Origin of the sequence: Hymenobacter lapidiphilus (genome assembly GCF_013377885.1) — a bacterium.
In the GTDB taxonomy this organism is placed as follows: Bacteria; Bacteroidota; Bacteroidia; order Cytophagales; family Hymenobacteraceae; genus Hymenobacter; species Hymenobacter lapidiphilus.
In genome coordinates this window covers 57672-115013 of sequence record NZ_JABKAU010000010.1, presented here as the reverse complement: position 1 = coordinate 115013, position 57342 = coordinate 57672, and the positions used below count along the sequence as shown (strand labels likewise).

Below are 57342 nucleotides of genomic sequence, written 5' to 3'. Positions count from 1 at the left end.
ATACGACTGTTGTAGTGCCAGCCACCAGCCGCAGCTGGCCGGGCTGGGTAGCATCGGGGGCCGTCCAGCGGTACAGCTTATCGGCCAGGTTAACGCTGGGGCTCAGTACTGCCCAAACCGGCTGGCCCGCAGGCTTGTATTCGAGCCGGGCCGTAGTGGCAGGGCCGGCCCACTGCCAGCGCAGCAGCTGGCCGGCGCCGGCAGCTTCCAGGCCCCGGGCTTTGTTGGGCGCTACCCAGCTTAATCCCGTTTCGAACTCGTAGGCTACGCTGAACGCCTGCGGGCCCTGAGGCACGGCAAAGCCACGCACCCGCAGTTCGTAGGTACCGGCCACGGGCGTATCGAGGGTGATTTGCTCGGCGTTGTCGCGGTGGTTAGGGCGGCGGCGGGCGGGGCGGGCCAGCGAGTCGCGATGCGGGTAGGCGCTCAGCGTCCAGGGCAGCCAGTTCTGGTTGGTGGCGGGCCGGCGCAGGGTCAGGTCGAGGTCGTTGATGAGGGCCGTGGCCGTACCGGCGGCCGCTTCGGGGTCGGTCCAGGCCAATGTTATTTTGAGGCGATGCACACCGGCAGGCACGGTAACCGAAAACACTCGCTCCTGGCCGGTGGTGGCCGTACTTTCCATAAACCGGCCGTCGAGCATCGTCTGTACGGCACCCAGCGCATCGGCCTGGCCATAACCCGCCACAAAATCAACCTGCGGCCGGCCCACATCGTCGGCCGAATTGAGCAGGGTGGCCCGTACCAGCGCGGCACCGGGCAGAGTGCCGCGCCGCTGCTGGTGGGCCTGCTGCACCAGCAGGCTGATACCCGAAACCAGCGCCGCTGCATCGGAGCTGCCCCCGTCGCCGAATGCCACCAGCTCGGGCTTTACCCGGCCATCGGCGGCCGGACCACGGGAGCTAAACGGATTGACCACACCCAAAGCATCGGTAACGCCCACGCTAAGGCTGTTTTTGGCATTTTTAAACTCCCCGGTAAGATTGGCCACACTGTCGAGGCCGGCATAGGAGCCAGCGGGGGCCGGCCGCGGGCCCGAGTTGCCGCTCGAAAACACATGAAGCAGCGTGGGATACTGCCGCGCCTGCTGGTCGTAGGCGCGGGCCTCAAGGCCATAAAAATTCTCCACTTCTACCCCATAGGAGTGGTTCTGAACCGATACGCCCCGCGCGGCAAGCAGGGCCCCATCGTCGGGCAGCAGGTTGTCGTAGCTCGACTGAGCGATGCGCGCCTGCCACGCCACGCCACGACCGTCGGGAGAGGTGTTACCGCCCCCGGCAATGATGGTAGCCATTATAGTAGCGTGCGGGTTGAGCAGGGAAGCTAGCGGGTCGGCCTCCAGCAGCCGGCCCTTAAAATCAAGGTCAGCTATATCCAGAGGGCTTTCTTTCACCGAAACCGTGAGCCCCTGCCCCGTGAGCGTGGGGTAGCGGGCGTGCACAGCCGTTACTTTGTTTGCCCCCAAATCGAGCCCGCCCAATTCCCGCTCGGGCCGCGCCTTACGGTCGGCGCTCTGCACGAAAAGCACCGAAGGGCTTTCGACCAGGGCAGCCGCCCCAACACCACGCACCCGCAGCATGTTGGGCTGGCGTGGTTCGGCCTCGGCCACTGCACCCGGATGGCTACGCCCTAGCCATTGCCGGAACGCCGTTTCGTTGGACACGCTGACCCGTAAGGCACGCAGCCCGGAGCTGCCCGGCCGTCGCAGTTCGGGGGCCATCCGGGCGGGTGTCGGCACGGGTCGGACCGGACTCTGGGCTTCCACCTGAAAAGAAAGGGCCGCGCTCAGCAGCGTAAAAAGCAGCGCAAACGGCAAAAAGCGTGCGGCGCGGCGAAGCGGAGCAGTGGGCATACAGACGAAGTGGTTGTGGCGGAGCGGTGCAGGCGGGCAGTTTCCAAATATAACCAGAAATACCGTTGGCCAGCACCCTCCCAGTACCCGTCCGCGCCAAGCGGTAGCCCCCCCCTTTCAAACCCCACAAGCGCCTATCCGACAGACCAATATTGTCAAGTCACGTAATCTGCATCGGCACCTCGCCTTTACTTGCCTGGTATTTTGTACACCTGTACGCCGGCCGCCGTCAGCAGGTAGGCGTACTGGTCGCTTATGAGCACCTGCTGCACGCCGGCCAGCGGCAGCGGCAGGGCACGCTCGGTGAGGTTGTAGAGGTGGAAAAAGCGTAGCTCGCCGGCCGGCCCCAGGTAGTAGAGTTCGTCGGCGCGGAAGCCCACGTAGCTCAGGCCCGGTAGCGGCAGCTTCTTGCGGAAGTTGCCCAGGTTATCGAACACATACACGCCCCCTATCCTATCCACCAAGTACAAGTTGTTCTGGTACTCGCGCAGAAACCGAAAATCGGGCCGCGAGCGGCCAATCAGGATATCGAGCGGCGTGGTAATAGTGAACCGCTTCTGGGTGGCGTCGAACTGCCGCAGTGTCAGGTCCGATTCGTTGAAGAGCCAGTATCGGTCGTCGGGGGCCAGCGTGACAACGCGGGCCTGGCCGTCGAGCAGCTGGGGCAAGGGCAACTCGCTGATGGGCGACAAAAACCGGTCGAGCAGCAGCACCTGCTGGCGGTCATCATAAAAAACCAGGATTTTGGCGGTATTCCAAGCCTCTACCTGCATTACGTGGCCGGGCAACGGCGGGGCATACACGTTCAGCGCCTCGCCCTCAGGGCCAAACTGGCGCAGGTTGTTCTGGCGGTCGGTTACGTAGAGGTTACCGCGCCTGTCCAGCGAGGCCGCGCCCGGCTGGGGCAGCGCCACACTGCGCACCAACTGCCATCCCCCGGCTGCGCCGGTTGTGTCGGGGAGCAGGCGCAGCACGGGCGCAGCCTGCCCCGCCGGGGCTACCGAGCCGGCTGGCGGTGCGGTGGTTTGGGCGGCAGCAGGAAGTGAGAAGTGCGAAGCGAGAAACGAGACAAGGAAGAAGCGAACAAAAATGCCTGTCATCCTGAGCGGAGCGAAGGAACTGGGGAGAAGGTGATTTATGGGGTGGGATACCTTCTTAACAGGTCCTTCGCTCCGCTCAGGATGACAGGTTAAATTCTCACTTCTCGCCTCTAACCTCTCAGTTCTCAGTTCCAGCTTCTCACCTCTCCGCGCTAACTTCTCACTTCTCATATTCCCGTAACGCCAGTTGCTGCCCATCATACACGCCGTAGGTGCAATAATTGACCCATTCGCCGAGGTTGATGTAGCGGCTGCCGGGGGCTACTTCCACATCCAAAGGCAGGTGGCGGTGGCCGAACACATAGTACTCGTGCGGGAACTGCTGCTGCATCTCGCGGCAATAGGTCAGCAGCCACTCGTCGTCGCCCAGGAAGTGGTCATCGGAGGGGCCGTTTTGCAGGCGGCTGTGGCGGCTCCAGCGGTTGGCCAGCCCGATGCCGAAGTTGGGGTGCAGCCGCGCAAACAGCCATTGGGCCACCGGCGAGGCAAATACTTTCTTCAGCACTTTATAGGTGTGGTCGCCGGGACCGAGCCCGTCGCCGTGGCCGATATGGAACTGGTGCCCACCGATGCGCTGGCTGACCGGGTGGCGCAGCACGGGGATATTGAGCTCCTCGGTGAAGTAGTCGAACATCCACATATCGTGGTTGCCGGTGAAGAAGGTAACCGGTAAACCCGCATCAGTCAGCTCGGCCAGCTTGCCCTGCAGGCGCGTGAAGCCCCGCGGAATAGCATGGCGGTATTCAAACCAGAAATCGAAGATGTCGCCCAGCAGGTAGATGGCGGCTGCGTCGCGGGCCACCTCATCGAGCCAGCGCACAATGCGCTTTTCCCGCTCGCGCGAGCGGGCGGCATCGGGGGCACCAAGGTGAAAATCGGAGGCAAAGTACACCCGGCGGCCGGGCGGCAGAGCCAGATCAGGTAGTTGGAGCGGGCGCGTCATCCAGTAGAAACAGTGCTAAGCGGCGCGGGCCGTGGGCCCCGAGTACCAGCGTTTTTTCGATATCGGCTGTGCGGCTGGGCCCCGAGGTCAGGGAAATCATTGACGGTAGCTTCCCGGGGCCGTATTTGGTTTGCATTAGCTGCAGCGCGTCGCCAATGTCGGCCACTACCTGCGAGGTGCGGGCCAGCACCAGGTGCTGATCGGGGTAGATGCTGAGCCGCCGGCCGCTGGTTGTGGCCCCCGATACCAGAATGCTGCCAGTACGGGCCACCAAGGCCTCACAGCTCGTCAGGCCCGCATCGGCATGCTCCCGGAAACCATCCTCATCCCCCTGAAAAACCAGGTCGCCGGCGTGCAGCAGCTTCTTTAGCTCCGGCTCCCACACATACAGATTTTCCAGCTGCTGCTCCTTCTTATACAGGAAGAGCTGATCGTAGAAGTGCTCCTCCGATTCGCAGTAGTAAAACGCCCCGCCTACCCGCACAAAACTCTGGGCAAAGGCCACGGCCAGATCATCAGAAGCGGCGGGCTTAGGGTGTAGCGGAGCCGCGAAATCGGGCCGGGGCGCAGGTGCCGGGCCGGGCGTCTGCAGGGCCTCGCGGATGCGGCGTAGAACAAGGTCACGGGAGCTTTCGGCCATGCAGCAAAGGTACGCGGGTTTCGTTTGCAGAAAACACAGCCGAAACCCGCCGCGGGAATCGGGGCCGCCTACTGCCCCACTACGAGAATCGGAACTGACCCCACTGGTTGATGCAGATAGCAACTTATAAAATTCGGGCGTACGCCAACTGCCTACTTGCGGCCTGCAACCACAATAGGGGCCATAAGTGCTGGCGGAACCCCATCTAACCAGCTGAACCGTAGCAGGCTTGCCGGGATAGTGGCACCTTTTTGGTATTTCCACCATCGAACCCATCCTTTAATCCCGCCATGCACAACACGCCCGCCGTCAGCTACCATGCCCCGACCGCGCCGGCCACCCAGTATCTCCCGGCCACCGAAGCAGATTTCCAGGACTGGTTACAGGACCTGCTGCCCGGCGTGCGAACGGCGCTGGCTCATCAGGGTTTCGAGAAGATTCGCACGCTGAAACCATTTCAGCAGTTTCTGCAGGAGCGAGCCGAATAACCAGCATACTCCTCCCGTATTATCAGAAATATACCTCTTTAGAAAGCACAAAAAAAGCCCGCTGCCAGATACTGGCAGCGGGCTTTTTTTGTGCTTTCGCTGTAGGCTACATGGGGGTTACAGCTGAGCCCGCAGGCCCGGTAGAAGCACCACCGGCTACATCCCCATTTTGATCCAAACCGGGCAGATTCAACTCGGGCAGATCATTATCCAGGGCTACGGGATGTTCCTGCTTCCGCTCACTCAGGGTTTCCGAGCGGTCGGTGCCGGCCATGTGGGCTTGGTAGCTCGTTTGGGTGTCATAAGGACGGGGTCCCACGAGGCGCAACAGGTCATCCTGCAGCAGCACTTCCTTTTCCAGCAGCTCCTTGGCAATTACCTCCAACTCGTGGCGGCGTTCAGTGAGCAGCTCTTTGGTCCGGACGTATGCTTGGCTGATGATGGCACGAACCTCCTCGTCGATCATCTGAGAGGTGGCTTCCGAGTAAGGCTTGTTGAAACCGTACTGGTCCTGACCCTTCGAGTCATAGAACGACACGTTGCCGAGCTTCTCGTTCATGCCGTACATGGTCACGATGCTGTAGGCCGTTTTCGTGATGCGCTCCAAGTCGCTCAGCGCGCCGGTCGAAATCTTACCGAACACCAACTCTTCGGCAGCACGGCCGCCCAGCGTCATGCACATTTCGTCCATGAGCTGCTCGGTGTTGTAGAGGAACTGCTCGCGGGGCAGGTACTGCGCGTAGCCCAATGCCGCCACGCCGCGGGGCACGATGCTCACCTTCACCAACGGGTCGGCGTGCTCCAGAAACCAGCCGGCTACGGCGTGGCCGGCCTCGTGGTAAGCAACAATACGCTTTTCGCCGGGGCTGATGATTTTGTTTTTCTTCTCGAGGCCACCAATTACACGGTCAACGGCATCGGTGAAGTCCTGCATGGTCACCATCTTCTTGTCGCGGCGGGCGGCAATTAGGGCGGCTTCGTTGCAGACGTTAGCAATTTCGGCACCGGCAAAACCGGGCGTCATAGCCGCCAGCTTGCGGTCATCCACATCGGGGCCCAGTGTGAGGGGCTTGAGGTGGACGCTGAAAATCTGGGTACGGCCGTTGATGTCGGGCTTGTCGATGCTGATCTGGCGGTCGAAGCGGCCAGGCCGGAGCAGGGCCGAGTCGAGCGTGTCGGGGCGGTTGGTAGCGGCCAGGATGATAACCCCCGAGTCGGTGCCGAAGCCGTCCATTTCTACCAGCAGCGAGTTGAGCGTGTTTTCGCGCTCATCGTTGCCGCCGGGCGTGTTGCCGCGGCTGCGGCTACGGCCGATGGCGTCAATTTCATCAATGAAGATGATACACGGCGCCTTCAGCTTGGCCTGCTTGAACAGGTCGCGCACCCGGGCAGCGCCCACGCCCACGAACATCTCTACGAAGTCGGAGCCCGAGAGCGAGAAGAACGGCACGTCGGCTTCGCCGGCTACGGCTTTGGCCAGCAATGTTTTGCCAGTGCCGGGAGGGCCTACCAGCAAAGCACCTTTCGGGATTTTGCCGCCGAGTACAGTGAACTTCGAGGGGTTCTTGAGGAACTCCACGATTTCTTCTACTTCCTCTTTGGCTTCTTCGAGGCCGGCTACGTCTTTGAACGTGATTTTCACCTTGTCGCCCCCCTCAAACAGGGCAGCGCGGCTCTTACCGATGTTGAAAATCTGGCCGCCGGGTCCGCCCGCGCCACTCATGCGACGCATCAGGAACCAGAAGCCCACGAAGAGCAGAATCATGAAGCCCCACGTACCGAGGAAGTCGCCGAAGCCACGCTCCTCCGATACCTTCAGGCCAACTTGGCGGTCGGTGGGCAGGGTAGCCTGCAACTTATCGAGGTCTTCCTTGAATACTTTGCCTTCGACTACCCGGAACGCGAACTGCGGGCCGGCAGTCGAAACGCCCGCCCCGGGCAAAGCCAGTGGGCTGCGCTGGGTGGTGAGACGGCTCTTGTATTCGGGTTTCTGCAGGGCCTCTTTTTTCAAGGTTACCTGCACCTCCCGGTCATTCACCAGGGCCACGTCGGCTACGTCGCCGGCCGTAAGCATCTGCTCAAAATCGCGCTGCTTGATTTCTACCAACCGGTTACCACCGGATAAGTAGACCATCCCGAGGATGAGCAACACCAACCCGGAGAGGACCCACAACTGCATACCGGGCTTGGGAGCCGGACTAGGCAGGGGGGATTTTTTCTTTTTGGGCGTCGTATCAGACATGAATTGCTAAGTAATTATGGCGTACAGAATGAGGTAAGCAGCAAATGAACGGCGGCAAGTAGAACTCCGGTATTTGAGCTGGCATAAACCCGCCAACTCAAAGAACCTTTCCTCCCTTAGCACCACTCTTTCGTTGCCAGCCTAATGACACTGCAACCCCCCTTTTAGTTTGCCGCGGCAGACGCTTCTTCTTCCACGTACGTGATGTTGGCATCGCCCCACAACTCTTCGAGTGCGTAGAACTGGCGACGGTCGCGCAGAAAAATGTGCACAACCACATCAACGTAGTCGAGCAGCACCCACTCGCGGTTGGTGCGGCCTTCGGTCTGCCAGGGATTCTGGCCGATGAGTTTTTCCACTTCTTCTTCCACCGAGCGGGCAATTGCCTCGATCTGGGTGTCGGAAGAAGCCGAACAAATAATAAAATAATCGGCTACGGCATTCTTGAGCTCTCTGAGGTCGAGCACCACGATATCGGACGCTTTCTTCTCCTGCATGCCGCTCACGACAATTTCTGCCAACTTGTCCGAATCCTGTCGAACTGAGGTACTTTTCATAGGGTCTTGGTAGGTTTGACTAGCACAAAGTACGAAAAACAGATGGCGGCACTTTCCCCCCAAACGCTCTTCACGGGCCAACAGCTTGTCTGGCTGCCCGAATGCGGCTCCACTAACTCGGAAGCACAAGCACTGATAGGCGAAAACCGGGCCACGGATGGCTGCTGCGTGGTTACCGACAAACAGACCGCCGGCCGGGGCCAGCGGGGCAACCAATGGGAGGCCGCGCCCGGCGAAAACCTGACGCTATCGGTGGTCTGGAAGCCGCTGTTTCTGCCCGCCGCCGACCAGTTCCTGCTCAGCCAGGCCGTAGCCCTAGCCCTGCACGACTGGCTTAGCGCGCTGCTCGGCCCCACGCCCGCCCTCCGCGTGAAGTGGCCCAACGACCTGTATTACGGCGCGCAGAAGCTGGGCGGTATTCTCATCGAGAACACGCTCAACGGCTCAAAGATTCAGTATAGCGTTGTCGGTATTGGCCTCAATATCAACCAGCAGCAGTTTGGGATACCTACCGCCACTTCGCTTGGTTGCCTTACGGGTCGCACGTACCAGCTGGCCCCGCTGGCCGAGCGCCTGCTCGAATGCCTGGAGCGCCGCTACCTGCAACTGCGGGCCGGCCGGGTGCGCGAATTGCGCACGGAATACCTGGCCGTACTTTACCGCTTCGGAGAAATGCATACCTATGAAGCCGACGGCCAGCACCTGCACGGCCGCATTGTGGGTCTGGATGAGGCGGGCCGGCTGGCACTGGAAACCGGCGGGCAGGTACGCCATTTTGACCTGAAGCAGATTCGGTACCTGTAGCGTGTTCTGCCACAAGCCGGCCCACGGCTATCCATCAGGTAGCACAGTCGATAATTTTTACGCAGCCATACGACTACAAACCAACTATTTACGTAACTTGAATCCCAAAGCGTTAAACCGCAGGCAACTTGCATACTCCAAGATGTATCTCCCCATTGCTTGCCAGTCCTGGCAGGGTGGGCACGGTAGTTGCAAATTACCGCTCTGGCTACCCGAAACACCTTTTTTCTGGTCCCGTCCTGCCTCTCTTTCGCTACAGCTTTACTGAATGTCATGAAATTTACGCCTCGCTTCTTCACCTTTTTGTTTCTGCTGTTGTGGCAGTTGCCGCTGCTGGCCGCCGCCAGCTACGTACCGCGCACAGCAGCCGCTAAACAGGCCCCGGCCGTCGGGTTGCCCACGCTGGCTGCCCGCATGCTGACGCCTACGTTTTCGCTGGCCCCAAACCCGGCCCACGGCCAGGTTACGCTTTCGATGAGCCAGTTTGCCGTGGGCACTGAGTACCGGCTACGCCTGAGCAACATCATTGGCCGCGAGGTACGCACAGTAGCCCTGCGCCCCGAAGCAGCCGACCGTGGCATGGCTCTGAACTTAGCTGACCTGCCTTCTGGCATGTATTTCTACAGCCTGCTGCAAAACGACAAGGTGGTTTCGACCAAGCGGCTGGTGCTGCAGAACTAGGTTTTCCAGGTCTCCCCATCTACAACGAACTACCAAGCCCTCGCCCCTACCGGCGGGGGTTTTGTGTTTTGGGCTGGTTCGGTTTATCAGTTGCGGAAGGGTGAATCCGGGAGTTGGTTGAAGCTGGGGCAGGCATTGGTTGATTTAGGCATGCGGCTCGGTACTTATTGGCTACTTTTGAACTTTCGCTGACTGCTTTCCCGATTTCCCCGCCCTTTTGCAAGCGGCGGTCCTCTCTCACTACCTATATGCGGAGTTACAAAAGCCTGAATAACCTCGTGGGCTGGCTGGTATTTGCCCTGGCCACCGTCGTTTTCCTGATGACCCTGGAGCCCACGGCTTCGTTCTGGGACTGCGGCGAGTTCATTGCCTGCTCGTATAAGCTGCTGGTGCCGCACCCGCCCGGCGCGCCCACGTTCCTGCTGCTGGGCCGGTTGTTCTCCATGCTCAGCTTCGGCGACGTCACCAAGGTATCGGTGCTGGTGAATGCGCTGTCGGCGCTCAGCTCCTCGTTCACGGTGCTGTTCCTGTTCTGGATCATCACAATGCTCGCCAAAAAGCTCGTGCTGCACCGCCCCGGCATGCACGACGACCGGCAACTGGAGCCCACTTTCGGGCAAACGCTGCTGATTATGGGCGCTGGCGCAGTGGGCGCCTTGGCTTATGCTTTCTCCGATTCGTTCTGGTTCAATGCCGAGGAAGCCGAGGTATATGCCATGTCGTCGCTCTGCACGGCCGCCGTGGTGTGGCTGATGCTGAAGTGGGAAAACCGCGCCGACGAGTCTGATTCGGACCGTTGGCTGGTGCTCATTGCCTACGTTATTGGTTTGAGCATCGGGGTTCACTTGCTCAACCTGCTGGCTATTCCGGCGTTGGGCTTCATTTATTACTACCGCCGTACTCAGAACCCTACCCTGTGGGGCGGGGTAGCCACGCTGGCTATCAGCAGCGTGATTGTAGGCCTGATTCTGGCCGGCATCATTCCGGGCCTGCCCACACTGGCGGGCGCGTTCGAGGTGTTCTTCGTGAACACCGTAGGCCTGCCCTTCAACTGGGGCATTATCATCTTCCTGCTGCTATTCGTGGGCCTCATCTGGTTCGGATTCCGGCAGTCGTTCCAGCGGCGCAGCCGGCTGCTGAACACCGTGATGCTGAGCTTCATGTTCATTCTGATCGGTTATTCGAGCTACCTGATTGTTCCCATCCGTAGCTCCTACCACCCCACCATCAACGAAAACAACCCCGAGGACGTGCTCTCGTTTGTGAGCTACCTCAAGCGCGAGCAATACGGCGACCGGCCCCTGCTCTATGGCCCCCAGCTCAACGCTCAGCCTATTGCCCAAACAGAAGGCGCGCCGCGCTACGTGCGCCAGGGCGACAAGTACGTGGTAGCCGAATACCGCCCGGTGCTGGAATACCGCTCCGAGGACAAAATGCTGATTCCGCGCATCTACAGTCCCGACCCGCTGCACGTGTACAACTACCAGAAGTGGGTGGACGTGCAGAAGGACGTGAAGCCGACCATGGGCCAGAACCTGGCCTTCCTGTTCCGTTACCAGATGGGCCACATGTTCTGGCGCTACTTTATGTGGAACTACGTGGGCCGCGAGGGCGACCTGCAGCAATCGGGCATCCTGTGGGGCAGCGCCGACGGCAACGGTTTGCCGGAGCGCGTGGCCGACAGCCCGGCCCGCAACGCCTTCTTTGCGCTGCCGCTGATGCTGGGTTTGCTGGGCCTCTTCTTCCACATCCGCCGCGACGGCCGCAACGCCTTCATTGTGGGCCTGCTGTTCCTGTTCACGGGCCTGGCCATTGTGTTCTACCTTAACCAGCCGCCCATCGAGCCCCGCGAGCGGGACTACACGTTTGCAGGCGCCACGTTTGCCTTCGCCATCTGGATTGGCCTGGGCGTGCTGGCGCTGGCCGAACTGCTACAATCCGTTATTAAAGCCGATGCCACCCGGGCCGGCGTGGTAACGCTGGCGGGCCTGGTGGTACCCGGCCTTATGGTCACGCAGGGCTGGGACGACCACGACCGCTCCGACCGCTACCTGTCGGTTGATTCGGCTAAGAACCTGCTGAACTCCTGCGCCCCCAACGCCATCCTGTTCACCAACGGCGACAACGATACTTTCCCGCTCTGGTACGCCCAGGAAGTGGAAGGCGTGCGCACCGATGTGCGCGTGGCCGTACTTAGCTACCTGAATACCGACTGGTACATCGACCAAATGAAGCGCCGCTCCTACAAGTCGGCTCCGCTGCCGGTTTCGATGGACAATAAAGACTACAAGCAGGGCACCAACGACTACCTGCCCTACGCCGAAAACCCGGCCGTACCCGCCGTGGATGTGCGCCAGTTTATGCAGCTGGTGAAGGCCAACAGCCCCCTGCTGCAGGTAAGCTACGGCGACGGCAAAAACCTACTCTCCTTCCCCTCGCGCAACTTCTACCTACCTATTGATACCGCTGCCGTGGCTAAGTCGGGCATCATTCCGGCCAGCCGGCGCAAGCAACTGGTGCCACAAATGGACTGGAGCGTGGGCAAAAGCGCCATCGAAAAGAAGAGTCTGTTCATCCTCGACATTCTGGCCACCAACAACTGGGAGCGGCCGGTGTACTTTTCGAGCACCGTCGACTCGCGCGACTTTATGGGCCTGCAGCCCTACTTCCAGCTCGAAGGCATGGCCTACCGCATTCTGCCCGCCCGCAACCCCGACTACGACGCCAAAACCGGTGCCGCCGACGAAGGCTACGTGCAAACAGACCTGATGTACGAGAAGCTGATGAAGACCTTCGCCTACCGCGGCCTCGATAACGACGGTATTTTCTACGACGAAAACAACCTGCGCTTCCCGGCCAACTACCGCGACAAATTCTCGCGTCTGGCCGACGCGCTGCTCATCCAGGGCGATAAGGCGCGGGCCAAGCAAGTGCTCAACAAGGCGTTCGAGGTGATGCCCGACAAGGCTGTTCCCTACGACTACTATGTGCCCCAGTTCATCCCGGCGCTTATTGTGGTGGGCGAAACCCAGCGGGCCAACGAAATCATGGATACCATGACCGACCGCGCCGAGCGCGGCCTGGCCTACTACAGCACCCACAACCAGGCGCTCTTCGACCAGGAATTCCAGACCTACCTGATGACGCTCAACAGCATTGGCCGCGCCGCCGAGGAAATCGGCGACCAGAAACGGGCCGAGCGCGCCATCCGGCTGTTGCAGCAGTACTACAATCCGCGCCAATAGTGCACGGTTTTTGAGCGCCGAAGCCGGCTCCGGGAACGGGGCCGGCTTTTTCGCGTAAAATTGGGTTGTCTGAGCCTTCCTTTACGTCGCTTATCTATCCACTCTCCTCCATTCACTAGTATGAGAAACCTGGCCTCCCTGCTACTACTATTCCTGGTGTTGCTTGCGGCGGGGCCGCTGCAAGCCGCCCCGCGCCGCGACTTTGCCAACCAGTACCAGCCAAGGCGTACTGTTGAGGTAGATACCCGCCGTGAGGGCGACAGCCTGCGGGTGTACCTGCGGTTTCCGAACCGCATCGCACAGCGACGCCGGGTACCGCTGCGCGTGATGGGCTGGATTGATTTTGATGCCCGCAGGCCCCTTTGGCAGGACACCGTGCGCGGGGCCGCCCGCCGCCTGCGCCCCGATGGCGACGTGGACCGCCTGAGCTTCGCGCTGCCGATAAGCCGTCTGGTATCGGGGCATGCGCTGAGCGTGGCCTTCGGAGACGCCGAGGATGCCATGGGCGGCGACGCGGCCTGGCTGCGCCTCACGCCGGAAAACCTCAACCGCAGCTTTATTTTTATCGATTCGCTGAGCCGGCCGCTAATGCGCCGCTACGTGCGGGCCCGGGAGGTATTCGGGGTTGATGCCTACGCCCCCGGCCAGACATTGAATGCCTACCGCTACCCGCTCAGCTCGCTGGCCGCCGCCCCGCCCATGGCCACCAGCAACACTTTGGGCCAGCAACCCCGCACCCTGGGCCTCCAGGATTCGGCCCGCTTCAATGCCGACCAGCTGCTACGGCTGCCCGCCGGCCTGTACCTACTGCGCCTGGGCAACCGGGGGCCAAGCCAGGGCCTACTGGTAGAGGAAAACCGCTTCCCGCAGCTCACCTCGGCCGATGAGTTGATTGCCCCATTGATTTACGTTTCGACTTCGGAGGAGCGGCAGAAGCTTTTTGATGCGCCCGACCCCAAGAAGGCGGTGGATTATTTCTGGCTTGGCGTGGCCAGCGACGACCAGGATAAGGCCCGCCAGCTGATTCGCCAGTTTTATGGGCGAGTAGTAGTGGCCAATACCATTTTTTCGGCCCACAAAGCCGGCTGGCTCACCGACCGGGGCATGCTCTACCAGATACTGGGCGCGCCTGAAACCGTGTACCGCAGCGGCAACGAGGAGCGGTGGGTGTACCGCGGCTACCAAAGCTTGAATACCATCTTCGTCTTCCGCGCCAAACCCAGTATCTTTGCGCCCGACAACTACGAACTGGTGCGCCGTCCCGAGCATGAATTTCTCTGGTATGCCGCCGTGGAGCTATGGAGAAAAGGACTAATCGCCCAGCCCGGCCGGTAACCGAACGCCGCCAATATTTCGACTCGCAGAACCGCCCTGTGCCCAACCGCCGCACCCCGCGCGAGGACCAGGGCCGCGACGGCAGCCGCTCCGACGAGGCCCCGCGCTTCGAGCGCAGCCGCGCCGATGACGGCCGAAACGACGAGCAGTTTGGCGAGCCCCGCCGCCGCGACGAAGAGCCGCGCCCCGAAGGCCGGCGCGACGAGAACCGCCGGGAAGAAGGCCGCTGGAGTGAGGGTGGCAGCCGGGAAGAAGGCCGCCGGCCGGCCTCTTCCTCGTCTTCTGACAAGCCCCGCTACCCCCACCGCCCGCCCCAGGACCGCAGCATCGACATGATCTTCGGGTTGCGCCCGATTCTGGAGGCGCTGAGCGCGGGCCGCACGCTGGACAAGATATTTCTGCTGCGCGCCACCAAAAACTCCATGACCCAGGACATCAATGCCCTGGCCCGCGAGGCCAGCGTGCCCGTGTCGATGGTGCCGGTGGAGAAGCTCGACAACATCACCCGCAAAAACCACCAGGGTGCAGTAGCCTTTGTGTCGCCGATTGACTACATGCCGCTGGACAATATTCTGGCTGGCTTGTATGAAGAAGGCAAAACGCCCTTATTGCTGGTGCTCGACCGGATTACCGACGTGCGCAACTTCGGCTCGATTGCCCGGAATGCTGAGTGCTTAGGCGTGCATGCCATTGTGGTGCCCAGCCACGGCGCGGCCCAGATCAACGGCGACGCCCTCAAAACCTCGGCCGGCGCCCTCAACCTGATTCCCGTGTGCCGCGAGCATAACCTTAAGCAAACCCTCACGTTCCTGCGCGAATCGGGCGTGCAGGTGGTGGCCTGTACCGAAAAGTCGGACGCCAGCCTGGAAGCCGAAACAGTGGACCTGACCGGCCCGCTGGCCATTCTGATGGGCTCGGAGGAAGACGGCATCAGCCCCGAGTACCTGCGCCTCGCCGACCATAAGCTCCGCATCCCGATGGCCGGCCAGATCAGCTCCCTCAACGTGTCGGTTGCCAGCGGTATTATGCTGTATGAGGTGCTCCGGCAGCGGCTGGGGGCAGTTAAGGAATAAAACAGAAGTAAAGAAGCCAGGCTGTCATCCTGAGCAGCGCGCAGGACCTATAGAAAAGCTAATCTTGACCGGATAGCTTCTTTGTAGGTCCTTTGCGCTGCTCAGGATGACAGCCTGGCTTCTTTACTTCTCAACTCAGCAACCCCGCCTGCTTGGCAGCGGCTATTAATTGGGGCGCGTTTTTGAGTGTGGCGGCTACGAAGCGTTTACCCGACTCCTTTACCTCATCCCGGCTTACTTCCCGCACGTCTTCGCGCACGAATTCACTTAGCTGCCGGAAGGCCTCGCGGAGCGCCTGATGCCGGGGCCGCTCGGCCCGCAGCTGTTCCTGCACCAGGGCCAGCTGCTCGCGGATTTTCTCGCGGCGCGAGCTGAATACCGAGTTGTGGCCGACGTGGGGCCGGATGTGCTCGACCAACTCCAGCAGCGGGCGCAGGCGGTGGGTACCAGCCAGGGCGGCATCGGCCAGATGGTCGCGCTTGCGTAGTGTGGCAGAGTCGGGCATGAAAGCGGTAGAGCGAGGATGTTTATTAGGGGCTAAAATAAGCGAAAACCGGGCTTTAGATGGGTCATTGGGTTGGCTCGTACGTATGTCGCTTAGTGGCTCGTGCCTATCTTATGGCCGCAAAGCCTGGCTGACCTGATCGGCCGGGCTGGTTTTCTTTTTTCTCTTACCCCCCACCCCATGACTAAAATCAAGGTAGCCAATCCGGTAGTTGAGCTCGATGGCGATGAGATGACCCGCATCATCTGGAAATTCATCAAGGACAAGCTCATCACGCCGTACCTCGACCTCGATATCAAGTACTACGATCTGGGCATCGAGTACCGCGACGAAACCAACGACCAGGTAACCATTGACGCCGCTAACGCCATCAAGCAGTACGGCGTGGGCATCAAGTGCGCCACCATCACCCCCGACGAGGAGCGTGTGGTGGAGTTCGGCCTTAAGCAGATGTGGAAGTCGCCCAACGGTACCATCCGCAACATTCTGGACGGCACCGTATTCCGCGAGCCGATTGTGATGAGCAACGTGCCCCGCCTCGTACCCAACTGGACGGCCCCCATCTGCATCGGCCGCCACGCGTTCGGCGACCAGTATCGGGCTACCGATTTCGTAACCAAGGGCAAGGGCAAGCTCACCGTCAGCTTCCAGCCCGAAGACGGCGGCGAAGCGCAGTCGTTTGAGGTGTACAACTTCAAAGGCGACGGCGTAGCGCTGGCCATGTACAACACCGACGAATCCATCCGTGGTTTCGCGCACGCCTGCTTCAACCAAGCCCTAAGCAAAGGCTGGCCGCTGTACCTGAGCACCAAGAACACCATCCTCAAGAAGTATGATGGTCGCTTCAAGGATATCTTCCAGGAGATTTACGAGCAGGACTACATCGCCAAGTTCAAAGAAGCCGGCATCACCTACGAGCACCGGCTGATTGACGACATGGTGGCCTCGGCCCTGAAATGGCACGGCAACTTCGTGTGGGCCTGCAAAAACTACGACGGCGACGTGCAGAGTGACACCGTGGCTCAGGGCTTCGGCTCGCTGGGTCTGATGACGTCGGTACTGGTAACGCCCGACGGCGGCACGATGGAGGCCGAGGCCGCCCACGGCACCGTAACGCGCCACTACCGCGACCATCAGAAAGGCAAGCCCACGAGCACCAACCCCATTGCCAGCATCTTCGCCTGGACCCGTGGTTTGGAGTTTCGTGGCAAGCTCGACAACAACCAGGAAATCATCGACTTCTGCCACGCGCTGGAAGCCGTCTGCATCGAAACCGTGGAAAGCGGCAAGATGACCAAGGACCTGGCCGTCTGCATCCACGGCAACAAAGTGGAGCATGGCCGCGACTACCTCTACACCGAGGAGTTCCTGGCCGCGCTGGACGAAAATCTGAAAGCAAAGCTGGCCAAGTAGCGCTTAGTTATTAGTTGTTAGCGCATGGAAAAGCCTGTTATCCAAGCAACGGATAACAGGCTTTTCCATGCGCTAACAACTAATAACTAAGCGCTGAAATCAATTGTATCCGTTGCCCTTCTTCGATTTCACGTCGGCCACAAAATCCTTGACACGTTGCTCCTCGGTGCGCTTGCAGATGAGCAGCACATTGTCGTACTCGGCCACGATGTAGCCTTCGAGGCCCTGCACTACTACCAAGCGCTCGGGCGGGGTCTTGATGACGCATTCGCGGGTGTCATAGAGCAGGGCGTTGCCGTCGACCACATTCTCGTCGGCGTCGTGCTGGCCCATGCGGTGTAGCGAGTCCCAGGTACCCAGGTCGCTCCAGCCGAAGTCGGCCGGCAGCACGTACACGTTGTCGGCCTTTTCCATCACGCCGTAATCGATGCTGATATTGCGGCAAAGGCTATAGGCGCGGGTGATGAACTCCTCCTCGGCGGGCGTGCCGAGCTGCTCAGTGCCCTCGTCGAACACCTCGGCAATGTCGCTCAGGTACTGGTGGAAAGCCTGCACAATGGCATCGGCCCGCCACACAAACAGGCCCGAATTCCAGAGAAACTCGCCGCTGCTCACAAACATCTGCGCCAGCTCGGCATTAGGCTTTTCAGTGAAAGTCTTCACTTTGCGCAGCTCCTTCGGAAACGAACCATCGGCGTGGCCGGGCATGGTTTGTATCTGCTCAGGCTGCACTGCGTCATCGATGAACTGGATATAGCCGTAGCCGGTATCGGGGCGCGAGGGCTGGATGCCGAGCGTAATGAGCACGTTGTGGGTGCGGGCCCCGTCGAGAGCGGTGCGGATGGTCGCGCGGAACTTCTCCTCGTGCATCACGGCGTGGTCGGCGGGCGTTACCACAATCACGGCCTCGGGGTCGAGGCGGGCAATGCGGTAGCTGGCGTAGGCGATGCAGGGAGCTGTGTTGCGGCCGATGGGCTCGCCCAGAATCTGGCTGGCAGCCAGTTCGGGCAGGTGTTGCTGCACCAGCTCAATATAGTCGCGGTTGGTAACCACGAACACGTTTTCAGGCGGGCAGACACCCACAAAACGGTCTACGGTGAGCTGCAGCATGGAGCGGCCCAGGCCCAGCACATCGTGGAACTGCTTAGGGTGATGGGTGCGGCTGAAGGGCCAGAAGCGGCTGCCGATGCCGCCGGCCATCACCACTAGATAGGTATGTTGGTCCATGGAGTCAAGCTTGTTTTCCGGTAAGTTAGGGCTAGGGAAAAGAACGTCATTCTGAGCGAAGCAGAGTGCAGTCAGAATGACGTCCTATAACCTCTACACCAAGCCCTCGCGCAGCAAATCGTGCAGGTGAATGAATCCGCTGAAGCGGCCCTGCTCGGTTACCAGCAGTTGGGTGATGTTGCGGGCCTGCATGCGGGCCAGGGCCTCCACCGCGAAATCGTCTACATCGACCGTAACGGGGCTGGGCGTGAGGATGTCGCGGGCCGTTACGGCGTCGAGTCGGTTGGCGTGGTCGGTGAGCATGCGGCGCAGGTCCCCGTCGGTGATGATGCCCACCAGCTCGCCACCATCGTCGGACAGCACGGCGGTGGCACCGAGGCGCTTGCCCGATATTTCGAGGATGATGTCGCGCAACGGGGCCGATTCGGTTACCTGCGGTTGCTGGTTCTGCCGGCTCATGTCGCCCACTTTCAGGTAGAGCTGCTTGCCCAGCGTACCACCCGGGTGCAGGTTAGCAAAATCGTGGCGCGAGAAGTCGCGGCTTTCGAGCAGGCATACGGCCAGCGCGTCGCCCAGAGCCAACGCGGCGGTGGTACTGGTGGTGGGCGCCAGGTTGTGAGGACAGGCTTCGCGGGTTACCGGCGCATGTAGAATAAAGTCAGCCTGCTGGGCCAGGTAGGAGTCGGCGTTGCTGACCAGCGCGGCCAGCGGCACATCTTTTCGCTTGAGCAGCGGCACGAGCACCTTTATTTCAGGCGTGTCGCCCGATTTGCTGATGGCAATGACGAAATCATCGGCCTGAATCATGCCCAGGTCGCCGTGGATGGCGTCGGCGGCGTGCATGAACAGGGCGGGCGTGCCGGTCGAGTTGAAAGTAGCCACCATTTTGCCCGCAATGTGGGCGCTCTTGCCAATGCCCGTGACGACTACGCGGCCACGGCGGGCCAGAATTGCTTCTACGCATTGTGCAAAATCGGGCCGTTCGTCGAGGGCCGCGGCAACACCGGCAATGGCTTCCGCTTCAAGCTGAAGCACTTTTTTTGCGATGCGATGGAGTTCGGTTGGCAGTTTCAATCTAAATTTGATAGTGCGGTTCGAAATCGGGGCCGGAACGAGGGGAAGAATTGGCCGCGGCCGGCCTCGCCGTTTCGCCTGCCCGGCCTCAAATCCCGGTAAAATCCTTAGATTGAGGAAACGGCCCGAAAAAGCCGTTGCCTCAAGTCTATCAACTAATTAGTGTAAGTGCGGATGTCGATGTCAGTGATAACCCCCGAAGTCCAGCAACCAGCTGATTTGAAGGGCAAGTTAAAGGAAGTTTTTGGCTACGGACAGTTCCGCGGCGTGCAGGAGGATATCATCAACAACGTTATTGCCGGCCACAATACCTTCGTTATTATGCCCACCGGGGCCGGCAAAAGCCTGTGCTACCAACTGCCAGCGTTGGTACTGCCGGGCACGGCCATCGTTATCTCGCCGCTCATCGCCCTGATGAAAAACCAGGTCGACCAGCTCAACGCGTTCGGCGTGAATGCCCAGTTTCTGAACTCGACGCTGAGCAAGTCGGAGATGAACCGGGTGAAGCGCGACGTGATTAGCGGCGAAGTGCGGCTGCTGTACGTGGCGCCCGAGAGCCTGACCAAGGACGAAACCATTGAGTTTCTCAACAAGGCTACCATCAGCTTCGTGGCCATTGATGAGGCCCACTGCATTTCGGAGTGGGGCCACGATTTCCGGCCCGAGTACCGCAAAATCCGCGGCATCATCGACAACCTTGGCTCCGGCGTGCCCATTATCGCCCTCACGGCCACGGCCACGCCCAAGGTGCAGCAGGACATCCAGAAAAACCTGCAGATGGATGATGCCTCAGTGTTCAAAACCAGCTTCAACCGCACCAACCTCTACTACGAGGTGCGGCCCAAGCACAACACCAAAAAGCAGCTGATTCAGTATGTGAAGCAGCACAAGGACCAGGCGGGCATTGTGTACTGCCTGAGCCGGAAGAAGGTGGAGGAAATTGCCGAGCTGCTGCGCGTGAACGATGTGCGCGCCCGCCCCTACCACGCCGGCCTCGACCCGCAGGTGCGCATGGCCAACCAGGATGCGTTTCTGCACGAAGAGTGCGACGTGATTGTGGCCACCATCGCCTTCGGTATGGGCATCGACAAGCCTGATGTGCGCTTCGTGATTCACTACGACACGCCCAAGAGCATTGAGGGCTACTACCAGGAGACCGGGCGCGGCGGCCGCGACGGCATGGACGGCGACTGCCTGATGTTTTACAGCTACGACGACATCGTGAAGCTGGAGAAGTTCAACAAGGACAAGCCCGTAACCGAGCGCGACAACGGCAAGCAGCTACTGCAGGAAATGGCTAATTACGCCGATTCGGCGGTGTGCCGACGCAAGCAGCTACTGCACTATTTCGGCGAGGTGTACGCCACCGACTGCGGTTTCTGCGACAACTGCCGCCACCCGCGCGAGCGGTTCGAGGCCCGCGACGAGGTGCTACTGGCCTTGAAGGCGGTGGTGCAGACCGACGAGCGGTTCGGCCTCGACCACATCGGCACGGTGCTCATGGGCATGTCGAATCCGCACGTCATCAGCTACGCCCACAACCAGCTGCCGATTTATGGGCAGGGCAAGGACCACGACGCCCAGTTCTGGCACTCGCTGCTGCGGCAGGCTATGCTTAGTGGGCTGCTGGCCAAGGATGTGGAAAATTTTGGCGTAATTCGGATTACCCAGAAGGGCCTGGATTTCATCGAAAAGCCGCACTCCATGAAACTCACCAAAGACCACAACTACGACGAGGAAGTAAAGGAAGAACAGCAGCAGGAAGACGTGCAGCTGGCCGCCGGCCACGATGAGGCGCTGTTCGAGATGCTCAAGGCACTGCGCAAGAAGGTGGCCAACCAGAAGAACCTGCCGCCCTACGTGCTGTTCCAGGACCCTTCGCTGAAGGAAATGGCCACCACCTTCCCCACCAGGCAGGAGGAGCTGGCCCACGTATCGGGCGTGGGGCAGGGCAAAGCCCAGAAGTTCGGCGAGCCCTTCCTGACGCTCATCAAGCAATACGTGGAGGACAACGACATCACGACGGCCGCCGACGTGGTGGTGAAGTCGGCCGTCAACAAGTCGAAAATCAAGATTTACATCATCCAGCAGATCGATAAGAAGATGGACCTGGAAGAAATTGCCTCTTCCAAGGGCCTCGATATGCGGGAGCTGATGGAGGAAATCGAGCACATCTGCTACTCGGGCACCAAGCTCAACTTGGGCTACTACATCAACGGCGTCCTCGACCAGAGCCGCCAGGAGGATATTTACGACTACTTCATGACGGCCAGCACCGACAACATTGCCGTGGCCTTGAAGGAACTCGGCACCGACGACTACACGGAAGAAGATTTGCGCCTGATGCGCATCAAGTTTCTGAGCGAAGTAGCGAATTAAGGAGGCGAATCGGACAACCGCAACGCAATCCGGCTGTCATCCTGAGCCTGCGAAAGATCTATCGAAAAGTTGCTATCTAATGTTAGCTTCTCTATAGGTCCTTCGCAGGCTCAGGATGACAGCCGGATTTTTTACTCCTCCATCGTCCGCTTCACGAAGTTGGGGCGGCGGGTGGTTTTGAGGTTGATGCGGTAGATGTACTCACCCACAATACCCAACCCCAGCATAATGAGGCCCACGCCGAAGCCGATAGAGATGATGAGCGAAGGGAAGCCGAGCAGGTAGTCGTCGTAGAGCATCTTACGCCCCAGCACGTAGGCCGAGTAGGCGCTGGTGACCAGAAACACGAGTACCGAAAGGGCCGTGAGCAGGCGGATTGGCAGGTTGGAGAAGGTAACGAAGATATTGAGCGAGAAGGCCAGCAGCTTGCCCAGCGTGTAGCCGCTACTACCGGCTGCGCGGGGCTGGTGCGCTACCGGCACGCTGGCCACATGCGTGGTTATCCAGGTCAGGTAGCCGTCGAGGAAGGTGTGGGAGTTGCGCATGTCGAGGCAGGCGCGGGCAGTATCAGCCTTCAGCAGCCGGAAAGCCGAGTAGTGCGGGTGCAGATCGGGGATGCCAGCCCGCAGCAGCCGGCGCATGGCCCGCGAAGCCAAGTTGCGGAAGCGCGAATGCCGCAGCTCCTGGGGCATGCCATATACCACGTCGAAATTGCCCTGCTGCTGCCGCGCAATCAGTTGCGCAATATCGGCGGGGCGGTGCTGCAAATCCTCATCGAGGGTGATAATAAAACGCCCCTGCGCCTCGCCAAAACCGCACAACAGGGCGTTGTGCTGCCCGAAATTGCGCGTCAGGTGTACCGCCCGCACCAGCTCCGGCCCATATTGCGCCTGCAGCGCCCGGATAACGGCCCAGGAGCCATCGGGCCCGCAGTCGTACACGAAGATGAGTTCGAACGAGCGGTTGGTGCCGGTAAAAAAAGCGTGGAGCTGCGCCGTGAGGGTCGCCAGCGTATCTTGGCCCTGGTAAACGGGCACTACCACCGAGTAGTCGAGCATGCCAGCAAAGTTAACAACTGGTAGTCAGGGTTTGTCGATTGGTGGTAGGCCACTGTTAGCAGCCGTTAAGCTCGACTGGTTGCCCATTCACTTACCATCGGAAGCTTTGGAATGGCCAACTGTCTTACGGCCACCTGTCTTACGGCCACCTGTTCTTAGCTGCCTATGATGCTTCAAAGCATGCGGCTCATTGCTGGCCTGGGCCAGCAATACTATCATTCGTGACTGGCAGAAAGCGGTGCGAGAGGCAACCCGTACATTTGCCGCGGCACCCGGTTTTCGTTTCAACCAGACCAACATTTTCTCTGGTTGGACCCAGCATCTTACTTTTCGTTAACGGCTTACATGGATTCCATTATTCTAGGGATTAACTGCAGCGGCTTCCATTCTTCCGCCTGCCTGCTCTCGCCTTCGGGCCAAGTACAGGTAGCCATTGCAGAGGAGCGCCTGACGCGGGTAAAGCAGGACAAATCGTTTCCACGCCAGGCCATCCAGTATTGCTGCAAGGCAGCCGGTATTACGCTTCATGACGTAACAGACGCTTTTATTGGCTGGAATCCGGCACCTTACTTACTACAGCCCCGCCAGAACCTGGCAGAAGCCTTGCATAACCGAAGCAAACTGGCACAACTGACGCTCAATGAACTCGCGGCCTTGCACGGCGACGTGACTGGCTTGGAGCAGCAACTGCGGAGTGCCAGCGGCGGGCAGTTGCGGATTCACTATGTAGATCATCATCAAGCCCATCTAGCCAACGCATGGTGGCAGTCGGGCTATACGGCAGCCGACTTTTTCGTGGCCGACGGCTTTGGCGAAACAACCACCGGCTTGCTGGGCACCATCACAGCCTCGGGGGGCACACAGACACTGGCAGCCAATCGCACACCGCACTCCCTGGGCCTGTTTTACGCTGCCTTCACGCAGTACTTAGGATTCCGGCCCAACAGCGACGAATGGAAGGTGATGGCTTTAGCGGCTCAGGGCAATCCGGCCGTTCATTACGATGCTATCCGGGCGCTAATTCAGGTGCAAGACTTGCGCTACGAGTTGGATTTGCGCTATTTCGAGTTTTTCCTTCATTTCACCCCCTACTATTACTCACCCAAGCTGGAGGCATTGCTAGGCCCGGCTCGTCTCCCATCGGCCCCACTCACCCAGCATTATTACGATGTGGTAGCCGCCGTGCAGCAAGTAACCGAGGACGTAGTATTTGAGCTATTGCGTGCCCTGCATGCCCGCACCGGCCAGCCACGGCTGGTACTTGGCGGGGGCGTATTGATGAACTCCGTACTCAACGGCCGGCTCACACAACACACGCCCTACCAGGAGGTATTTATTGGAGGCACGCCCGACGACACGGGTATCAGCGTCGGGAGTGCACTTTACGGTCGGCACCAAGTACTGGGCCTGCCTGCAGCTCCGAGCGCGCCAGGACGGCACAATTTTTTTGGTCGCGAGTATTCTGTAGCCGAGTTGCGGGCAGAACTGGAGCGCCGCAAGGCTGCTTATGAACAGCCGGCCGATATAGCCGCCGCAACAGCCGCACTTCTGCACGCGGGCAGCATTGTGGGCTGGTTTCAGGGGGCTTCGGAACTGGGACAGCGCGCTCTAGGGCACCGTAGCATTCTAGCCGACCCGACCCGTGCTGACATGAAAGAGAAAGTTAATGCCAGCATCAAGTACCGGGAGGCTTTCCGGCCCTTTGCACCGGCCATGCCAGAAGACCGTCAGCACGAGTTCTTTGACCTGCCCGTGGGCGAAACGGCCTACTTTATGGAAAAAGTATTCCCGCTCCGGGCCGCCGCACAACTGGCGCTGCCCGCTATCAGCCACAACGACGGTAGCGCCCGGCTGCAAAGTGTGCGAACGGCAGACAATGCCGAGTTCTACCGTTTGCTTCTGCAGTTCGAGCAGCTTAGCGGCGTGCCAGTACTGCTAAATACTTCGTTCAACCTAAACGGCATGCCATTGGTAGAAACGCCGGCCGATGCGCTAGACTGCTACTTTCAGTCCGGCCTGGACGCGCTGGCACTAGGCCCCTTTCTACTTAAAAAGTCTTACTAGCTGAATTGCTGCTAATCAGTAAAGCCACCCCCAACAGATTGTCGGGAGTGGCTTTACTGATTAGCAGCAATTCAGCTACCAATAACTCTAGCAGTACTCTTCGAAAGCGCCCTGCAGGTTGTTTACAATACGCATCAGGTCGTTGCCTTCGATGTGGTAGCGCTCAATCATGTGCACCAGCTCGCCATCTTTAAACAGGGCAATGCAGGGGCTGCTGGGCGGGTAGGGCAACATGTGCTGGCGGGCCTGGGCCACAGCCTCCGACTCCATACCGGCAAACACGGTTACGAGCTTGGCCGGCTTCTTATCGGAGCTGGAAACGGCCATTTTAAGGGCCGGGCGGGCTTTGGAAGCGGCGCAGCCGCATACCGAGTTTATAGCAACCAGTACGGTGCCGCTGTCGGCCGACAGGGCCTGATCAACTTCTTCGGGGGTCATGAGTTGCTCAAAGCCGGCCTCGGTGAGGTCCTGACGGATGGGCGCAACCATGTATTCGGGGTAGGTGGCCATAGGTGAAAGCTAGGCGTTGGAAATAAACTTCTTCGGCGGACACATTGTCCGGCGGCGACGTAAAATTACGCAACTACCGCCGCATGGCCGCCGCCGGCAGTTGAAACCCCGGCCGGCCCTCAGAAGTTTACTATCCAATACGCTGTTGTGTCCGTCTGCGCCGCCTTATGACCTACAAAAACTTCCTCGACTCCCAGACCCAATCTGCCTTACCGTCTGGCCTCTCACCGCTGCTCCAAGCCCTGTGGTACGCCGGCCGCGACGAATGGTACAAGGCCCACGCCATTGCCCAGCAGCACGAAGACGCCCCGCTTTTCGACTGGCTCCACGCGTTTCTGCACCGCCAGCAGGGCGACCTAAACAACGCCACCTACTGGTACCGCCGCGCCGGCCGCTCCCAGTTCGACGGGTCGTTGCGCCACGAGTGGCAGGAAATGGTGAAAACGCAACTGCCTGCCTGATTTTTTGAGCTGTTAGCTACGCAGCACGACGTAGGGGCGGGGCTTAGCTGCGCTGTCCTTCGGTTGTCCCCGCCCCTACGTCGCAAAACTGCATGATACCCGTGTTCTACAAATGAGCGAGCGTTTTCACATCTACAGCACTATTGAGTCTTGACAAAAATCAATCTACAAGCAATTAATTCGCTCAATTAGCCATATTCAGCATAAAAAATTACATTTATCCCGCGCCTTTGAAATCGGCGGGAAACGATGCGGAAAATTTCTGTTTTACTGCTGGGACTCTTGATGAGCGCGGCGGCTGCCCAGGCCCAGGTGGATAGTGTGCGGGCCTCTACTCTACCGCCCGACCAGCAGGCCGAGCGGCTCTACAACAGCGGACTGGCCAAGTTCAAGCAGCAGAGCTACCGGGCCGCCGTGCTCGACTTTGACAAGGCACTGGCCGTGAAGCCCGATTTCGCCCGTGCCTACGCCAACCGCGCCGCGGCCCGCTACGAGCTGAAAGACTACCAGCCCGCCGTGCAGGACTACGATCAAGCCATCAAACTGGAGCCCAATACGTTCGGGGCCTACTTTGGGCGGGCGCGGGCCGAGGAGGCCCTGCAGCAGCCCACCGAGGCCGAACGCGACTACGGCCGGGCCGCCGAATTGCAGGCCGACTATGCTCCGGCCTGGTACTACCGCGGGGCCCTGCGCTTCGAGAAGGCCGATTACGCTGCCGCCAAGGCCGATTTCGACGCCGCCATCAAGGCCGACCCCGCCTACGCCTACGCCTGGCACGACCGGGCCAGCGCCCAGCGCCAGCTTGGCAACCTGCCCGCTGCCATTCAGGATTACGGCCAGGCCCTCACGCTGCAGCCCGAGCTGCTGCCGGCCCTGCTTAACCGGGCCGGCACCCGCCGCCGCGCCGCCGACCTGAAAGGGGCACTACAGGACTACGACGCCTATTTGGGCAAAAAGCAGGACAACGCCCTAGCCTACACCAACCGCGGCGCCACCCGCTACGAGCTCAAGGATTATAAAGGGGCCGTAGAGGATTTCGGGCGGGCCGTGGCATTGGATGCCGGCTACGCCTTCGCCTGGAACAACCGCGCCGCCGCCTACCTCAAGCTCGAAGACTACAAAAAGGCAGAAGATGATGCCAGCAAGGCTATCAGCCTGAACAAGGAGTACGCCGAAGCCTACCTCAACCGGGGCCACGCCCGCGAAATGCTCCGCCAGCCCGACGCCGCCTGCCAGGACTGGCGCCGCGCCGCCGAGTTGGGCCTGGAAGTAGGCAACACGCACGCCGCCAACTCGGGCTGCCCATAACCGCACGCAGCACGGCCGGCCAGCAGCAGTTTGCAAGGCTGCCTAAGCCACCCGCCCGGATTCCAACTACCCAATACTCAGTACTCACTACTGACTTATGTACAAGTATTTGATTGCCTGCTTATTGCTCGCAGCCTGCGTCACAGCTTCGGCCCAGAGTGTGGAGTTCAGCAAGGACCGATTCGGCAACGACAAGGACGGCCTGAAAGCGGCCCAGAAGGACCTGAAGGCCGGCGATGCGTTCTACGAGTCGGACCCGCCACGCTACGAGCAGGCGCTGGTATTCTACCTGAAAGCCCAGCAGTTCAACCCCAACAACGACCAGCTCAACCTGAAAATCGGCGACTGTTACCTGCATTCGGGCTTTAAGCCCCGGGCGCTGGAGTATCTGCAGCGCGCCTCCCAGCTCAACCCCGATGTGAGCCCGCGCATCCATTATTTGCTGGGCCGGGGCCTACACCTCAACGCGAAGTGGAACGAGGCCATTGCCGAGTACAAACGGGCCGTTCCGGCCACTGGGGCCAAAAACACGGCCGGGCTGGTGCTCGATATTCAGAAGAAGATAAAAGAGTGTGAAAACGGCCGCCGGCTGGCCGCCAAGCCGACCCGCGTGTTCATCGACAACGCCGGGCCGGGCGTAAACTCGCCCTACCCCGACTACGGCCCCGTTATCACGGCCGACGAGTCGGTTATCCTGTTCACCTCGCGCCGCGAAGGATCGACGGGCGGCAAAACCGACCCCGAGCTGGGCGGCTATTTCGAAGACATTTACCAGAGCAGCCGCGAAGGGAAAGATGGCTGGAGCGCGGCCCGCAACCTGGGCGAGAACATCAATACCGACGGCCACGACGCCACCGTGGGCCTCGCCCCCGATGGCCAGCGCCTGCTGGTGTACCTGGAAGATAATGGCGGCGACCTGCACCAGGCCGAGTTGCGCGGCACCGAGTGGAGCCGCCCCCAGAAGCTGGGCTCACGCATCAACTCCAAGTTCCACGAGTCGTCGGCCTCCTACACGCCCGATGGCCGCCACCTGTTTTTTGTGAGTGACAAGGAGGGCGGCCTGGGCTCGCGCGACATTTACCGCATCGAAATGGAAGGCCGCGGGCCGGCCCAGAACCTGGGGTCGGTCATTAATACATCGTACGGCGAGGAGGGCGTGTTTCTGCACCCTGATGGCAAAACGATGTACTTTAGCTCGGAGGGCCACGACGCTATGGGCGGCTACGACATCTTTAAATCGGTGCTGGAGAACGGCAAGTGGAGCAAGCCCGAGAACCTGGGCTGGCCCATCAACACGCCCGACGATGACGTATTTTTCGTGATTTCCGCCTCGGGCCGGCACGGCTACTACTCGTCGGTGCGCGAAGACGGACTAGGCGGCAAAGACATCTACCAAATCACCTTTCTGGGCCCCGAAAAGCCGCCTGTTCTCAGCCAAGAAGACCAGCTGCTGGCCTCCAGAGTGCAGCCGGTGAAAGAAACGCTGCTGGCCCCGCCGGTGGCCATTGTGGCGGCCCAGGTCACCATCCTCAAGGGCGTGGTAACCGAGGAAGCCAGCCGCCAGCCCCTGGAAGCCACGATTGACGTGATTGACAACTCGCTTAACCAGGTTATTGCCTCGTTCCAGTCGAACGCCAAATCGGGGCGCTACCTCGTGTCGCTGCCTTCGGGCGTGAACTACGGCATTGTGGTGCGCAAGGAAGGCTACCTGTTCCACTCCGAAAACTTTGACCTGCCGGCCGGCGCGGCCTATTCGGAAGTGGTAAAGGACATTGCCCTCAAAAAGCTCGATGTGGGCGTGAAAGTGGTGCTCAACAACATCTTCTTCGACTTCGATAAGGCCACGTTGCGCAAGGAAAGCACCGGCGAGCTGGAGCGTCTGCAGAAGCTGTTGACCGAAACGCCCGCCCTGCGCCTCGAAATATCAGGCCACACCGATAACGTGGGCAACGCCGCCTACAACAAGGACCTCTCACAGCGCCGCGCCAAAGCTGTAGTCGACTACCTGGTGGGCAAGGGCATCGACAAAGGCCGCCTGACCTTCGCGGGCTACGGCGACACCCAGCCAGTAGCCCCCAACACCACCAAAGCCAACCGCCAGCTCAACCGCCGCACCGAGTTCAAGGTAACCGGCAAGTAAGTTTGAGTCCATCACGAAGCCGCGGGGTGAGCACCAGGGTTGCCCGGTGCTTACCCCGCGGCTTCGTGATGGACCGGACGCCCTGGCAGACCGGCTTCACCGAGAAAAGACTACGGCTGAACGCAGAAGCCAGCGGCGGTTCGCAACTGCATGTATCTTGCCGGCCTGATGCGTTGCCTGCTCCTTATCCTCTGCTTATTCACCCAGTTTGCCACCGCCCAGCCGCTGCCGGCCCGGCAGGCGCTTAGGCAGTTCGGGCCGGCCGAGGGACTCCCCCAGCCGTTCATCTACGCCCTGGTGCAGGACCGCGCCGGCTACCTCTGGCTGGGCACAGCCGAAGGACTGGTGCGTTTCGATGGCACCACGTTCCGCACCTTTACCACCCGCGAAGGGCTAGCCGAAGACTTTGTAACCCAGCTGGCCCTGCATCCGCGCACCGGCCGGCTGGTGGTGCGGCATTTCCAGGGCGGGCTGTCGATTGAAAACGGCACTGGCTTCCGAACCGCTACGGCCGCCGAAACGGGCCTGCGCGCCACTAAAGGCCTGCTGCCCCCCGATACAGCCCGCCTGCACCAACTGCGCCGCCGCCACCAGCTCGCCTTACCGGCCGACCTGAAAATCAACGACGTATTGCGCGACACGGAGGGCACCTACTGGCTGGCCACCGCCGGCCAGGGCCTGTGGCGGCTCACCGATGCGCACGTTTCGTTGCAGCCGCTGCCCGGCTTGGTTTCGCTGGTGCGCCGCGGACCGGAACTGCTGGCCGCTACCCGCGCCGGCCAGGTGTTGCGGCTCGACGGCACCGGCATGAACCCAAGCCCGGTGCCACCCACCAGTACCACGCCGGTTGCCCCCGATGGAGTTGCCTGGGCTGTGGCTGGTGCCGAGGCAGCCGCCGCGTGGCGGCAGAAGCTCCCGTTGCTGCTCAATTCCGAAGCGGCCCGGCCCGCGCTGGCGCAGCTACCAACCGGGCTGACTGTAATGGCGCTGGCCCAAGATACGGCCGGTGGGCTGTGGGTGGGCACCGTGGGCGACGGGGCTTTTTATCTGCATAACGGCCGGCTCCGCCATTATACCACCGCCAGTGGCCTACTCCACAACGATATTTACGCCATTCTGCCCGACCGGCAGGACCGGGTGTGGTTTGCCACCCACGGCACCGGGCTGACCGTACTCGAAGCCGGCAAATTCCGGGTGTACCGCGTGCTGGCGGGCGGCATCGAGGCGTCGGCCCTGAGCCAGGATGACGCCGGCCGGGTGTGGATTGGCACCGAGGGCGACGGGGTGCTTTGCTTTGAAAACGGCCGCTTCCGGCAGTTCACTGCTCGCAACAGCGGGCTGGTCAGCAACTATTGCTACGGCCTGCTACCCACACCCGCCGGCTTGGTGGTGCAACACGCCGAGGCGCTTAGCCTGGGTCGGGGCGAAGGTTTCAGCCCGCTTACCACACCCGGCAACCCGCTGGTGCGGCAGCTGCTGCCCAACACCGCCGTGCTGCTGGCCGGCCGCGCCCCGGCTGTGCTGCTGGCCGGCAAGGCGGGTTTGCTGCGCGTGGGGCTGCCCACGCTGCCGGCCCCGGCGCGGCCGCTGGTTTCGCTGGTGGCAGTAGAGGTGAACGGAGCCACGCGCCGGCCCTATTCGCTGACCAAGCTGCCAACGGGTCCGCACCACCTTACCTGGTTTTTCCGAACCGCCAGCCTGGCCCCGGCCGGCACCTGGCAATACCAGTACCGGCTGCGCGGCTACCAGCCCGCCTGGAGCCGCACCAGCGGCTTTACCGAGGCCGATTTCCCCCGCCTCGGGTCTGGTAGCTACACGCTGGAAGTGCGCGCCCGGCGCGGCGCCGAAGGAGCCTGGGGGCCGGCTACCACGGCTTCGTTCATCATTGCTACGCCCTTTTGGCAAACCGGCTGGTTCGCGCTACTGAGCGTAACGGCAGTATTTGGCGGCATCTGGGGCTTTCTGAAGGTGCGCACCGCCACGCTGCGCCGCCAGAAGCAGCAACTGGAAGCCACCGTGCGCGAGCGAACCACCGAGCTGCGCCGTCAGAAGAATGCCACCGAACTGGTAAACGCCGACTTGCTGGTGGCCCGCGACGCGGCCGAGGCCTCGCGGCGGGCTAAGGCGCAGTTTCTGGCCAACATGAGCCACGAAATCCGGACGCCCCTCAATGCTGTTATCGGCCTCACGCACCTGCTACGCGGCACCCGCGTCGATGCCGGGCAGCAAGAGTACCTGGAGGCTATCCAGTCGTCGTCGCAGAATTTGCTGGTCATTCTCAACGACATCCTTGACTCGTCGAAGATGGAAGCCGGCAAGCTCACGCTGGAGCAGGTGCCGTTCCGGCTGCCCGCGCTGCTGGAGCGGGTACAGGCCATGTTCCGCTTCGCCCTCGATGCCAAAGGTCTTTATCTGCACACCGAAATCGGCACCCAAATACCCGAGGCCATTACCGGCGACCCGGTGCGGCTGCAGCAGGTGCTGGTGAACCTAGTGGGCAATGCCCTGAAGTTTACGGCCCAGGGCGGCATTACGCTGCTGCTGGAGGCCGGCCCGGCCACCCACGCAGCCAGCGAGCCGGTACTGCGGTTTGGGGTGCGCGACACGGGCATCGGTATTGCGCCCGAGCAGCAGGAAGCCATTTTCGAGGACTTTTCGCAGGCCAACGCCAGCACTACCCGGCAATACGGCGGCACCGGGCTGGGCCTGAGCATCGCCCGCAACCTCGTGCAGCTGCACGGCGGGCGGTTGTGGGTGGAAAGCGAGGAGGGCCGGGGCAGCACATTCTGGGTTGAGATTCCGGCCCGGCCCGCCGACCCGGCTACCATACCACCCGAGGCCACGGCCGTGCTGCCGCCCTTCGAACCCGCCCTACGGGTGCTGGTGGCCGAAGACAATGCCCTTAATCAACTGGTGGCCCGCCGCACCCTCGAAGCCTGGAACGTACAGGTAACCGTGGCCGACAACGGCCGGCTGGCCGTGGAAGCTGCCCGCAAGCAGCCCTTCGATGCCGTGCTGCTCGACGTGCAGATGCCCGAAATGGATGGCTACGAGGCGGCCCGGCAGTTGCGGCTCCTGTTCCCCGACCCCACCCGCCTGCCGCTCATCGGCCTCACGGCCTCGGCCCTGCCCGAAGACCGGGTGCTGGCCCTGGCCGCCGGCATGAATGACACGCTGGCCAAGCCCTTCGACCCGGCCGTACTCTACGCCCGACTTGCCCACTACACCGGCCGCACACCACCCGCTGCCGCCATCGGGCCGGCCCCTGCCCTGCTGACCGCTACCACCGACCCGGCTCCACTTTCTGACCCCTCTGCCACCGAGCAGCCCGACTGGACGCTGCTGGAGGAGTTGGCCGGGGGCAGCCCCGCCTTCGTGGGCCAGCTGGTACGCACCTTTCTGGCGCAGGCCCCGCCGCTGGCCCGGCAGCTGCAGGAGCTGCCGGGCCCGGCGCTGGCCGATGCGGCGCACAAGCTGCGGGGCCAGGTGGCATATTTTGGTATGCCACAGCTCTGCCAACTACTGGAAGAAGTGGAGGCCGCCGCCCGCCAGCAGCCCTCCCACCCCGCCCTGCCCGCTTGGCTGGCTGCCATTGAGCAACGCCTGCAGGCCCTGTATCCGTTGCTGGAACAGCGGCTGGCGGGGGTCTAGTCCGATTTTGCTTTGATGGAATTCTGCAAAGAAAGACTGTAGCTTTGCACATATGGCCGAAACCCCCGCTCCCCTCCGCTGCCTGGTAGTCGACGACGACCCGCTGGCCGTGCAGATTGTTGAAAACTGCGTGGCCAATACCCCGTTTCTGGTGCACGCCGGCAGCTGCAGCAGTGCGCTGGTGGCCGCCGAGATGTTACGCGAGCAGCCCATCGATCTGCTGTTTCTCGATGTGGAGATGCCGCTGATGTCGGGTCTCGACCTGTTGCGTACCCTGCGCAACCCGCCGTTGGTCGTGCTCATCACCAGCAATAAAGGCTACGCCGTGGAGGCTTTCGAGTACGCCGTGCTCGACTACTTGGTGAAGCCCATCAGCTACGCCCGCTTTCTGCAGGCGGCCCAGCAGGCCCGCGAGGCGCTGGCGGCCCATGCCCAGCCGGTTGCGGCCGATGCCGACTTCACCTTTGTAAAGGTGGACAGCAAGCTGGTGAAGGTGCAGTTCGACGAGGTGCAGTTTGTGGAGGCCCTGGGCGACTACGTACACATCATCACCAAAAACAGCAAACTTATCGTGTACAGCACGCTACGGGGCATTGCCGAGAAGTTTCCGGCGGCGCTGTTTGTGCGGGTGCACCGCTCGTTCATCGTTAATATCCGCCAGATCCAGACCATCGAGGATAACGCTATTTTACTGGGCGACAAGCACATTCCTATCGGCCAGACCTACCAGAAAGAGGTTTTCCAGCGCCTGAACCGCTTCTAGCGGCCTCCACTATTCCTTCATTCATACCGTGTCTGCTCCCGTGCTGCTTCGCGTATTCTGCCCCGGAAGGCGGCTGCTTTTGTTGCCGCTGTTGCTGCTTCTGGCCTTACCGGCAGCAGCTCAGCAGGCCGGCGACACCATCAGCGTAGCCTGTCCGCCGCCGCGCGTGCCCAAACTGTGCGTGGAGCTCGACGCCCGCCAGGCCGTTGACCCCGCCGCCGGGCAGCTCACCTTCCGCTGGGATATGGGCGACGGCACCCAGCTTACCGGCCCCACTGTGGCTCACTGCTACGCCGAGCGCCGCCGCTACACCGTGCGCCTCGATGTGGTAGACGAAGCCAGCGGCGAAGTGCGGGAAGCCGAAAAGCTACTCGACGTTGATTTCACGAAGCAAACCGTGGTCAACTTCCGGGCCGCCGACACGGTGCGGGTGGGACAACCAGTGGCTTTTGATGCCGCCGACTCGCAGCTGCCCACTTGCCGAAACATGGTGGTCATCTGGGATTTTCGCGACGGTGCTACCAGCACCGGCCCACAGGTCGAGCACCGCTTCCGCCGGCCCGGCCGCTACGCCGTGCGCATGGCCCTGCGCGCCAATGGCCCCGGTGCCTGCCCCGACAGCCACTGCGTGAGCCGCCAAGTGATAGTGCTGCCCTAACATTGATGCAACGGTATCCGATGGCCGGGGCCCTATAACTGGACTTCGTCGGCCTGTGCGGCTACCAGCGCAATACCTTCGGCCAGTGAGTGGGGCCGATAGCCCAACTCGCGCACCGCTTTGTCCACTACAAAGCCGGTGCGCAGCGGGCGGCGGGCCGGCTGCGAAAACGTAGCGGCATCTACCCGGCTGATAAGGCTGGCATCGAGCTGAAAATACGCGGCCACCTGCAGTGCCAGCTGGTAGGGCGTGCATAGCTCGGCTCCGCTGATGTGAAAGATACCGGTAGCATGGAGGCTGGCCGCCAGCCAGCAGCCCTGGGCCAGGTCTTCGGCCAGCGTGGGGGTGCGCAGCTGGTCGTCCACTACGTTTATCGGCTTGCCCGCCCACAGCGCATCGCGCACCCAAAGCACCAGGTTGGTGCGGCCGTAGTCGTGGGCCGTGCCATACACCAGCACGGTGCGCACAATGGTCCAGAGGCCGCGGCTCTGACGCACGAGCTGCTCGGCGGCCAGCTTGCTTTCTCCATAGAAATTCACCGGCCCCGGCACGGCGTCCTCAGCCAGCGGGCCGGCTTCCCCGCTGAAGATAAAATCGGTGCTCAGGTGAATTAAATGCACCTGATGCTGCTCGCAGGCGGCCACCAGATGCGCCACTGCCGTCACGTTCTGGTTCCAGCAGTCGGCCTGGTGCAGCGCGCACTCGTCCACGTTAGTCAGGGCGGCGGTGTGGATGAGGTGGGTGGGTTTTTCGGCTTCGATTACCTGCGCTACCTGGGCGGCATCGGTTACGTCGAGCGGCACAAACGGCACCTGCGGATACAAGCCAGCCAGCTTGTTGAGGCCACGCGAAGTAGCTACCAGCGCCACGCCCGGCTGCCGGCTCAGCAACGCCACCAGCTTCTGCCCTAATAAGCCGTTGGAGCCGGTAACAAGAATTTTCATTGCGCTCTGAATGACGTTCTGCTCACCTCTCAATACTGATATCCGTACTGCTCGGTAATTTTCTTCTTCTTCAGCTTTTCCACCTTCACTGTCATTTTGATATCGGTGAGGGGGCGGTTGGCGGGGCCAGCGGGCTGCTGGGCAATCTTGTCCACCACCTCCTGACCACTGATAACCTGGCCGAACACGGTGTACTGGCCATTGAGGTGAGGCGTGCCTTGAGGGTTTTGCACGATGTAGAACTGCGAAGCGCTGCTACGACGCTCAGGGTTCATAAAATCGGCGGTGCGGGCGGCGGCTACAGCCCCGCGCACGTGGGTCAGTTCGGGCCGGATTTCGGCCGGCAGCGTCTGCTCGCTCGCCGGCCCCTGGCCATCGTTGCTGGGGTCGGCATCCTTCGAGTTGGGGTCGCCGCCCTGCACCATGAAGTTGAGGATGACGCGGTGGAACGTAGTGCCGTTGTAGAATCCGCTGCGGGCCAGCTTCAGAAAATTGGCTCGGTGCACCGGCGTCAGCTCGGAGAGCACCAGCCGGATGTCGCCCAGCGAGGTACTGATGGTGACGAGTTCGTCTTTTTTGCTTTTGCGGGGCTTTTTGGCCGCCTGCACGGCAGGTACAGCCAGCGTCAGCACCAGACCCAGCAATAGGGCGCGGCGAAAGAGATTCATCATGCGGAGTAAGCGGGCAGAGGATTAAAAGCAGATTATGGCCCTAATTTACGCGTTTTCTTTGCGGGGCATTGCGAAAACCTGGTACTTACCGCTGGGGCTACCGCCCAATGCCTCCGCTTCTGGCTTCACTCCGCAAACCCAACACAGCTACCCGCTCTCACGCAGCCGCAGCTACGCCGGGTTTGCATGGGTTACTGCGTCAACTTGCTTTTCCAGAGAAGGGGAGGAAGGAGGTAGAACAAAGCTGATTGGGCCGTCATACTTCGGTCAGCTCAGTATTACCTGCTGAATATCCGCCTACAGGCGCACCAGCCCATCCCCGGCCTACTTACCACTCCTAATGTCCTCCAGGATTTCGCGACCACCGCGGCCCAGGATACTTTCGGCTATTTTGGTGCCGAGCTGGGCGGCGGCGGCAGCAGGAGCCGTACGGGTTTCTTCAAGAAACTGGGCACCATCGAGGCTGATGAGGCCGGCATGCAGCTGCACCGTGTGGCCATCGGGGCTGAGGGTGGCCAGCGCGAAGCTGGGGATGCTGCAGCCGCCTTCCATTGTGCGCAGGTAAGCGCGCTCGGCCCGCAGGCACACGTGGGTGGCGGGGTGGTCGAGCAGGCGGTGCAGTTCGGCTTTGAGAGCCGGCTCCAGGTTGCGGGCGCACTCCACGGCTACGCTGCCCTGGCCGGTGGCCGGCACGTACTGGGTTTCGGGCAGCACATGCCGGATCAGGCCATCGTACTCCATGCGGTGCACGCCGGCGTAGGCCAGCACCAGACCATGGTAGTGGCCTTCTTCGAGCTTGCGCAGGCGGGTTTGCAGGTTGCCGCGCACGTCGGCGGCGGTGGCGTGGGGCAGAAACCGGCGCAACATGGCCCGGCGGCGGGTGCTGCTGGTGCCCAGCACCAGGTCGGGCCGGTTTAGGTCGAGGTCGGCATCGAAGCTCAACACCACATCGTTCACCTTTTCGCGCTCCATAAAGGCCAGCAGCTCCAGGTCGTCGGGAATGCTGCTCTGCACGTCTTTGGCGCTGTGCACCGCCACATCGATGTGGCCGGTGCGCAGGCCCTCTTCCAGCTCTTCGGTAAACACGCCCTTCGAGCCGATTTTATCCAGCGAGCGGTCCAGCACGATGTCGCCCTTGGTGGTGATAATGACGATTTCCGGCTCCAGGCCGGCGGCTTTCAGCCGGTCGGCCACGTGGTTGGCCTGCCACAAAGCGAGCTTGCTGCCCCGGGTGCCGATGCGAATGGAAGTTTTCAATTGGAAATACGGTCAGAAAGCCGGAAAATTGGGACCGGAAATGCTCCGGCGCATCCGCACTTCCGGCAAAGATAACCCCCTTGTTTGGAGCTGCCAGCCACTAGCCGCCCACAGTTGCTTCCGCCAGGGCCCCAGACGTACCAGGCACCCTCCGGCCCAAGCGGAAATTCCCGTTTAGGTCACCGTACGCTTTCAGCAGCATCACACTTTCCTATAACGGTTTTAGCGGCGGCTATAGTAAATTAGCGTACTGTATTTTCAGTCTTTGCAGGCTTTTTAAAGCATTTTCGTCAGCTACAGCGTTACGCCCGCAGCAACTCGGCTAGGCGCAATGAGACGTCGATGAACACCATACGCGGGTTGGCATTGCGCTCGATGTGATAATGCGCCTCGTTGATTTCCTGTGTCAGCGCGTCGGCGTTGCGGGGCGTTACGAAAGGGCTGAAACTTTTGATGAATCCCTGCTCCTGAGCCGGCAGGTGCGGCACCAGCTGCGGGTCGAGGCCGAAGAGCAGCACCTTGCGCAGCAGCGCCAGCGCGTACTGGAAAAACTCCTTCTGGTTTTCGCGGCCCAGCTTCTGAAATTCGTCACTGCGGGCGAGCATATCGGCCACTTTGTTGCCGTAGCAGGTGCGCATCCAGCCTACAAACAGCTCGTAGTAGTCGTGCGCGGCACTAGCGCCGTCGGCGCTGGCAGCCAGCGCCGCGCCCACGTTGCCGTCGGTGAGTTGGGCCAGCTGCCGGGCTTTGGCTTCGGGCACGTTCTGGGTGGTGCGTAGCCAATCCGTCAGCTCCTGCTCGGCCGGGGCGCGCACCACTACCGGCTGCACCCGGCTGATAATGGTGGGCAGCAGCTGTTCGGGGGCAAAGCTCACCAACAGAAACACCGTGGCGGGCGGTGGCTCTTCCAGCAGCTTGAGCACGGCGTTGGCCGCCGCCGGGTGCATGAGTTCGGGCAACCAAATAACGACCACTTTAAAGCGTGCCTCGAAGGCCTTGAGGCTCACCAGGCGCAGCAGCTGCACGCTTTCATCCTTCGAAATACTGCCCTGCTTGTTTTCGGCCCCAATGTGCTGCATCCAGTCATTAAGACCCTGGTACGGATTCTGGAGTACGAACTCGCGCCACTCGGCCCCGAACTTGCTGCTCGTGGCATCCTTGGCCACCGCCTTGGTGGTGGTCACGGGCACGATGAAATTGAGGTCGGGGTGGATGAGCTTGTCGATTTTCTGGCAGCTCGGGCAGGCCCCGCACGAATCCTCGGCCTCGGATGGCCGGTTTTCGCAGTTCAGAAACGCCGCGTAGGCCAGCGCCAGTGCCAGCGCCGCCGAACCCTCGGGGCCCCGAAACAGCTGGGCATGTGCCACATGGTTGCGCCGCACGCCGCCCAGCAGCAGCTGCTTTACCTGACTCAGCCCCGGAATAGCAGAAAAGCGCATTTTATGGTAATTAGTAGTCGATGAATGACCGTCATTCTACTTGCTTACTCCGTCTTCTCCCACACCCGGTCTTTAGCTGTAGCTTCATACACATGGCGCATGATTTCCTGCTCGGCCTCGTCGTAGGCAAGCTTGCGGCGGGCCATTACGCGCTCGGCCACCTCGCCTGCTTTGGCTAGCCGGAAGGTTTCGAAGCCCGCCGGGCCACCCCAGGCAAAACTCGGAACAAACGCGCGCGGGAACCCGGCCCCGAAGATATTAGCTGCCACGCCCACCACCGTGCCGGTGTTAAACATCGTGTTGATGCCGCACTTGCTATGGTCGCCCATCGTGAGGCCGCAGAACGTCTGGCCCGTGTTCACGAACCGGCCGGCCGCATGGCTCCATATTTTGACGGGCGCGTAGTTGTTCTTGAGGTTGCTGGTGTTGGTATCGGCCCCGATGTTGCACCACTGGCCGATGAGCGAGTTGCCCAGGTAGCCCTCGTGACCCTTATTGGAGTAGCCCATGATGATGCTGTTGGCCACCTCGCCTCCTACCCGGCACTGCGGGCCGATGGTATTGTCGCCGCGCAGCTTGGCACCGGTGTTGATGTGGCTGCCCTCGCAAACAGCCAGCGGACCTTTCAGCGTGGCTCCTTCGTGCACTTCTACATTGCGACCCAGGTAAATCGGTCCGTCTTCGGCGTTGATGATGGAGGCCCGGATTTTCACGCCGGGCTCGATAAAGATATTCTCCAGGCCGTAAACAATGGTGTGCGGGTCGCTTATTAGGGCCGACTCGCGGCCGGCAGTCAGCAGCGCAAAGTCGAGCCGGATTTCGGCCCCGTTATTCAGAAACAGGTGCCACAGCTCGCCGATTACAGTTACCGGCTCGGCTACTTCGTGGGTGTTCCGGAAGCCTTCCTGAATCAGCTCGGCCACCTGGGTGGCGTCGACCAAGTGGGCCGCCACCAGCAACTCACCATCATAAAGGGCGTTGCCGGGCTCCAGTGCCTGCACCTGGCGCACCAGCAGCTCGTCGGGGCACACGGCGCCGTTAATGACCAAGGCCGCACCGCGGGTGTCGCCGGCCGGAAACTTGGCCTGCAGGTAGCTTTCGGTCAGGTAACCGACCTCATCCACGCCGAGGCGATGCTGCCATTTTTCGGCCAGCGTGAGGATGCCGCAGCGCAGCGCCGCTACGGGCCGGGTGAAGGTGAGCGGCAGCAGCCGGGACCGGATGGCCGGGTCATCGAAGAGCAGAACGTGCATGAGAAAACGAGTTACAAGCCGCAAGCTACAAGCTGCCTGCGGACGGAACAAAAGTAGGAAGGAAGGAAAGGGGACAAACAAAAACTCCCGCTGGCAGGGCTGCCAACGGGAGTTTTGTGAACATAGAGCTTGTGGCTTGAAGCTTACTCGCTTTCGCTCTGCTGGGTCTTCTTGCTATAGCGGGTGCGGAATTTCTCCACGCGGCCGGCGGTGTCAATAAACACGTTTTTGCCGGTGTAGAACGGATGCGACGCCGAGCTAACTTCCACCTTGATAACGGGGTAAGTCTTGCCGTCTTCCATGGTGATGGTCTCGTTGGAGCTCATCGTGGAGCGGGTCACGAACTTGAAGTCGCTGGAAGTGTCCTGGAATACCACTTCGCGATACTCGGGATGAATTTCTTTTTTCATGGTCGTAGGGCCGTTTGTACCTGAGTGCCTGCCGATTTTGCGGAAGGGATTGCAAAAGTACGCGTTAGGTCCGGATTTTAAAAACGTCCGCCGTTTTTTTCCTCGCACCAATCGAACAGGTACTTGGCACTATACCGCTTCCGGGCATGGCCGTGGTCGGCAAAGCCACTATTCCGGGCGCTGCCTCTGCCCCAGAGGCTCTGGCCCTCGCTGTGTTTTTACACGGAACCAAGTATGTTTGCGCGGCCCTCCGCTCTATCTACTACGCTTATCTTCTTTGCTATGAAACGCTTGCCCGCCCTATTAGGGCTTCTGCTACTGCTTTCCGGGCTGGCCTCGGGCTCGGGGCTGCTGCTTTTCCGCACCCAGGCCCTGCCGGGCGGAGTGCAGCTGGAGTGGGCCGCCGCCAACGCCCCCGGCGTTATCCGCTACGGCATCGACCGGCAGGACGGGCCGGCGGATGACTTCGACCATCTGACGAGCCTGACGGCCGGTTCCCAATCGCGCTACTCCTACTTCGACCGCCATACCCGACCCGTAGCGGCCGACGGCAGCGCGGTTACCTACCGTCTCACCGTACACACGGCCGCCGGCGCCCAGGCCTACCTCAGCTCGCCCCCCCCTGCTGCCAGCGCCCCGCTGGATAGCTGCTGGCACCTTATCAAGCAGATGTTTCGCTGAGTGCAGCAAAGCCGGCCCCGGGCCGGCTTTTTTATGGCCGATATTCGCGCCGCTTTCCGTTCACTTCAACTCCTACCCGCCATGCGCCTCTGCTTCGCCTCCAACAACGCCCATAAGCTCGACGAAATCAGGCCGCTGCTGCCGGCCACGGTGCAGCTGCTGAGCCTGGCCGATATTGGCTGCCACGAGGAGCTGCCAGAAACCCAGGATACGCTTGAGGGCAACGCCCGCCAGAAGGCCCAGTACGTGTGGGACCACTTCGGGGTGGCCTGCTTTGCCGACGACACGGGCCTGGAAGTGCCGGCGCTGGGCGGCGCGCCCGGTGTGTATTCGGCCCGCTATGCCGGCCCGCAGCGCCTGGCCGAAGATAACGTGGCCAAGCTATTGCACGAGTTGCGCAGCCACACCGACCGTACGGCCCGCTTCCGGACCGTAGTGGCCTTGGTACTGCCCAACGGCACCGTGCACGAATTTACCGGGGCCGTGGAGGGTCACATCAGCCCGGAACTGCACGGCAGCGGCGGCTTCGGCTACGACCCGGTATTTGTACCGGCCGAAGGAGACGGCCGCACCTTTGCCGAAATGCCGCTGGCCGAAAAGAACGCCCTCAGCCACCGCAGCCGCGCCGTTGCCGGGCTCGTGGCGTTTCTGGGGGAGAAGTAATCAGTAGAGGTAAGGGCAGCGAAGCGAGAAGCGGTACGCAGACTCGACGATAAAAAGAACGTCATTCTGAGCTTGCCGCAGAATCTTTACTGCTTCGTTGAGACGATGTTACGACGAAGCGGCAGAGATTCTTCGCGCTGCTCAGAATGATGTTCTTTTCTGATTTCTCTCTACCCACTTCTAATAATCACTACTTTTGCAGGGTTGGCCCTGCCGGTACGGGCCTCGCTTTTCCCTTATGCAACAACCTTTCATCGTCGGTATCACGGGTGGCAGCGCCTCGGGCAAAACCACGTTTCTGCGCCGGCTGCTGGCCTCCTTTCCCGAAGAGGATATTTGCCTGATTTCGCAGGACAACTATTACCACCCGCGCGAAAACCAGTTGGTCGATGCCCAGGGCGTCACCAACTTCGACCTGCCTACCTCCATCGACTCGGCGGCCTACGCGGCCGATGTACTGCGCATCAGCCAGGGCAAAGAGGTACGCCGGCCCGAGTACACCTTCAACAACCCCAATGTGGTGGCGGCCGAACTGGTGTTCCGACCCGCTCCCATTGTGGTAGTAGAGGGCATTTTCGTGTTCTACTTTGAAGCCGTGGCCCGCCTGCTCGACCTGAAGGTGTTCATCGATGCCCAGGAACACGTGAAGCTGCAACGCCGCATTATCCGCGACCGGGACGAGCGGGGATACGACCTGGAAGACGTGTTGTACCGCTACACCCACCACGTGGCCCCCACCTACGAGAAGTACATCAAGCCCTTCCAGCAGGACGCCGACCTGATTATTCCGAACAACCACCGCTTTGATAAGGGACTGGAGGTGCTGGTAGCCTACCTGCGCGGCAAAGTGGTAGCCAGCCGGGCCGAGTAGTCGGAACAGCCCTTTTTTACGAGCAGCCCCCGAAGTTTTCGGGGGCTTTTTCGTGGATTTGCGGCGGCAGCGGGCCGGGGCGTTGCAGCCGCGAGGGCAAAAACCTATATTTGTAGTTCTTACATCTGTTCCGTGCTGCTGCTCACCGCCTTTTTACCGCGTCTGCGCCTCGCCTTCCTCACCTTAACGGTGCTGATGGTGCTGGGCCTCAACCACCAATCGGTGGCTACGCTGCGGGTGCTGCCGGCAGCCGAAGCGCCGACCCGTGCCGCCGTTGCCAGCCGCACAGCCGTGGTAGAAGAGCGCGTGAACCTAGAGGCAACGCCCGTTTTGGTGGCCGAGTTGCCCGCCATTACCGATGCTTGGCTGCCCGCACCGCTGCTATTACCAACGAGGCCGCAATGGCCGGCCTCAGTTCACACGATTGTGCGCCCCTACCCCGGCCGGTCGTCGGTAGCCCTACTGCGGGCCCGACTGCTGCGCGTGGCCCTCTCGCCTCAGGCTCCTTAACTTCGGCAGGGGAGGAAACGCGGGCGCTGCCCCGGTTTACCAGAGCGCACGGCCGTGGCCTCAACTGAGGTAACATTTTATCTGTGCGTTCCTGGTTGCTTTCTTCCCCGTTTTCTGCCATCCGGCAACTGCCCTCCACAGTATCGGGCCGGGCCCCGGTTTTATTTTTCGCTTTCCAGAACCGTAGCCGACAGCTAACAACTGCCGGCTAACAGCTCAACAAAATCAATGCGTAATAAAGGACTCATCATCACGCTGACACTTATTCTGTCGGCGTTGTGCATTTACTTCCTCTCGCTAACGCTCGTCTCGCGGAGTGTACAGCGGGATGCCGAGCGCTACGCCATGAGTGGCGGCAAGATTGTAGAGAAACAGCGCCAGCACTACCTCGATTCGGTGTGGCGGGCGCCTGTATTCGGGCCGCTTACCTACAAAGAAGTGCGGCAGTCGGAGCTGGGCTTGGGCCTGGACCTGAACGGCGGCATGCACCTGACGCTGGAAGTGTCGCCGGTGGAAATTGTGCGGGCCATGAGCGGCAAGAGCAAGGACGCCAACTTCAACAAGGCCATGGCACAGGCGCAGGCGCAGCAGCGCAGCAACCCGGGCACGCCTTTCACTACGCTGTTTGCCCAGGCATTCCGCGAGGTGGCCCCCAACGACAAGCTGGCGCGCATCTTCGCCAACACCATCAACAAGGGCGCTATCGACATCAACTCGTCGGATGAGCAGGTTATCGGCGAAATCAACAAGCAGCTGGAGGACGCCATCGACCGTTCGTTCGACATCCTGCGCACCCGTATCGACAAGTTCGGCACCAGCCAGCCCAGCATTCAGCGCGTGAAAGGCACCGGCCGCATCCAGATTGAGCTACCCGGCGTGGATAACCCCGACCGTGTGCGCAAGCTCGTGCAGGGCCAGGCCAAGCTGGAATTCTGGGAAGTATGGCGCCAGGATGAGTTTGCACCCTACCTCAACCAGCTCAACCAGGTGCTGAGCGCCAAGGAAGCCCTGGCCACGCCGGCCGCGGCGGCCGCTACCACGGCTGCCGCTACTGCCGCCCCCGGCGACACCTCGGCCCTGGCTCGCCAGCTGGCCCAGAAAAACACCGCCGCCGCCCAGACTGATTCCGCTTCGCCCCAGAAAAACGTCCTCGGCAGCCTGTTCACCATGCCCGGCACTTTGGGTGCCAACATCCGCGACACGGCCCGCGTGAATGCCCTGCTGCGCAGCGCCGATACCCGCGCCGTACTGCCCTCCAACCTGTCGCTGATGTGGGGCGTGAAGCCCGACGTGATTGACGGTCAGGAGTACCTGCAGCTCTACGCCATCCGCAAGAGCCGCGACATGGAGGCCCCCATCGGTGGCGAGGTAGTAAGCGACGCCCGCGGCGACTTCAGCCAGCAGGGTGCCGGTGCCGAGGTGTCGATGCAGATGAATTCCAACGGCGCCCGCAAGTGGCAGCGCCTAACGGCCGCCAACATCGGCCGCCAGGTAGCCATTGTGCTCGACGATTACGTGTACTCGGCCCCCGTAGTACAGGCCGAAATTGCCGGCGGCAACTCCAGCATCTCGGGCAACTTCACCATCGAGGAAGCTCAGGACTTAGCCAGCGTACTGAAAGCTGGTAAGCTGCCCGCTCCTACCCGCATTGTGGAAGAAGCCGTGGTAGGCCCCTCGCTGGGCCAGGAAGCCACCAACCAGGGCCTGCTCTCCATCGTGGCCGGCCTCCTGATCATTATGGTGTTCATGGCCGCTTACTACGGTCGCGCCGGCCTTATCGCCGATGCCGTGCTGCTGTTCAACCTGTTCCTGATTATGGGCATTCTGGCCCAGTTCAGCTTCGCGCTTACACTGCCTGGCATTGCCGGTTTGCTGCTCGTTATTGCGGCTTCCGTGGATGCCAACGTGCTCATTTTCGAGCGTATCCGGGAGGAGATGGATCATGGCCTGATGACCAAAGATGCCATCAACAAAGGCTATTCCCGGGCTTTCTCGGCCATTTTCGATGCCAACGTTACCACGCTCATCATCGCCACCATCCTGTTCATTTTTGGTACGGGTCCGGTGCAGAACTTCGCCATCACGCTGCTCATTGGCGTGTTCACCTCCTTCCTGGCGGCCGTGTACATTTCGCGCCTGATTATCGAGTGGATGGTGAAGGATAAGGAAACGACTTCGCTGACGTTCAGTACCTTCCTGTCGCGCAACCTGTTCAAAAACATCAACTTCGACATCGTGGGCAAGCGCAAGCTGGCCTACGTGTTCTCGGCTGTCTTTATTCTGATCGGCTTCGGGCTGATGTATCTGCAGGGTGGCCCCAACCTGGGCGTTGACTTCCGCGGCGGCCGGGCCTACGTGGTAAGCTTCAGCAAACCTGTGGTGGCTTCCGACGCCCGCGACTACCTGGCCAAAAACAACTTCGCCGGGGCCGGCACCGAGGCCAAAACCTTCGGCACCGACAACCGCCTGCGCATCACAACCGGCTACCTGGCCGACGACGAGAGCGTGGAGGCCGACGACAAAGTAAAAACCGCGCTGCTGGCGGGCCTCAACGCCCAGTACAGTGCCCTCGACCCCAACATCGAAAGCACCGCCAAAGTAGGCGCTACCATTGCCGACGACATCAAGCGAACTTCGGTGTTGAGCCTGGGCCTGACGCTGCTGGCTATTTTCGTGTACGTGCTCTTCCGCTTCGAGAAGTGGCAGTACTCGATGGCCGCGGTAGTGGCCCTGTTCCACGATGCGCTCATCGTAATTGCCTCCTTCCCGATTGCGCGGGCGTTTGGCCTCAACTACGAGATGGACCAAGTGTTCGTGGCCGCTATCCTGACAACCATCGGCTTCTCGATGAACGATACCATCGTGATTTACGACCGAATCAGGGAATACCTGCAAGAAAACAAGCAGCTCACGTTTGCCCAGGTTGTAAATCCGGCCCTTAACAGCACGTTCTCGCGCACCATGATTACGTTCACCACCGTGTTTCTGGTGATGCTCGTACTCTACATCTTCGGTGGCGAAACCCTGCGCTCGTTCTCCTTCGCTATGTTGCTCGGCGTCGTGTTCGGCACCTATTCGTCGCTGTTCATCGCGGCCCCGCTGATTCTCGATACCTACGGCAAGAAGGAAACCGAGCGCATCAACGACGGCGGCGAAATCGGTGTTCCCAAACTCAGCAGCTCGCAAGCTTAATCAAGCACCCCTGTTGCAGCTTCGTTCTGTTTGCTTCTAAACAGAAAGAGCCCGGCCAACTGGTCGGGCTCTTTTGCTTTGCTGGGTAGTAGCGTGCTGCCGAAGCTATATATTAAGCCGTTGCACTAACCCGCTTTTTCCTGAAACAGAAAGAGCCCGACCAATTGGCCGGGCTCTTTTACTTTATATGAACAGACGCCTGCATACGCGGCATCTGCACCAGTTGGATCTAAACGGTGATGCCTTCGGCTACCACGCTTTGCACCTCGGGAACCATGCGCTTGAGCAGGTTTTCGATGCCCGACTTAAGCGTAACGGTGGCCGAGGGGCAGCCGGAGCACGAGCCCTGCAGGTTCACGGTTACAATGCCGTCGTTGAAGCTTTTGAACGTGATGTTACCACCGTCCTGCTCCACGGCGGGGCGCACGTAGTTATCAAGCAAGTCGATGATTTTCTGGCTGGTGGCCTGGTCGGCTTCCGAAGCATCGGCGGGCGTGGCGGCCGCCTGCTGGGCAGCCTTCTGCTCCGCGGCAGGGTCTACGGTGAAAATGGGGCCGCTGGCCTCGATGTACGACTTGAGGAAGGTGCGCAGCTCCGGAATCAGCTGAGCCCACTGGTGGTCGGTGCTCTTGGTGATGGTAACGAAGTTCTGGGCGATGAACACGCGGCCCACATAATCGAAATTGAACAGTTCCTGAGCCAACGGCGAATTAACGGCGGCTTCCAGGTTGGGGTAGTCCACGCTCACGCCATCAGCCAAAAGCTGGGCATTGAGCACGAATTTCATGGATTCAGGGTTGGGCGAAGCCTCGGCGTATATCGATACCGGGCCAGCAGGGGCAGTGAGTTGTTCAGCCATGTTTGAAAGACTTGGAGACAAGCGGAGAGAAAATCGGGCCGTTCTGGTCGGCCTCAGTACCATAAAACTGCACGAGGCAGCAATAGTTACAAAGGTAGCTTCTTTGCAGCTTCAAGTCATAAGCGGCAGGCTGATGTGCAGCGTCCGCTTGTAGCTTGCCGCCGAAAGCCTCTATCTATGCGCCGCCTGACTGCCGCTTTGTTTCGCCCTGTTGATATTGCCTGGCTGGTATATTTCCGGCTGGGTGCGGGCTTTCTGCTGGCGCTGGAGCACGGCGGGGCCATTCTGCTGGGGCGCGTGCGCAACTACACCGAGCCACAGTTTCACTTTCGCTACCTGGGCTGGGAGTGGTTGCCGCACCCGCCACCGGCCGGCATTTACGCGCTCTACGGGCTGGTGGTAGCCGCCGGGTTTGCTGTGGCCGCTGGCTGGCACTACCGCGTGGCTGCCGCCCTGCTAAGCCTGGGCTATGGAACCCTGCTGCTGCTCGAAGAAACCGAGTACATCAATCATTTCTACCTGTATGCGCTGGTAGCGGCCGTGCTGTTGGTGCTACCCGCCCACCGCGCTGCCTCGGCCGATGTGCGCGCCGGCCGCGTGGCCCGAGCCGCCACCACTCCAGCCTGGACGCGGTTGGTGCTGCTGTTTCAGATGGGGCTGGTGTACGCGTTGGCCGCCCTGGCCAAGCTTAATCCCGACTGGCTGGCGGCCCGGCCCCTCACGGTGTGGCTGGCAGCCAAGGCGAACTACCCGCTCATCGGCCCGCTGCTGAGCCACTCTGCCGCGGCCTGGGTGCTGAGCTATGGCGGCATTGCGTTTGATGCCTTGGTTGTGCCGCTGTTGCTGTGGCGGCGCAGTCGGCCCTGGGCTTTTGGGGTGGCTGTGCTGTTCCACCTCACCAACGTGGTGGTATTCGGGCTGGGCACTTTCCCGTGGTTTTCCATCCTATTAACCACCCTGTTTTTCGCCCCCGATTTTCCGCGCCGGCTGCCGGGCTTCGTGGGCCGCTGGTTCCGGGCGCGAGTGCCGCTACCCGCCGAGGCAGCCTCCGCGGCTCCTGCCGTTGTGCCCCCAAGGGCCCGCTGGGTGCTGGCGGGGCTAGGCCTGTTTGGACTAGTGCAGCTGCTGGTACCGTTGCGCCACTACCTCTACCCCGCCGATGTGCACTGGACCGAGGAAGGCCACCGTTTCAGCTGGCACCTGATGCTACGCAGCAAAACCGGTACGGCCATGTTTCAGGTAGTGCTGCCCGACGGGCGCGAAGAGTGGGTGCACCCACAGAACTACCTTACGTCCAACCAGGCCAACAAGCTCAAGGCCAGCCCCGACCTGCTGCTCCAATTTGCGCAGCTTCTGAGCCAGGATTTCCGCCGCCGGGGCCAGCCACCGGTAGCCATTTATTGCCATTCGAGCGTGAGCTTGAACGGCCACCCACCCCGACCACTCGTCAGCCCTACGCTGAATTTGCTGAGTGTACGCCGTACCCTGGCACCTTCCCCCTGGGTACTGCCCGGCCCGGTGGCCGATGCGCTTTAAACCTTGTTGGCCCGGGCCCGCAACAGCATATCGGCTAGCACGAGGCTGGTCATGGCATCCACGATGGGCACGGCGCGGGGTAGCACGCAGGGGTCGTGGCGGCCCCGGCCCGCCAGCTTTACGGCCTCGCCCTGGTCGTTGATGGTGGCCTGAGGCTGCAGAATGGTGGCCACAGGTTTGAAGGCGACCCGGAAGTACACGTCTTGGCCGTTGCTGATACCGCCTTGGATGCCGCCCGAATGGTTGGTGCGGGTGCGCACGCGCCCGGTGGCTTCATCCGTATAGAAGGAGTCGTTGTGTTCGGAGCCAAACAGCAGCGTACCGGCAAAGCCCGAGCCGTATTCGAACCCTTTCACGGCGTTGATGCCCAACATGGCCCGACCGAGCTCAGCATGCAGCTTATCAAACACCGGCTCGCCGAGGCCGGCGGGCAGGCCCTGCACCACGCCCGTTACCAGACCGCCCACCGTGTCGTGCCGGTCGCGCGTCTGGCGGATGAGGGCGGCCATACGCTCGGCTGTTTCGGGGTGCGGGCAGCGCACGAGGTTGGTGTCAATCAGGCCCAGATCCAACTGTTCGTAGCCCACCGGAACGGCTACCGCCCCCACCTGCGACACGTAGCTGTTCACTTTGATGTTGTGCTGGTTGAGCAGCTGCTGAGCCACAGCGCCAGCGGCTACGCGGGCGGCCGTTTCGCGGGCCGAGCTGCGGCCGCCGCCCCGGAAGTCGCGCCGGCCGTACTTCTGGTCGTAGGTGTAGTCGGCGTGCGAGGGGCGGTAGGCATGCTCGATGTGGGAGTAGTCGTGGCTGTGCTGGTCCTGGTTGCGGATGTAGAGGCTAATGGGCGTACCGGTGGTCTGGCCCCGGAAAATGCCCGACTGCACCTCCACCCGGTCGGCCTCGGCGCGGGGCGTCGTCAGGTCCGACTGTCCCGGCCGGCGCCGGTCCAGCGCCGCCTGGATCTGGGCATCCTCTACCGCCAGCCCCGCCGGGCAACCGTCAATTACCACCCCAATTCCCGGCCCGTGCGACTCGCCAAACGTGGTAATGCGAAACAGGGTGCCGAAAGTGTTCATAGGTGGTGAGGTAATGGATGAGTGACTTGGAGGACAAAAGTACGATTGTCATTCTGAGCTTGCGGAAGACCCTATTACCTCTAACCGAAGCTTCTTGTTCAACCCTAGCTAGCTCCTTCGTGAACTCAGAATGACCGACGCCTGCACCTACTCACTGCCGCGCCTGCCACCAGCCCCAGAGGGCGAAAATTACTAGTACACCAAGAAATAGGTTGGCGTAGCGGCGTACGTCGCGATAGATACTCCGGGGCTGGGGCGTCGTATCGGCGGCGGCCAGGGCCTGACGGTAAAACGGGTCGGTGGGCACAGCGCGCAGGGTGTTTTCGGTGCGCTCGGCCCCAGTCACTACGGGTCCCAGCTTTGGGCGCAGCGTATCGTAGCGGGCCGTGGCAGGATTGAAAACGATGAGCTGGAACAGCGTATCGAGGCGAACCAGACCGGGTTGACGGGCTACCAGCCGGAAGCGGAAGCTCTTGCGCCCTCCTACCCGACCGTTCTGGCGGGTCAGCGTCTGCTGCACTTCAGGTCCGTAAAGCTCCAGGCCAACGGGGGCCACGGGAGCAGGCAGGTTCGCGGTAGCCAGGTTGCCCTCGCCTTCGAGCGCAAACGTGTAGGCAAACGTCCGGCCGGTACGAAACGTGGTGCGGTCGAGAAACTCTTTCAGCTCGTAGTTGCCCACCGGCACCTGGTCGCGCAGGGGGTGGGGCGGCAACGGCACCACGGGCACCGTTAGCGGGGTCGAGCGGTAGGTTTTGTAACCTTCGAGTCGGTTGTCGAGGCCTTCGGCGGGCTTTTTGGCCACCTTGTACTTGCGCATTTTCAACTCGACGGCCGGAAACGCGAGCGGAGCAGCGTTAAGCGGATACAGCGCGGCTTCCCAGAGGCGGTAGCGCAGAAACGGCTGGCCACCTACCGTCACGCTTTCGGGCACCACCTCCTGCTCGTCGAAGCTTTCCTCCCACACCGTGCGCTGGCGTAGCTGCCGGATAATACCTGGCAGCTGGCCCGCAAAATCGTAGAAATCGAGTACGGCCTGGTCTTCGGGGCGCAGGTAGAAATACAAAGCCACATGCAGACCCTCTCCTACAAAAACCCGCTCTTTATCGGGGGTGAGGGTCAGAAAAGCCTGGTCGCGCGGCTCGGTATAGTCCTGCGGCCTGGGCTTGCCAAACAGTTGATCGAGCAGCCCCAGACCCTGTAGCGGGGCCGTGCCGCCGGGCACGGGCGGGGCGCTGGTCTGCTGGGGGCCTACTATCAGCTTGGCCCCCACCGATTCCAGACTCAGCCCGTTCACCTTCATGCTGAAGGGCTTGACTTCGTACTCACCTTCGGCAAAAGCGGCGTAGCGCTGCGTAATGGTCAGCTCCGTAAAGCTCTGACCGCCCACGATGCGCGTGGTAGTGGTGCTCGATTTGCCGCTTTTCTTGAAGCCCTCCAGATCGGGAAAGGCGGAGTAGCGTTCCAAAGGAGCACCGCGCAGCCGGAAGCTGATGGTGTAATACTCATTGAGCGGAAAAGCACCCGGCCCCAATTCAATATCGGCCGTGCCGGCTGGTACCGTTGGCTGCGCATGGGCACCAAAAGAGGGCAGCAGCAGCATCCAGCAAAACACAACCAGAACTAAACGCATGATGCCCAACTTCAGCGGGTGGGTTTCAAAGCTACGAAAAACTGCTTTGGGGCTACTGAGCCTACCAACGCCCGGCTACCGGACTGATCTTAGGGTTACCAATAGGGTTGGGCCAGAACAATTTGGATGCGTAGCCGTTCGCACTCCATAATGGAGTAGCACAAAATCCGCAACCCACTATTATAGTCGCGCACAAATTCAATACCAGCAATTTCTCACCATACTAAACTGATTATCAGACGCCTTTCATTGAGGCATTCTATTGAAAAATACCCCTTGCATTGAAAAAGGCATATTCTATCTATCAGCACATTACATATAATATGTTACAAAATTTCGGTTATTCTCAATCCACTGCTGAGTTGCAGTCGTAACTCTACCCAGCAACTACTCCACCGCTCTTTTCGGCAGAAGTTCCTGACTTGTAATTCTCTGCCCCAGGGCGTGCAGATTCAACTTGCCTTTTTTTCACCCAAACTATTTCTCTAATGTCCAACATCAAGCAAAATGCCAGCGAAGAGGCGGAATTCGCCAAGCCGCTGTACACGCCTATCAAGCGCCGCTCGTTCTTCATGTACGCCGGAGCTACGGCCGGAGCTACTGCTCTGCTGCTTTCGGGCTGTGACGACGACGATAACGAAATCGTTACGCCCAACGGCACCGTGAATTTGGGTTCGGGTGATGTAGGCGTGCTCAACTACGCATACGCTCTGGAGCAGCTCGAAGCTGCTTTCTATGCCCAGGTAAAGGCCACGCCCGCCGCCGACTTCTCGACTCTGGAAAAGGACTACTTCAACCAGGTAGCCGCACATGAAGCTATTCACCGCGACTTCTTCAAGGCGGCTATCAATCGCGACGCGCCAGGCCAGATCATCCCCGGCCTGACGCCTATCTTCACGTCCATCGACTTCACGAAGCGTGCTTCGGTATTGGCTACCGCCAAAACGTTCGAGGATTTGGGAGTAGCCGCTTATAATGGTGCAGGTAAATACCTGAAGACGCCGGCTTACTTGGTAATTGCCGGACAGATTGTATCGGTAGAAGCCCGTCACGCCGCTTATGTGCGCGACCTGATTTCCCCCGGCTCGTTTGCTGATGACAGCATCATCGACGCCAACGGCCTCGACAAGGCCATGGAGCCGGTCGATGTGGTAACGGCGGCTCAGAGCTTCATCAAAGAGAAGCTCGACGCTTCGAGAGTCGGTAAGTAATTCCTCCTTCCTTTTAACGAGCCATCATCATGAACATACTTCGCATAATTGAGCAACTGTCGGAAGTAGACGCCGACGTACTGGGCCGCTTCGACTCCCGTCGGGCAGTATTCAAAAGCCTTGGCAACACTGCCAAAATGGGTGCCTTGGCCGCCGCCCCAGTTTTCGTATCCTCGCTGTTTTCGAAGGCCTATGGCCAGACGACGACTCCCAGTGTTGTTGAAGTCCTCAACTACGCCCTGACCCTGGAGCTGTTGGAAGAGGATTACTACAAGAAGATGACTGCCGCCGGCAGAGTACCCGCTGGTGTCGCCGCCGGAGCCATTGCTACTATCCTGAAGCACGAAACTGCTCACGTTAAGCTGCTGTCTGATACCATCAGAGCGCTGAACGGCACGCCCGTGACGAACGTAAAATTTAAGACTTCGGCTTTCCCAGCCGACTATCCTACTCAGTTGGTAGTAGCCCAGGCATTGGAAGACACCGGTGTACGGGCCTACAAAGGTCAGGCTGGTAACTTGTTAGGCAAAATGGCCGGTACGACCAGTTTGCTCCAGGTTGCCCTCCAGATTCACTCGGTAGAAGCTCGTCACGCAGCTCATATCCGTACCATGCGCATGCAGGCTCCTTGGATTCCTGCTTCCGACTCGAACTTGCCTGCTCCACTGGGTCCGGTATACACCGGTACTATCCGTGAGGATAACGTTATCCAATCGAACGTTAACATCACCAGCCAGCTCGGCACGCCTTACTCGGCCAATGATGCGGCGGCTTCGTTCGACGAAATTCTGACCATGGCCGAAGTACTCGACGCCTCGCGCGCTGGTGGTTTCGTACAAGGATAAGCTGCTACAGCTTTTTTGCTTTCCCAATAAAAACAGGCTGTTCCGTAAGGAGCAGCCTGTTTTCATTTGACAGGACGCCCGCATAGCGTGGCAATTGTACCAGAGCAGGGAGTTGGGCAGACTCAAGCAGGCTAAACGGCGCGGTGCAGGTGCCAGGCCCGCTGCCCGCTGCGCTGGCCTGACAACCTTCCGGCCGGTATCGGTATCGTGGCGGTAGAGCATCCGGGTTCAATGAAGTACCTTTACCTTCCGGGACTTGGCAACCTGCGTTGGGTTGTTGCTTGTCGGATTTATTTTCGCGTATGGCTGATTTGGCAGACACTTCTTTTTCGGGCCGGGCCCTGCGCCGGCGCACTTTTCTACGGGTAGCCGGTGCTACGGCTGCTTCCTCGGCGCTGGTACTGGCCGGCTGCGGCAACGACGACGACGACCCAACGCCAGGGCCGGATGGCGGTACCGGCACACTGGTCTTTGCGGCCAACGACACGGGCATTCTCAACCTGACCTATCTGGTTGCCCAGATACAGGCGTCGCTTTACCAAAAGGTCGTTACAGCGCCCCCGTCCGATTTTACGGCCGCCGATACGGCTGCTTTCGTGGATATGCGCGACCACGAGGTTATTTACCGCGAGTTCTACAAGTCGGTGCTCGGTACGTCAGTCTACGATAACGGCCTGACGACGGCGCTGGAATTCAACTTCACGACCTATACCCTCACCACGCGCAAGGGTGCGTATGAGGCTGCCCGCACCCTCGAAGACTTGGCGGTGGGCGCCTACAACGGCCTGGGCCGGCGCCTGGCAAACAGTAGCTACCTGCGTCTGCTGCTCAAAATCACCTCCGTAAAGGCGCGCCACGCAGCTTTTGTACGCGACCAGGCCGAGCCCAACTCCTTTGCCGGGCCCGATGTGATAACGCCTACCGGCAACCAGGCCGGACTCGACACCATAAAAACGCCCGCCGAAGTGGCCAAGCTGCTCGCCCCGCTGGTACCTGTAGTACTGGTGGCCGACAACCTGATGACGCTTTAAGCTCCGCTTTTTCTTTCTCATGGATTTTCTGAACCTGCTGGCCCGGTTGGCCGACCTCGATTCGACTACTGCCGCCCCCCAACTGGCGGCCCCACGCCGCGCCGCCCTGGGCCGGCTGGGCCAAGCTGGTACGGCCCTGCTGCCGGGCCTGCTGCTAAGCGCCCTCAGCCAGCCAGCCACCGCCGGCACCCTCGACACCCGCACCCGCCTCGATGTACTGCTGCTGGTTCGCCAGTTGGCAGCTCTGGGCAACGAGTTACACTCGCGTGCCCTGGGCCTCGTGGCCGGTTACCCGGCCCTGCCCCTCACGGCCACCGAAAAAGCCGGTATTCAGGTTATTCAGCAGCAGGAGGCGCAGCGCGTTACTGTTTTCTCGCAGCTGATTACTGACGGTGGTGCTACGCTGCCGGCCACGCCGCGCTACGATTTTACGGGCAGCCGCAACGGTACCCAAACTGCCCTTTACCCCGACATCCAGACCAACCCCGCCACTTACCTGCTGGTGGCGCAGGTAGTGAAAGACGTGGCGGTGCGTGTTTACAAGAGTCAGGTTGACTTTGTGCGCGCCGATGCCTACCTCACCGAAACACTGCTGCGCAGCCACTCGGCCGAAGCCCGCCATGCCTCGCACCTGCGCACTATGCGCCGGCAGCGCGGGGTTGCGGTAAAAAGCTGGGTTAGCCCCGACGACGCGCCGGTGGCCGCCACCAGCCCGGCCATTGCCAAGGTGTACGAAGGCGAATCGGGTTTCATCCAGACCTACAACGCCAGCGGCGCCAATGGCCAGGGAGGCGCACTAGTTTCGGTACCCTTCGATTCGACCCTGCCCATTAACGTGGCAACGCCACCACTAAGTGCAGAAGCCATTCTGCGCAAGGTGGCCGAGGCCTTCGACGAACCAGCCGACGCCATTGTCGCTACCAATGTAGCGGCCCTATTTACGTATTAAATACGGGCTTTCTAGCGGGTTGGCAACACTGGTTTTTTACAGGAGGAGCGTGGCAAACTACGTTCCTCTTGCTTTTTTTGGCCCGCCGGCCGCTATAGCCACTAGTCTGGCAGCTGTATCTGTCCGATAATATTTTGTATCTTTCAAGAAAGAGGCTACCCGGCTGCGGGTAGCGCGCGGCCTTTTTCTGTAGCACCCGTACAAGGGGCAGTTTGGCTGTTTAAAATCATCCTTCCACCTTTTAATTCATCGTTCTTACCCACCCTCCCACCTTTCCCACCTAAAATTATTTACCATCATGTTGGAGTATGCTAAAACCATTCTGCTGAAAGTCAGCTTCGACAAAATTCTGTTTGAAAAGGAGTTACGCAAGGCCCTGCGGAATCTGGTACCCGCCGATTTGCAGGAACTTAAAGCCTGGTGTTACCAGCAATTTTCCAGAATTTATCATCGCCTTCTGAACCGAGTTTTCGGTCAGCCTGCTTTGGGGTAAGCCCCACCTCTCCTGTTGCAACCCACGCAGCCGGCACCGCAAGGGCCGGGCACCGCAAGGGCCGGGCACCGCACCTACTGGTAGCGCTGCCCGGCCCTTGCGTTTTTAAGCTTAATCAGCTAATCAGCGGCCGCATCAGTGGCCCCGGGCACGTCGTCGGTTACGAAGCGAATGTTGCGCTGTAGGCCCGCGTAGCCGGTGCGCTTCACGGCCGACTGCCGGAACAGCTCCGAGAACAACTCGTGAGTGATTTCCTGCCAGTCGCCGCGGGTCAGGTCTTTCAGGGCCGGGTGCGGGTTGAATTGCGGCTCGTGGTGGGGCTTGGCGAAGCGGTTCCAGGGGCACACATCCTGGCAGATGTCGCAGCCGAATACCCAGTTGCCGAACTTGCCTTCCACTTCCCGCGGAATCTGGTCTTTGAGTTCGATGGTGAAGTAGCTGATGCACTTGCTCCCGTCCACCACGTAGGGCTCGGTAATGGCCTGGGTAGGGCAGGCATCCACGCACTTGGTGCAGGTGCCGCAGTAGTCTTTGATGGGGCCGTCGTAGTCGAGTTTCACGTCCACAATCAGCTCGGCAATGAAGTAGAACGAGCCCACGCCGGGCGTAATCAGGTTGGAGTTTTTGCCCACCCAGCCTAAGCCGCTCTTTTTAGCCCAGACCTTATCCATCACCGGGGCCGAATCGACGAAGCAGCGGCCACCCACCTCCCCTATCTCCTGCTGCATATCGTGGAGCAGCTCTTTCAGCTTGTCTTTGATGACGAAATGATAGTCGCGGCCGTAGGCATACTTGCTGATTTTGAGGGTATCGTCGGGCTGCTGGGTTTCCTCGGGCGGGTAGTAGTTGAGCAGCAACGAAATAACCGATTTGGCACCCTCCACCAGCAGGCGCGGATCGAGGCGCTTGTCGAAGTGATTGGCCATGTAGGCCATCTGGCCGTGCATATTCTGGTTCAGCCAGTTTTCGAGGCGTGGGGCCTCTTCCTCCAGAAATCCGGCTTCCGAAATGCCGCAGTACATGAAGCCCAGCTCCGCCGCCCGGCGTTTGATGAAAGCAGTATAGTGGGCCGTTGGCAGCATAAGATCAGGCAGAAAGGACGTGCAAAAATACGTTATGCCGAAACGGCAGGCCAGCCAGCGGCGCGGAGTGCCGGGGCCCGCAATGCCGTGCCGCTTCCATACCCCGGAATTTGCCCCGACCTTTGGGGTTCAATTTTCAGGAGTCGGCCGTGATAAACGCAACCCAACAGGAGGAGAAGGAATACCTGGAGCAGATAAAGGAGCAGCTGACGCTGGCCATCCGGCGGGTAGACGGCTCGGTAAAGCAGTTTTCAGAGGAGCTGCGGGAGAAAAAAGAGTATATCCACGAGCACCAGTCGGGCATGGATGAGGCCGATATGGTGGCGGCCGGCCAGTCCATCAACCGCATGGCGTTTACGGGCGAAGCGGCCGTTGGCCGCAAGCGCAAGCTGCTCAAGCTGGGCCAGTCGCCCTACTTCGGCCGGCTCGATTTTGCCGCTACCGGCCGCGAAGCCGCGCCGGTGTACATCGGCATCTACTCATTCTTCGACGAGCTGCAGCGCGCCAACCTGATTTACGACTGGCGGGCCCCCATTTCGTCGATGTTCTACGATTTCGAGTCGGGCCCGGC

Annotated in this window: 48 protein-coding genes (2 of these 48 running past the window's edge); 27 read left to right on the top strand and 21 right to left on the bottom strand. The window is 60.7% G+C overall.

Annotated features, from left to right (window positions below):
• The 4 genes from HW554_RS07545 to HW554_RS07530 all read right to left on the bottom strand — a co-directional run.
• Nucleotides 1–1849, bottom strand: the 5' portion of a protein-coding gene (locus tag HW554_RS07545) for a S8 family serine peptidase (RefSeq protein WP_176907971.1). 806 nt of this gene lie to the left of the window's left edge; 1849 of the gene's 2655 nt are visible here — the first part of the coding sequence; the start codon lies at nucleotides 1847–1849; its stop codon lies beyond the left edge, outside the window.
• Between the two features lie 188 nt (nucleotides 1850–2037).
• Nucleotides 2038–2949, bottom strand: coding sequence for an NHL repeat-containing protein (locus HW554_RS07540; protein ID WP_176907970.1), 912 nt, complete (start codon nucleotides 2947–2949; stop codon nucleotides 2038–2040).
• Between the two features lie 160 nt (nucleotides 2950–3109).
• Nucleotides 3110–3892: a UDP-2,3-diacylglucosamine diphosphatase gene (locus HW554_RS07535; RefSeq protein ID WP_176907969.1), complete on the bottom strand. Its 783-nt coding sequence runs from the start codon at nucleotides 3890–3892 to the stop codon at nucleotides 3110–3112.
• Nucleotides 3867–4532 carry a LutC/YkgG family protein gene (locus HW554_RS07530; RefSeq protein ID WP_176907968.1) on the bottom strand — a complete coding sequence of 222 codons (666 nt, stop codon included), beginning with the start codon at nucleotides 4530–4532 and terminating at the stop codon, nucleotides 3867–3869. The genes HW554_RS07535 and HW554_RS07530 overlap by 26 nt, the downstream gene beginning before the upstream one ends.
• A 290-nt stretch (nucleotides 4533–4822) precedes the next feature.
• Here HW554_RS07530 and HW554_RS07525 point away from each other — a divergent pair, with 290 nt between their 5' ends.
• Entirely contained in the window at nucleotides 4823–5020 is a 198-nt protein-coding gene (locus HW554_RS07525; RefSeq protein WP_176907967.1) for a hypothetical protein, read from the top strand.
• A gap of 106 nt (nucleotides 5021–5126) precedes the next feature.
• Here the strand turns inward: HW554_RS07525 and ftsH are convergent, their stop codons facing one another.
• Both ftsH and rsfS read right to left on the bottom strand, forming a co-directional pair.
• A complete protein-coding gene (gene ftsH / locus HW554_RS07520) occupies nucleotides 5127–7262 on the bottom strand; it encodes an ATP-dependent zinc metalloprotease FtsH (RefSeq protein ID WP_176907966.1) in 2136 nt (711 codons plus the stop codon).
• A gap of 164 nt (nucleotides 7263–7426) precedes the next feature.
• Nucleotides 7427–7819, bottom strand: coding sequence for a ribosome silencing factor (rsfS, locus tag HW554_RS07515; protein WP_176907965.1), 393 nt, complete (start codon nucleotides 7817–7819; stop codon nucleotides 7427–7429).
• 42 nt (nucleotides 7820–7861) lie between these two features.
• Here rsfS and HW554_RS07510 point away from each other — a divergent pair, with 42 nt between their 5' ends.
• From HW554_RS07510 to rlmB, 5 genes are all read left to right on the top strand, one after another.
• The gene (locus tag HW554_RS07510) at nucleotides 7862–8623 is read left to right on the top strand and encodes a biotin--[acetyl-CoA-carboxylase] ligase (protein WP_176907964.1); all 762 of its coding nucleotides are present in this window, start codon (nucleotides 7862–7864) and stop codon (nucleotides 8621–8623) included.
• 273 nt (nucleotides 8624–8896) lie between these two features.
• A complete protein-coding gene (locus tag HW554_RS07505; RefSeq protein ID WP_176907963.1) occupies nucleotides 8897–9304 on the top strand; it encodes a T9SS type A sorting domain-containing protein in 408 nt (135 codons plus the stop codon).
• A gap of 248 nt (nucleotides 9305–9552) precedes the next feature.
• Nucleotides 9553–12549 carry a glycosyltransferase family 117 protein gene (locus HW554_RS07500; RefSeq protein WP_176907962.1) on the top strand — a complete coding sequence of 999 codons (2997 nt, stop codon included), beginning with the start codon at nucleotides 9553–9555 and terminating at the stop codon, nucleotides 12547–12549.
• A 120-nt stretch (nucleotides 12550–12669) separates the two neighbouring features.
• Nucleotides 12670–13884, top strand: a complete 1215-nt coding sequence (locus HW554_RS07495; RefSeq protein WP_176907961.1) for a GWxTD domain-containing protein — start codon at nucleotides 12670–12672, stop codon at nucleotides 13882–13884.
• Nucleotides 13848–14957, top strand: coding sequence for a 23S rRNA (guanosine(2251)-2'-O)-methyltransferase RlmB (gene rlmB / locus HW554_RS07490; RefSeq protein ID WP_246285145.1), 1110 nt, complete (start codon nucleotides 13848–13850; stop codon nucleotides 14955–14957). The genes HW554_RS07495 and rlmB overlap by 37 nt, the downstream gene beginning before the upstream one ends.
• A 130-nt stretch (nucleotides 14958–15087) precedes the next feature.
• Here rlmB and HW554_RS07485 read toward each other — a convergent pair whose 3' ends face one another.
• Nucleotides 15088–15462, bottom strand: coding sequence for a hypothetical protein (locus HW554_RS07485; RefSeq protein ID WP_176907960.1), 375 nt, complete (start codon nucleotides 15460–15462; stop codon nucleotides 15088–15090).
• A 180-nt stretch (nucleotides 15463–15642) separates the two neighbouring features.
• On the opposite strand from HW554_RS07485, the gene HW554_RS07480 reads away from it, so the two are divergent.
• Nucleotides 15643–16875, top strand: a complete 1233-nt coding sequence (locus HW554_RS07480; RefSeq protein ID WP_176907959.1) for an isocitrate dehydrogenase (NADP(+)) — start codon at nucleotides 15643–15645, stop codon at nucleotides 16873–16875.
• Nucleotides 16876–16974: 99 nt separating this feature from the next.
• Here HW554_RS07480 and HW554_RS07475 read toward each other — a convergent pair whose 3' ends face one another.
• On the bottom strand, nucleotides 16975–18102 hold the full coding sequence (locus HW554_RS07475; RefSeq protein WP_176907958.1) for a mannose-1-phosphate guanylyltransferase: 1128 nt from the start codon (nucleotides 18100–18102) through the stop codon (nucleotides 16975–16977).
• A gap of 93 nt (nucleotides 18103–18195) precedes the next feature.
• Complete coding sequence (locus tag HW554_RS07470; protein WP_218134633.1) at nucleotides 18196–19176, bottom strand: KpsF/GutQ family sugar-phosphate isomerase; 981 nt, start codon at nucleotides 19174–19176, stop codon at nucleotides 18196–18198.
• Between the two features lie 180 nt (nucleotides 19177–19356).
• Between HW554_RS07470 and recQ the strand changes: the two genes are divergently transcribed.
• A complete protein-coding gene (gene recQ, locus HW554_RS07465) occupies nucleotides 19357–21555 on the top strand; it encodes a DNA helicase RecQ (protein WP_176907956.1) in 2199 nt (732 codons plus the stop codon).
• Between the two features lie 131 nt (nucleotides 21556–21686).
• Here recQ and HW554_RS07460 read toward each other — a convergent pair whose 3' ends face one another.
• Nucleotides 21687–22613: a glycosyltransferase family 2 protein gene (locus HW554_RS07460; protein ID WP_176907955.1), complete on the bottom strand. Its 927-nt coding sequence runs from the start codon at nucleotides 22611–22613 to the stop codon at nucleotides 21687–21689.
• A gap of 345 nt (nucleotides 22614–22958) precedes the next feature.
• Between HW554_RS07460 and HW554_RS07455 the strand changes: the two genes are divergently transcribed.
• A complete protein-coding gene (locus HW554_RS07455; RefSeq protein WP_176907954.1) occupies nucleotides 22959–24677 on the top strand; it encodes a carbamoyltransferase family protein in 1719 nt (572 codons plus the stop codon).
• Between the two features lie 87 nt (nucleotides 24678–24764).
• Here HW554_RS07455 and HW554_RS07450 read toward each other — a convergent pair whose 3' ends face one another.
• Entirely contained in the window at nucleotides 24765–25187 is a 423-nt protein-coding gene (locus tag HW554_RS07450; RefSeq protein WP_176907953.1) for a BrxA/BrxB family bacilliredoxin, read from the bottom strand.
• Nucleotides 25188–25354: 167 nt separating this feature from the next.
• On the opposite strand from HW554_RS07450, the gene HW554_RS07445 reads away from it, so the two are divergent.
• From HW554_RS07445 to HW554_RS07420, 6 genes are all read left to right on the top strand, one after another.
• On the top strand, nucleotides 25355–25648 hold the full coding sequence (locus HW554_RS07445) for a hypothetical protein (RefSeq protein ID WP_176907952.1): 294 nt from the start codon (nucleotides 25355–25357) through the stop codon (nucleotides 25646–25648).
• Between the two features lie 285 nt (nucleotides 25649–25933).
• Complete coding sequence (locus HW554_RS07440; RefSeq protein WP_176907951.1) at nucleotides 25934–26956, top strand: tetratricopeptide repeat protein; 1023 nt, start codon at nucleotides 25934–25936, stop codon at nucleotides 26954–26956.
• Nucleotides 26957–27053: 97 nt separating this feature from the next.
• The gene (locus tag HW554_RS07435; protein ID WP_176907950.1) at nucleotides 27054–29096 is read left to right on the top strand and encodes an OmpA family protein; all 2043 of its coding nucleotides are present in this window, start codon (nucleotides 27054–27056) and stop codon (nucleotides 29094–29096) included.
• Between the two features lie 150 nt (nucleotides 29097–29246).
• Nucleotides 29247–32747 (top strand): hybrid sensor histidine kinase/response regulator, encoded by a 3501-nt coding sequence (locus HW554_RS07430; protein ID WP_176907949.1) that lies wholly within the window; start codon nucleotides 29247–29249, stop codon nucleotides 32745–32747.
• A 52-nt stretch (nucleotides 32748–32799) separates the two neighbouring features.
• On the top strand, nucleotides 32800–33510 hold the full coding sequence (locus tag HW554_RS07425; protein WP_176907948.1) for a LytR/AlgR family response regulator transcription factor: 711 nt from the start codon (nucleotides 32800–32802) through the stop codon (nucleotides 33508–33510).
• Between the two features lie 28 nt (nucleotides 33511–33538).
• Complete coding sequence (locus HW554_RS07420) at nucleotides 33539–34168, top strand: PKD domain-containing protein (protein ID WP_176907947.1); 630 nt, start codon at nucleotides 33539–33541, stop codon at nucleotides 34166–34168.
• A gap of 32 nt (nucleotides 34169–34200) precedes the next feature.
• On the opposite strand, the gene HW554_RS07415 is transcribed toward HW554_RS07420, so the two are convergent.
• The 6 genes from HW554_RS07415 to HW554_RS07390 form a co-directional block, all read right to left on the bottom strand.
• Nucleotides 34201–35112, bottom strand: a complete 912-nt coding sequence (locus HW554_RS07415; protein ID WP_176907946.1) for an SDR family oxidoreductase — start codon at nucleotides 35110–35112, stop codon at nucleotides 34201–34203.
• Nucleotides 35113–35141: 29 nt separating this feature from the next.
• Nucleotides 35142–35783 carry a peptidylprolyl isomerase gene (locus tag HW554_RS07410; RefSeq protein ID WP_176907945.1) on the bottom strand — a complete coding sequence of 214 codons (642 nt, stop codon included), beginning with the start codon at nucleotides 35781–35783 and terminating at the stop codon, nucleotides 35142–35144.
• A 324-nt stretch (nucleotides 35784–36107) separates the two neighbouring features.
• Nucleotides 36108–37040 carry a hydroxymethylbilane synthase gene (gene hemC, locus HW554_RS07405; RefSeq protein ID WP_176907944.1) on the bottom strand — a complete coding sequence of 311 codons (933 nt, stop codon included), beginning with the start codon at nucleotides 37038–37040 and terminating at the stop codon, nucleotides 36108–36110.
• Between the two features lie 302 nt (nucleotides 37041–37342).
• Nucleotides 37343–38479 carry a DNA polymerase III subunit gene (locus tag HW554_RS07400; protein ID WP_176907943.1) on the bottom strand — a complete coding sequence of 379 codons (1137 nt, stop codon included), beginning with the start codon at nucleotides 38477–38479 and terminating at the stop codon, nucleotides 37343–37345.
• 44 nt (nucleotides 38480–38523) lie between these two features.
• On the bottom strand, nucleotides 38524–39732 hold the full coding sequence (locus HW554_RS07395) for a GlmU family protein (protein ID WP_176907942.1): 1209 nt from the start codon (nucleotides 39730–39732) through the stop codon (nucleotides 38524–38526).
• Nucleotides 39733–39875: 143 nt separating this feature from the next.
• Entirely contained in the window at nucleotides 39876–40142 is a 267-nt protein-coding gene (locus HW554_RS07390; protein WP_116942295.1) for a type B 50S ribosomal protein L31, read from the bottom strand.
• 282 nt (nucleotides 40143–40424) lie between these two features.
• On the opposite strand from HW554_RS07390, the gene HW554_RS07385 reads away from it, so the two are divergent.
• The 5 genes from HW554_RS07385 to secDF all read left to right on the top strand — a co-directional run bounded on the left by HW554_RS07385 (nucleotide 40425) and on the right by secDF (nucleotide 46059).
• Nucleotides 40425–40823, top strand: a complete 399-nt coding sequence (locus HW554_RS07385) for a hypothetical protein (protein ID WP_176907941.1) — start codon at nucleotides 40425–40427, stop codon at nucleotides 40821–40823.
• An 81-nt stretch (nucleotides 40824–40904) separates the two neighbouring features.
• Nucleotides 40905–41486: an RdgB/HAM1 family non-canonical purine NTP pyrophosphatase gene (rdgB, locus tag HW554_RS07380; protein ID WP_176907997.1), complete on the top strand. Its 582-nt coding sequence runs from the start codon at nucleotides 40905–40907 to the stop codon at nucleotides 41484–41486.
• 238 nt (nucleotides 41487–41724) lie between these two features.
• Nucleotides 41725–42357, top strand: a complete 633-nt coding sequence (locus HW554_RS07375; RefSeq protein WP_176907940.1) for a uridine kinase family protein — start codon at nucleotides 41725–41727, stop codon at nucleotides 42355–42357.
• A gap of 132 nt (nucleotides 42358–42489) precedes the next feature.
• The gene (locus HW554_RS07370; RefSeq protein ID WP_176907939.1) at nucleotides 42490–42867 is read left to right on the top strand and encodes a hypothetical protein; all 378 of its coding nucleotides are present in this window, start codon (nucleotides 42490–42492) and stop codon (nucleotides 42865–42867) included.
• 228 nt (nucleotides 42868–43095) lie between these two features.
• Nucleotides 43096–46059, top strand: coding sequence for a protein translocase subunit SecDF (secDF, locus tag HW554_RS07365; RefSeq protein WP_176907938.1), 2964 nt, complete (start codon nucleotides 43096–43098; stop codon nucleotides 46057–46059).
• Between the two features lie 229 nt (nucleotides 46060–46288).
• Here secDF and HW554_RS07360 read toward each other — a convergent pair whose 3' ends face one another.
• Nucleotides 46289–46918 carry a NifU family protein gene (locus HW554_RS07360; RefSeq protein WP_176907937.1) on the bottom strand — a complete coding sequence of 210 codons (630 nt, stop codon included), beginning with the start codon at nucleotides 46916–46918 and terminating at the stop codon, nucleotides 46289–46291.
• Nucleotides 46919–47095: 177 nt separating this feature from the next.
• On the opposite strand from HW554_RS07360, the gene HW554_RS07355 reads away from it, so the two are divergent.
• On the top strand, nucleotides 47096–48454 hold the full coding sequence (locus HW554_RS07355) for an HTTM domain-containing protein (protein ID WP_176907936.1): 1359 nt from the start codon (nucleotides 47096–47098) through the stop codon (nucleotides 48452–48454).
• Here the strand turns inward: HW554_RS07355 and aroC are convergent.
• A complete protein-coding gene (gene aroC, locus HW554_RS07350; RefSeq protein WP_176907935.1) occupies nucleotides 48451–49530 on the bottom strand; it encodes a chorismate synthase in 1080 nt (359 codons plus the stop codon). The genes HW554_RS07355 and aroC overlap by 4 nt on opposite strands.
• A gap of 151 nt (nucleotides 49531–49681) precedes the next feature.
• Nucleotides 49682–51160: a BatD family protein gene (locus HW554_RS07345; RefSeq protein ID WP_176907934.1), complete on the bottom strand. Its 1479-nt coding sequence runs from the start codon at nucleotides 51158–51160 to the stop codon at nucleotides 49682–49684.
• A 488-nt stretch (nucleotides 51161–51648) separates the two neighbouring features.
• On the opposite strand from HW554_RS07345, the gene HW554_RS07340 reads away from it, so the two are divergent.
• The 5 genes from HW554_RS07340 to HW554_RS20605 all read left to right on the top strand — a co-directional run bounded on the left by HW554_RS07340 (nucleotide 51649) and on the right by HW554_RS20605 (nucleotide 55689).
• Nucleotides 51649–52371 (top strand): ferritin-like domain-containing protein, encoded by a 723-nt coding sequence (locus HW554_RS07340; RefSeq protein ID WP_176907933.1) that lies wholly within the window; start codon nucleotides 51649–51651, stop codon nucleotides 52369–52371.
• Nucleotides 52372–52400: 29 nt separating this feature from the next.
• Entirely contained in the window at nucleotides 52401–53216 is an 816-nt protein-coding gene (locus HW554_RS07335) for a ferritin-like domain-containing protein (RefSeq protein ID WP_176907932.1), read from the top strand.
• A 302-nt stretch (nucleotides 53217–53518) separates the two neighbouring features.
• Nucleotides 53519–54247, top strand: coding sequence for a ferritin-like domain-containing protein (locus HW554_RS07330; RefSeq protein WP_176907931.1), 729 nt, complete (start codon nucleotides 53519–53521; stop codon nucleotides 54245–54247).
• A 19-nt stretch (nucleotides 54248–54266) separates the two neighbouring features.
• A complete protein-coding gene (locus tag HW554_RS07325; RefSeq protein ID WP_176907930.1) occupies nucleotides 54267–55196 on the top strand; it encodes a ferritin-like domain-containing protein in 930 nt (309 codons plus the stop codon).
• A gap of 298 nt (nucleotides 55197–55494) precedes the next feature.
• Entirely contained in the window at nucleotides 55495–55689 is a 195-nt protein-coding gene (locus HW554_RS20605; RefSeq protein ID WP_246285144.1) for a hypothetical protein, read from the top strand.
• A 119-nt stretch (nucleotides 55690–55808) separates the two neighbouring features.
• Here the strand turns inward: HW554_RS20605 and queG are convergent, their stop codons facing one another.
• A complete protein-coding gene (gene queG / locus HW554_RS07320) occupies nucleotides 55809–56771 on the bottom strand; it encodes a tRNA epoxyqueuosine(34) reductase QueG (protein WP_176907929.1) in 963 nt (320 codons plus the stop codon).
• A gap of 122 nt (nucleotides 56772–56893) precedes the next feature.
• On the opposite strand from queG, the gene HW554_RS07315 reads away from it, so the two are divergent.
• Nucleotides 56894–57342, top strand: partial view of a HelD family protein gene (locus HW554_RS07315; protein WP_218134632.1) — the 5' end (the start) only. The gene runs 1624 nt beyond the window's last position; only the first 449 of its 2073 coding nucleotides appear in the window; the start codon lies at nucleotides 56894–56896; its stop codon lies beyond the right edge, outside the window.

What these genes read in the sequence shown, in the direction of transcription:
- HW554_RS07360 (WP_176907937.1), bottom strand. Translation starts at nt 46,918, where the DNA reads ATGGCTGAACAACTCACTGCCCCTGCTGGCCCGGTATCGATATACGCC.
- HW554_RS07415 (WP_176907946.1), bottom strand. Translation starts at nt 35,112, where the DNA reads ATGAAAATTCTTGTTACCGGCTCCAACGGCTTATTAGGGCAGAAGCTG.
- rdgB (WP_176907997.1), top strand. Translation starts at nt 40,905, where the DNA reads ATGCGCCTCTGCTTCGCCTCCAACAACGCCCATAAGCTCGACGAAATC.
- HW554_RS07440 (WP_176907951.1), top strand. Translation starts at nt 25,934, where the DNA reads ATGAGCGCGGCGGCTGCCCAGGCCCAGGTGGATAGTGTGCGGGCCTCT.
- HW554_RS07450 (WP_176907953.1), bottom strand. Translation starts at nt 25,187, where the DNA reads ATGGCCACCTACCCCGAATACATGGTTGCGCCCATCCGTCAGGACCTC.
- queG (WP_176907929.1), bottom strand. Translation starts at nt 56,771, where the DNA reads ATGCTGCCAACGGCCCACTATACTGCTTTCATCAAACGCCGGGCGGCG.
- HW554_RS07475 (WP_176907958.1), bottom strand. Translation starts at nt 18,102, where the DNA reads ATGGACCAACATACCTATCTAGTGGTGATGGCCGGCGGCATCGGCAGC.
- HW554_RS07395 (WP_176907942.1), bottom strand. Translation starts at nt 39,732, where the DNA reads ATGCACGTTCTGCTCTTCGATGACCCGGCCATCCGGTCCCGGCTGCTG.
- HW554_RS07375 (WP_176907940.1), top strand. Translation starts at nt 41,725, where the DNA reads ATGCAACAACCTTTCATCGTCGGTATCACGGGTGGCAGCGCCTCGGGC.
- HW554_RS07430 (WP_176907949.1), top strand. Translation starts at nt 29,247, where the DNA reads ATGTATCTTGCCGGCCTGATGCGTTGCCTGCTCCTTATCCTCTGCTTA.
- HW554_RS07460 (WP_176907955.1), bottom strand. Translation starts at nt 22,613, where the DNA reads ATGCTCGACTACTCGGTGGTAGTGCCCGTTTACCAGGGCCAAGATACG.
- HW554_RS07540 (WP_176907970.1), bottom strand. Translation starts at nt 2,949, where the DNA reads ATGACAGGCATTTTTGTTCGCTTCTTCCTTGTCTCGTTTCTCGCTTCG.
- HW554_RS07535 (WP_176907969.1), bottom strand. Translation starts at nt 3,892, where the DNA reads ATGACGCGCCCGCTCCAACTACCTGATCTGGCTCTGCCGCCCGGCCGC.
- HW554_RS07445 (WP_176907952.1), top strand. Translation starts at nt 25,355, where the DNA reads ATGACCTACAAAAACTTCCTCGACTCCCAGACCCAATCTGCCTTACCG.
- HW554_RS07510 (WP_176907964.1), top strand. Translation starts at nt 7,862, where the DNA reads ATGGCGGCACTTTCCCCCCAAACGCTCTTCACGGGCCAACAGCTTGTC.
- secDF (WP_176907938.1), top strand. Translation starts at nt 43,096, where the DNA reads ATGCGTAATAAAGGACTCATCATCACGCTGACACTTATTCTGTCGGCG.
- HW554_RS07505 (WP_176907963.1), top strand. Translation starts at nt 8,897, where the DNA reads ATGAAATTTACGCCTCGCTTCTTCACCTTTTTGTTTCTGCTGTTGTGG.
- HW554_RS07325 (WP_176907930.1), top strand. Translation starts at nt 54,267, where the DNA reads ATGGATTTTCTGAACCTGCTGGCCCGGTTGGCCGACCTCGATTCGACT.
- HW554_RS07530 (WP_176907968.1), bottom strand. Translation starts at nt 4,532, where the DNA reads ATGGCCGAAAGCTCCCGTGACCTTGTTCTACGCCGCATCCGCGAGGCC.
- aroC (WP_176907935.1), bottom strand. Translation starts at nt 49,530, where the DNA reads ATGAACACTTTCGGCACCCTGTTTCGCATTACCACGTTTGGCGAGTCG.
- HW554_RS07525 (WP_176907967.1), top strand. Translation starts at nt 4,823, where the DNA reads ATGCACAACACGCCCGCCGTCAGCTACCATGCCCCGACCGCGCCGGCC.
- HW554_RS20605 (WP_246285144.1), top strand. Translation starts at nt 55,495, where the DNA reads ATGTTGGAGTATGCTAAAACCATTCTGCTGAAAGTCAGCTTCGACAAA.
- rsfS (WP_176907965.1), bottom strand. Translation starts at nt 7,819, where the DNA reads ATGAAAAGTACCTCAGTTCGACAGGATTCGGACAAGTTGGCAGAAATT.
- HW554_RS07345 (WP_176907934.1), bottom strand. Translation starts at nt 51,160, where the DNA reads ATGCGTTTAGTTCTGGTTGTGTTTTGCTGGATGCTGCTGCTGCCCTCT.
- HW554_RS07340 (WP_176907933.1), top strand. Translation starts at nt 51,649, where the DNA reads ATGTCCAACATCAAGCAAAATGCCAGCGAAGAGGCGGAATTCGCCAAG.
- HW554_RS07495 (WP_176907961.1), top strand. Translation starts at nt 12,670, where the DNA reads ATGAGAAACCTGGCCTCCCTGCTACTACTATTCCTGGTGTTGCTTGCG.
- HW554_RS07335 (WP_176907932.1), top strand. Translation starts at nt 52,401, where the DNA reads ATGAACATACTTCGCATAATTGAGCAACTGTCGGAAGTAGACGCCGAC.
- HW554_RS07480 (WP_176907959.1), top strand. Translation starts at nt 15,643, where the DNA reads ATGACTAAAATCAAGGTAGCCAATCCGGTAGTTGAGCTCGATGGCGAT.
- HW554_RS07400 (WP_176907943.1), bottom strand. Translation starts at nt 38,479, where the DNA reads ATGCGCTTTTCTGCTATTCCGGGGCTGAGTCAGGTAAAGCAGCTGCTG.
- HW554_RS07390 (WP_116942295.1), bottom strand. Translation starts at nt 40,142, where the DNA reads ATGAAAAAAGAAATTCATCCCGAGTATCGCGAAGTGGTATTCCAGGAC.
- ftsH (WP_176907966.1), bottom strand. Translation starts at nt 7,262, where the DNA reads ATGTCTGATACGACGCCCAAAAAGAAAAAATCCCCCCTGCCTAGTCCG.
- HW554_RS07485 (WP_176907960.1), bottom strand. Translation starts at nt 15,462, where the DNA reads ATGCCCGACTCTGCCACACTACGCAAGCGCGACCATCTGGCCGATGCC.
- HW554_RS07425 (WP_176907948.1), top strand. Translation starts at nt 32,800, where the DNA reads ATGGCCGAAACCCCCGCTCCCCTCCGCTGCCTGGTAGTCGACGACGAC.
- rlmB (WP_246285145.1), top strand. Translation starts at nt 13,848, where the DNA reads ATGGAGAAAAGGACTAATCGCCCAGCCCGGCCGGTAACCGAACGCCGC.
- HW554_RS07500 (WP_176907962.1), top strand. Translation starts at nt 9,553, where the DNA reads ATGCGGAGTTACAAAAGCCTGAATAACCTCGTGGGCTGGCTGGTATTT.
- HW554_RS07455 (WP_176907954.1), top strand. Translation starts at nt 22,959, where the DNA reads ATGGATTCCATTATTCTAGGGATTAACTGCAGCGGCTTCCATTCTTCC.
- HW554_RS07330 (WP_176907931.1), top strand. Translation starts at nt 53,519, where the DNA reads ATGGCTGATTTGGCAGACACTTCTTTTTCGGGCCGGGCCCTGCGCCGG.
- HW554_RS07410 (WP_176907945.1), bottom strand. Translation starts at nt 35,783, where the DNA reads ATGATGAATCTCTTTCGCCGCGCCCTATTGCTGGGTCTGGTGCTGACG.
- HW554_RS07355 (WP_176907936.1), top strand. Translation starts at nt 47,096, where the DNA reads ATGCGCCGCCTGACTGCCGCTTTGTTTCGCCCTGTTGATATTGCCTGG.
- HW554_RS07435 (WP_176907950.1), top strand. Translation starts at nt 27,054, where the DNA reads ATGTACAAGTATTTGATTGCCTGCTTATTGCTCGCAGCCTGCGTCACA.
- HW554_RS07385 (WP_176907941.1), top strand. Translation starts at nt 40,425, where the DNA reads ATGAAACGCTTGCCCGCCCTATTAGGGCTTCTGCTACTGCTTTCCGGG.
- recQ (WP_176907956.1), top strand. Translation starts at nt 19,357, where the DNA reads ATGTCAGTGATAACCCCCGAAGTCCAGCAACCAGCTGATTTGAAGGGC.